Here is a 57,671-nt window from a genome sequence, read left to right as displayed (position 1 = left end):
CCTTTCTCAGAACATCTAGTCCTGCAGCAGTAGCCCCATCTGGTGTTGTCACTTGATCACGCAATTCTCCTGCGTCTCGCCCATCTTTAAGCATTGAAGCAGATCCATAGATCATATGCACAACAAGCTTCCTCGCTACATCAGCAGTTAATCCATAAGACGCAGCCGTTTTTTCAAGTGACTCTGCTAAGTGATAAACAAATGCTGGAGCACTTCCCGTAATTGCAGTAAGATCATGAATTTGCTTCTCAGACAACTCTTCAGACTCTCCGATAGCATCCAGAATGACCTGAAGTGCTTCACGATGATCCTCTGTAACGTGATTTCCACACGTGAATAATGAAATTGACTCACCGATATCAGCCGCTGTATTCGGCATGATCCAGGCTGTTGGACGTCCTGGAAGTGATGCTTCTAAAATAGAAGGACCTATGCCTGCAGCAACTGTAATGATAAATTGATTTGTTACTCGATCAGCTAGCTCTTTAAGAACAGCTGGATGTGCTGCTGGGGGCATTGCTAGTATGACAATATCATGTTCGGAAATGACATCCTGCCATACTCCTGTTTCAACATCATACGTTTTTCTCAAATCATCCAATTTCTTCTGATCAGATTGATTCGTTACCGTAATTGTCCCCATATTTCCAGACTGTTTAAGTCCTGAGAAAATAGCCTCAGCCATGCGCCCAGCACCAATAAACAAGATATTAGACTTTTTCAATTATACCCCTCCTCTTTTCCAACTTAACTATACCAAACTGATGTACAATAGAAAAACGCCGGATTATAACCGGCGCTTTGATTACCAAAATTTAAACCCAGGAGACCCGGGTGGTGCATGTTCAATCATATGAACGACCGGTACTGTATAAGCCACAAGTATGAGTATTGTCGCAATGCTAAGCCATAGTCGCCAGTTTTCCAAAATAGCAGGCGTTTTCTCTGCATCTTCTGCCACTTCTCCAATCGGAAAATCTTCTTTTCCTTTTGGTGCAAAAAACGTGAGGTTCACAATAATGTAAACTAACAGCAAAATGGCAAGAAACAGGATTGATCCACCAACGGCCATCGTCACTTCATATGGAATCCACCCTAATGCATCAGGGTTATCCCGATAAGTCGTATAAGCTGTTCTCCTCGGTGCACCAAGTAAACCCACTGTATGCATGGCTCCTGACATAAAAAACATGCCAATCGCCCACAAAATTGTTTGCAAATTCGCAATGCTGTGCATTTTCCCCGTCAATACTCTTCCAGTAAGATGAGGAATTAGCCAGTAAGCAATGCCAAAGAAAGTAAGAGCCACACTTGAGGCAACGGTAAGGTGGAAATGCCCAGTTACCCAAAGCGTGTTATGCACAATCTGGTTCATTTGGTTACTTGCATTAATGATCCCACCAGCACCAGCTGGAATGAAAATCAACATTCCGACCATGGGCGCAAAGAACCGCGCATCTCTCCATGGTAATACTCTGAACCATCCAAAGAGGCCCTTTGCCCCTTTGCGACGACCAGCGATTTCAAAAGAAGCGAATAGTGAGAAGGCCGTCATGAGTGAAGGAACAATAACCATAAACGTTAACACAACCTGTAGAAATTTCCAAAAAGGAGAAATGCCAGATTCGAGTAACTGATGATGAAATCCTACCGGTATCGAAAATAGCAAGAAAAGGACGAAAGACAAACGTGCTAAAGAATCACTGAAAATTTTACCACCTATAATTTCGGGTATAATAACGTACCAACAGACGTAGGCAGGTAATAACCAAAAATAAACGAGTGGATGACCAAAATACCAGAAAAGCGTACGACTTAGAAGAATATTAATTTCATCCACCCAACCGAATGACCAGGGAATAAACTGAAAGATAACTGAAACAGCAACACCAATCGTAGCGACAAACCACAGCACCATCGTCATCACAGCCATAAAGCTAAATAATGGAGATAGCTTCTCATGAGAAACTTTTTTCCAAATGTAGTACTGATGACACATCGCACCGCCCGCTAACCATGTTCCGATAATAAACAACGTTAATCCAATATAAAACCATGGAGACGCTTTTAACGGGGCATAGAAAGTATACAGAACCGTTCCCTCATTTAATAAAACCATAACAGTTGTAAGAACCGTTCCAATCGTCATTATGATATATCCCAGCCACGCCATACGGTATGGTTGGTCATAGAACTTCCCCATTGTTCTGCTCATGCCGGCATAAAAGAACCCAATAATAAAATAAGTTGTAAAAATAAGTGCGAGTAAGATCCCGTGTGCAGTTAAAAGCTGATAATATCCTATTCCTGCTGGTAACTGAATTGTTCCACTTCTTACTAACGTTTGTAGTAATCCTGCAATACCACCTAATAGAACAGCTACAAAGGCAATTAACAAATGAGCCATACTGAGCTTTGCATCATTTCGATCTACTATAGAATGACTCATTTTGTCACCTCCAGAGGTACACCCATTGCCTGATGTCCTACCCCGCAATATTCATTACATAAAATCAGGAATTGTCCTGCCTCATCAAACGTATGTGTAATGGTATTCACGTGCCCAGGAGTAATCATCATATTGACATTCGTCTTTGGGATTTGAAATCCATGAACAACGTCTTTACTAGTAACTTTAAAATGAACGGTAGCCCCTTCAGGTATTTTCAGCTCATCATTTGATTGGAAGGTGAAGGCTTGAGCAACTAAAACCGCTTCATATTCATTCTCACCTATTTTCTTTAAACCAGGTTGATCAAATGGCGCAGTTACATCTACTTTTGTTGGATCAAGAATTTCGTTATCACTCGGTGGCGTATGCCCCATTGCGAAAGCGTTCACACCAATGACTAAAAGAAAAAGAATAAGTGTCCCGCTTCCAATCATAAGCCAAAGTCTTTCTAATTTGTGCATGTGCATCTCTTTTCCCCCTTTCTAAAGACGAACCATATATAGCCAGTAAACCCCAAACCAGGATAATAGAATAAAGCCACCAAGTAACATTACTGCGACCATCGTCCCTTTCAGGTTTGGTCCTCCCTTATTTATTACAACTTTTCTGGCTGTTTCTTTCTTCTCCTCAAGAGCCCCCATCACTCATCCTCCTTTATACTTCACTATAGGTTTATTGTATGAGAATACACATTCCTAATCTGTGACTAAACTCACTAAACAAGAGAACATTCACGAGTTAGCTAATATATCTGAATTTAGCCAATATTTATCGATTTTGGCGAGTATCCTCTTCCACAACCTCCGCACGCCATCACGATCAAGACAAAAAAAGAGTTCAGGATTAAAACTCCTGAACTCTCACGCCTTATAACCTGCATATGTTTTTTGGACAGCCTTCGCAATGACATATGGCTTTCAATTTATCGAGATCTTCAATCAGGATTGCTCCCCCATCATAGGCTATAATCTCATCTTTCTTAAGCTGGTTGAGCATTCGATTAACCGTTTCTCGAGTTGCTCCAATCAAGTCTGCAAGCTCCGCATTTGTAAACTTCGTAGTCATACGAATACTTGATCCTTCTTCAAACCCATAAGTATTGGCGATTCTAATCAAAGTTGAAGCGAGTGCTCCATGCTTTCCGAAGAACATCAAATCGCGTAATTTTGTTTGGGTAAAACGCTGCATATAGCCCATCCATTTCATAAACTCAATGGCAAGATCCCCATTTTGCCATAAAATTGTTTCAAGATCTTTCTGCTGGATGATACCTAGACTACAATCCGTCATGGCTTCTGCACTAAAGCTATTCTGCACATGACTATCATCATGGAATTCTCCGAACAGATCTCCTGCTTGAAAATGATAGAGTACAAGATCTTTACCCTCATCAGAACTCTTCGTAAGTTTTACTGCTCCGCTTTTCAAATAATATATATGATTCGATTCATTGCCTTCCCAATAAATCGTTTCTCCACGCTTAACCTGTTGTTCATACATTAATTCTGCTAATTTAATAAAATTACCCTTTGAAAATGACTGTGTATTGTATCCGCCTTTATTCATAGTGGAGATGGGACAAGTAACTTTCATGATTTTCGCCTCCTATATTGTTTCTCTTAGCATCATTATAAGAGTTCCACTCCACTCTAAGTGTGATATACATCACACCTCAATCATTTTTCTCTTGAAAATGTGACATTGTTTACAGCCTAGTTTTCCTCAACCATATTACATTTAAGGTAACAAAAAATTGGAAGGTGATGAGCATGCTAACAGGAATCATTTTAGCCGGAGGACGTAATGATTATGTAAACGGTCACCATAGATCCCTTCTACTACATCATAATGAGCCAATCATCTTATGTCAGATCAAAAAAATGAGTCAAATTGCAGATGAGGTCATTATCGTTACAAATACTCCTAGAGAGTTACTACCACACGTCCCAACAAATATTCGCATCATTACGGACTTTTATCCAAATAGGGGACCTATAGGAGGATTGCATGCCGGACTATCTCTCGCTAGAACAGAAATAGCATGGGTTATTGAAGTAGACACACTTTCCATTTCAACATCTATAACAAGTAAACTAATTAAAAACGTATTGCGTTATCATGCAGATGGCGCAATTCCATTGGTAGATGGGACACTTAAACCTCTACAGGGCGTCTATAGGACAAGTACAAAAGCAACCTTAACGAAGTTACTTCAACAAGAAAATACCACTCTGTCTACTTTTCTAGAAAACATTCACACCGTTTCAGTGAGCTCTAATTCAAACTATAAAATCCGACCACATCATACGCCCCAATAGACATGGTGAATTCACCATGTCTATCCTTTTGATAGGAACATGCTTTTCTCATCAAAAGGTGATAATATAACGGTGATGCAAACTAATTTCATATTAATAATATACATATGGATATGGGTGAACTTAATGAAAAAAACATCCGTTATTGTTGGAATACTTTTCTTTATTGTGGCTGGTCTCATAGTTGTGCTTTCTACACAAAATGAAACTGAACCTCAGCAGCCGTCTGAGCTGCTCACGACCTATCGGAACATCTCTCAACAAACTGAGGAGAATACAGCTATTCAGAATGCTTCCTTAACGCTTTCGGCGGTGGGAGATATACTCATTCACGACCGAGTTTATGAAAAGGCAGTAGTAGGCAATGGATTTAACTTTAATCCAATGCTTGAAGATGTTCAAAACCAATTAAAGAAAGCTGATATTACGATCGCCAATCAAGAAACCGTCATCGGCGGGACATCAATCGGCCTTTCATCTTATCCTTCTTTTAATAGTCCAACAGAAGTTGGGGACGCACTTAAAAATTCCGGAGTAGATATTGTATCGATGGCGAATAACCATACTTTAGACCGAGGAGAAAAAGCCATCCAAAATGCGATTAAACATTGGAACAAAATCGGCGTTCTTTATACAGGAAGTTATGTTTCAAAAAAAGATCGCACTATCATTAGAACGATTGAACATAATGGGATAACGCTGGCTTTTCTCTCCTATACTTACGGAACCAATGGCCTCCGCCCTCCTGGAAATAAACCTTATCTCGTGAACTACATTGATAAACAACTCATAACTCAAGATATTCAAAAAGCCAAAAAGGTAGCGGATGGGGTAGTTGTAAGCTTACACTTTGGAAATGAATATGAACGCTATCCAAACAATAACCAGCTAGAACTTAGTGCTTATGTAGCTGAAGCGGGAGCAAACCTGATTTTAGGTCATCACCCCCACGTTCTCCAGCCGTTAGAATGGATTGAAACAAACGACAAGCGCAATGTATTGGTTGCCTATTCACTAGGTAATTTTTGGTCAGGTCAAAAAGGGGATTACAAAGATATCGGAGGCATTCTTGAGGTTCAATTCGTCAAAAAGAATTTCCGAGGAAACTCTATGCTCTCAATCACTTCCCCAGCATTTACACCGACTTATGTAGATAATGAGTATAAAGTCCACCCGCTAAGTGAAGTAAAACCTGATTTATTAAATGAAATGAATCTTCATATGAAGCAGTGGATGCCAGATTTACAGGTTCCAAAACCATAAGAAAAAAGCCCGTTATCAACGATAACGGCCTTTTTTCTACGATAGGGTATACCCACCATCAACAACAAGATTATGACCATTAATATAACTTGCGTCCTCACTTGATAGAAAGTAAACCACTTTTACGATTTCAAGAGGCGTTCCAAATGACCCTCTAGGATGTTGTTTATAGGCTTTCTGAAACCCATCCTCTGTGCCATATAACTTCCGAGGAAGAGGGGTATCAATTGGTCCTGGCGAAATAACGTTCACACGTATTTTCCGCTTCGCATAACGACTTGCCAATGATTTCGATAGTGAGACGATACCTGCCTCTGTTGCATTGTAAGCTGGAAGAGCTGCGTTGGAGGTTCTCAATGCGCTACTTAAAAAAGCATATTCCATGTATCTGGACCAACAATCCCATCTACTGATAATCCCTTTCTTTTCTGATAAGCTCTTACAGCCTTTTCAGTTGCGGGTCCAAAGATACCATCGGGATTCACATTAACCGCTCGTTGAACGGCCTCTACATCTTTGCCACGATCGCCATTCATCACATATCGACCAGGATAAGGTCTTACTGGAGCATTCATAGCGAATCCACCTTTTGGAGCTCGCTTCAAAGCAGCAAGTGTTTTCGGACCAACAATCCCATCTTCCACTAGACCTGTTAATCGCTGAAATTTCTCAACTGCTTCCTGCGTCTCTCTTCCAAAAATGCCGTCCGCCCCAAATTCACGCAGGTCCATTCCTACACGAATGAGAAGGTCTTGAATTCTCTCAACTTCTTTCCCACGATCACCTGCACTAACAATAAGTGTGCTAGTAGTAGATTTCACCTTCCCAGGGCTACTTAATTCTTTAAAGTTTTTCCAAACGCCTGTTACATCTTCAATAAAAGTCGACCATGTAATTCCATAGCGATTTAATGCATTCTCAGGGTCTGTTCTACGTGTTGGATCAAGTGTTGAGTGGGCAACTATATCTGATTCAGGATCGAGTTTATATTTATCACATAAATAAGCATGGTACCAAACATAGCGGTCATATGCCTCTATAAAGGATATACCTCCTCCCCAACAAAGTTCCACACCGATCGCTTTATCGTTCGCATCTCCGTTATAAAGGAGATTGTCCTTTTCCGTTACATAACGTACATGCCATGCTTTTTCAGTTAATGGAATGATTTCAAGAATAATCGAATCATCAATAAACGTATGAGCAGACGCTGAGATAATATTTTTAGCAAAATAGGCTCGATTTACGTATGCCGTTGAACCTGGATTACCTGTATCATGAGCGACTATAAAGCTAATTCCATCATTTTTTTCTTTTGGTCTGGACTTACCTTTATCGATATAATCTCTAGTAATTGTATATTTTGAATTACTTGCCATTATTTCACTCTCCCTTTCTTTACTTCCCCCCTCCTCTCTAATATCCATCATATGTAAACAATTCTTATCTGGCTCGCTTCTTTGTGTCTTATCAAATAAAATTAGTCAGGTGCTGAGTAGCCCTGACTAATTAATTGATTCTTCGTTATCAACTAGACAATCATTCATAAACCCTTCCCAATCACTAAATTGATAAAGAGTCGGAGTGAGCACCAATTTTTCTAATATCCCTGCATATGTTTCTTTGTTGTTATCATCTATTAACGGTGATAGAGCTGTTCGAATCATTTCTGCTTCTCTACGCGTTATGTTCATATGAAGTCCTCCTTTCGCCTTTTTACATAATTTCTCCGATAGACGTCATAATCATGTGCTTTTTTTGCCAGAATAACGATGAGGTGAACACGAAATGAACCAGGGAATGAATACAGCTTTATCAGCGATCATGCTAGCACAAGGATTAAAAATAGTAACACATAAAGCGAAATCGGGAAATTGGGATTGGCGCCCTTTCTTTCAAACGGGAGGAATGCCAAGTTCTCATTCTGCAGGTGTATCTGCTTTAGCTACTTACACAGCATTAAAAACAGGAAAAAGCTCTGTCGAAACAGCACTAGCTGTCGTATTTGGAGTGATCGTCATGTATGATGCACAGGGCATTCGACGACATACGGGCGAGATCGCTCGATTGGTCAATGACCTAGATGAAGACATCGAACTATTATCGGGGCACTATCCTGATTTATTTCACGCGAGACGAGATGTTGAACTAAATGAACTTCTAGGTCATCAGCCTGCTGAAGTGGCCGGTGGTGCTTTGCTAGGGATTGCCCTTGGCTTAATAGGTTATTTCTCAAGGAAATAATTAACAAATAAAAAGTTGACAATCCTTCTCAAGCGTGTATAATGTGTAGTTGGGGTAACAAAAACCCGATATTAACAACTAGCTCCTTTAAAATAAGGAGAACTAAAATTCATAACTGGAAAGGTATGAACAGCATGATTCTAATTGGCTTGTATCAAGTTAATGGCCATACTACAATTGCTGTTGATCCTCCTCACTCACACTGGCGCGGCTTCGGAGCCGTAAGGATGGAAGAGAGGTAGGGCTTTCGTTGTTTGAGAGATCAACAGATCTCTATGGTATGTTTACCGCGGCAATGAAGGAGTTACTGTTAATAAATAACGATCGTTATATAAAACGTAGAAAGAGCGCATCTAAGCGATGCGCTCTTTATCAATTTATAGAGAGTTGCCTTCATCTTTTCTAACAATGATGTCAGCAATCACGCCTCCAGTATAGAGGATGGATGAAATAATTCCGCTAACACCAAATGCACCTAATGCGATAATCCAGCGCATTGGATAAGGTTCTTCAATAGTTGAATAATTTGGTAAGTTTTCTCCTAGGGTAATACCAATGAATATAGCGGCCACAATACCTGCTAGTAATGTGTATACTGACATCTTTCTAAGTAAATATCCGTTCACATTCATTACCTCCTTCTCTCCTAATCATTCCCTCTAAATAAGCAACAAAACATGAAAGGAACCTGATCAATAGTGAATTAGTGGACTAGTCATTATTTATTTCCTGGTGTTTATTGTGGTAAAACCAAAGAGCTAGGTAAAGAGAGAAAGTATTGAACAACGGCTACTATGTTAAAATAAGATGAAACACTACAAAAGCGCACCAATCATGAAAGTGTTAAAGACATAAAGTACTGATACGACATTTAACAGAAGCCCCCTGTGGCCAACTGTATACGAAAATAAAGGAGTAACGATATGACAATGTTTGATCAACACCCTTTTCTTTCTGAAAACTGGCAAGCTGCCGGCTTTAGTAATTTCTCAATGGTTCAAGAACAAGCCATTCCTCGGATCTTGAACGGAGAAGACTTACTAGTTGAAGCTCCAACCGGCACTGGAAAAACACTTGCTTACCTTTTACCGATTATGCAAATGCTTGATCCAAATAAAAAAAATACACAGGCCATTATTCTTGCTCCTACGCGAGAACTCGCCATGCAGGTTTTTGAAGTTTCTCAACAATTCCTAAAGGGCAGTAACATGACAGCTGCTTCAATGATTGGGGGAGCTGCTATTAAACGACAGTTAGACAAGCTTAAGAAGCACCCCCAGCTTATCGTTGGTACACCCAATAGAATTGCCGAGCTAATTGATATGAAGAAATTGAAAATGAACGAAGTAAGAACCCTTGTAGCTGATGAAGCCGATCAAGTGTTACATCCGTCTACCTTTGAAGATGTCTCCTATATTTGTCAATCTGCGCTTAGAGATTGTCAGCTCCTTTTCTTCTCTGCCACGCTCAGTGATAAAGTGCTTTTGCAGGCAAAGAAACTATCTGATAATCCATCCGTCTTAAGCATCAAAGCTACAGCAGAAGACAAAAAAGCGATTGACCACAGTTACTATGTGACAAATCGACGAGAGAAGCCAGAATTACTGCGGAAGCTAGCTCGTAAAGACGGTGTAAAAGCGCTAGCCTTTGTTAACAACAGTAACTACCTCTCTCGATTGAAAGACATTCTTGCAACTAAGAAAATTTCATTCGATGTATTAGATAGTTCGACAAATAAAACGGAAAGAAAGAATGTATTAAATCGTTTCCGTAATGACCAAATCCAATTGCTTTTAACAACTGACCTTGCTGCAAGAGGACTAGACATCGATAATATTACTCATGTTTTCCACTATGATTTATCTGAAGATGCAAGAACATACCTGCATCGCTCAGGACGGACAGGACGCATGGGGAAAGAGGGTTCAGTTGTTACGCTATTACTCCCTGGTGAAGAAAAGTATCTTGAGAAAATCACCCAAAAGCTAGATCTTGAACTCACTAGAAAGAACGTGCCAAGACCATCTACTACTAAATCTCGTAAGCGTCATTAAGTAAAATACAAAAAGCTGCCTTTCATCGATAATTATTGATGAAAGGCAGCTTTTTGGTTCTATTAATCCCCATTAAACATATCGAAAAGACCTCTTGCCATACTTCCCTCGCCCTTACTTCCACCTGGCGTTTGAGGCATAGCTGCAAATACTCTGCTTGCAAGACGACTAAACGGAAGTGACTGCACCCATACAGTTCCAGGCCCTTTAAGCGTTACAAAAAACAGCCCTTCTCCACCAAATAAAGCTGTCTTTACTCCTTTAACAAACTCGATATTGTAATCCACCTCTCCAGTCATCGCCACTAAACAACCCGTATCTAGACGAAGCGTTTCCCCAATTTGAAGCTCCTTTTTGTGGATCGTTCCTCCAGCATGGACAAAAGCCATACCATCTCCCTCTAGCTTCTGCATGATGAACCCTTCTCCTCCAAAGAAACCAGTGCCTAATTTCTTCTGAAGCTCGATACCTACTGATACGCCTTTTGCTGCAGCTAGAAAAGCATCCTTTTGACAAATAATCTTCTTATCCCATTCACTTAAATCCATGGGGATAATTTTCCCAGGATAAGGTGAAGCAAAAGATACATGCTTTTTCTCTTTTCCTTCATTTGTAAAAGCCGTCATAAACAAACTCTCGCCAGTTAAAACACGCTTACCTGCACTAAATAATTTCCCCATTATCCCGCTTTGTTGACCACTTCCATCGCCAAAAATAGTCTCCATTTCAATATGATCTTCCATCATCATAAGGCTCCCTGCTTCAGCAATAACAGTTTCCCCTGGATCTAGTTCAACTTCTACAAACTGCATATCATCCCCATATAGTTTAAAATCTATTTCGTGGTTGTTCATTCACAGCTCTCCCTTTTATCATTGTGATAGCTATACGTTCTAACATAATGAAAGGTTTCGACTTCCTTACAGTAAAAAACCTGCTCCATAGGGAGACAGGCTTTTCACTCTTTACTTCGTACGGGCCATTTCTTTTTCATCCAGCGGGGATACGCGTTTTACTGTTCGGCAAACTTCTTCTATATCAAATGGTTTAGCAAAATGAGTGATTGCTCCTAGTTTCATAAATTCTTGCACGAGCTGTAATTCACCGTATGCAGTCATAAAAATAACCTGAACTTTTTCATCAAACTTCTTTAACGATTTAAATACTTCTAATCCATCCATACCGGGCATTTTCAAATCGAGGATTACGAGATCAGGACATTCCTGCTTAAAAAGCTCAATTGCCGTCAAACCGTTCGCAGCTTGAAGTGTTTGATACCCTTCTTTCTTAAATAGCTCACCTAATAACACTCGAATGCCATACTGGTCGTCCACAATTAATATCTTCTTCATCGTATGCCCACCTTTTTTTGCGATATAGTCTCAGATCATGTGACTCCCTATCATTATTGTGCACCATCTAAAACCGATTGAAAATAACTTCGTCGAAACTAGTCACGAGATTACAAATCTCGCACATTTTCGCCCTATTGAACGTTCATTATTAAGAAATGTAAGCGCATTATAGAAGACGCACGTTCTTTTTTACCATTTTACAACTTTTTACTGAATTTTCGTTTTATTTTATGAGACAGGGGAAGAGTTTACTAGAACAAATTTAGGAGGGTATATTAAACCATGACTGGTCCTACAATCCAGACGATTAAAGAAATTGAGAACAAAGCTATGAAAGATCAGCGAGAGGCTTCAGAAGCAAGAAATGTGGTAAGAGAAGCAACGAAAGTGAATTCAATCCATCCCTCATAGACCATAAGTTAACTATAAAGCAAGAAAAGCAGATAGGCGCATAGGCGCCTATCTGCTTTTCTACATCAATGAAACAACCGCCGTTTGGCGGTTATTCATTATTTATTTTATTTACGCTTGCGATAAGTTCTCTTCAGTTCCATTTCGGCTGCTTCGTCTAACGTTTCAGGGTTGTCTGGATCTCTTTCAAGAGTTCTTTCTACATCACGTTCAATCACATCATCAAACGTTTCAGCACCTTCTGTTTCGACGATTATCTTTTCGACATCGCGATTAACAACTGTAGACATTGGAACTTCCGACTCGTCTAACTCTGCTGCTCGCTTGATTGAATAACCGCTTACTAATGCTTCTTCCTCTGCAGCAGGTGTTTCTTTCTCACCTTTGCGATTCTTCACTTTGTCCACAATGTCATTTGATTTAGTTTTGACGGATTGAGCAAAAGCGCTCGATTTATTTTTCATGTTACCTGATACTTCTACACTTTTATCTTTTGCCTTTGTCACACTATCACTAATATCATTTCTAAGCTCTTTTCCAGCCTTTGGTGCAAGCAGAACACCAGCTGCCGCTCCTACCATACTACCTGCTATGGCCGCTATTGCCGGACCTTTAAACTGACTTTCTGACTTCACTGGATCTGTTCGATCAATACGAATCACTTCTCTAGTTGAGGATGAATATCCTTCTGGTGCTGGCTCACGTTCAACCTTCACCTCATGGTTTGGTTTTGAATCTTTCATCGTTATCCTTCCTCCTTAACAGATTGAATGTTTGATTTCTTAAATCGATACTTTTCCCACATTGTCAGAGCAGTACTTCCCCAATTCGCCGCCTCCGCAGCTTTTCCCTGCTTCGACTCAACACCTTTTTCAACAGAGTGGCTTAGCTTAGAAAAAGAACGTGATAAATTTTGAAGAGAAGCTCCTGTTTCTTTAACTGACTCAAACACTGGTGAGAATTGACCAACCTTTGATTGAACCTCATCAGCAAGTTCATTTGTTTTATGCAACATCATTGTGGTTTCTTTCGACAATCCATTGATCTGCCCTTGTAAAGAATCGATCATTTCTGCTGTGTTAGAAAGAGTTTTTTCAGTAGATTTTAACACTTTAATTAAAAATACACTTAATACTGCGAACACGATTGCGATAATAGCTACTGCTACATAAAGTATAATTTCCATTACGATGCCTCCTACTTCTATTTGAATATAATTACCAATACCCTAGAGTAGGAAATATAATCATAAAATTAACGAGCCATAAAATAGCTCAATACTAAAACACTTCTTCAATCGTTATTTTTAGCCTACTAAACAAAGGAAAGTGAGCCTCTTGAGGTGAGAGGCCTTCTAGTAAACTATTGTAAATCGACTCATAATACCACTTTTGCTTTTCTCGACCACGGTTAAACCTCTGCCAAATTTGTTCTCCTACTTGATCATAATCTTGTTTGATTGTCGTTAAGTTGTGAAGTTTATCAGCACAAGTAATTTGTTTTACTGAAAATGGCGCCTGCTTCATCTTTTCAATCGTATGTTCTTTTCTTTTTTCCCATTCTAAATGCTTATCAGGTTCAGAACACGCTGCTACTAAATTCGCCACAACTTGACCAAACTCTTCGTTCAACATCTCATACGTCATTGATGTATCCTCTATCACATCGTGAAGAATTCCTGCTGCAATCGTTTCTTCAGAAGCTCCTGATTCCATTAAATAGAATCCAACTGTTATTGGGTGAGAAAGGTAAGGGAGCGTTGATTCTTTCCTATATTGGCCATCATGAGCCAACGCTGCTATTTCGACTGCTTTCTCAATGATTTTCATATACAATTCCTTCTTTCTGATCACGTTTTAACGGGAATCGCCTTTGATAAGTCACCATTCTCCAAATCCATTCGATTGGTCCATACTTAAATTTAGATAGCCAGACTCTACTGAATCCGATTTGTATAAGGAAAATACAAATTAATAAAAGAACCCCGGTGCTTACTTCTGTTTCTCCATAAAAACCCAATCCATAATTGTAGTAAATAAGCGTACTAACAATAGATTGCATTAAATAATTCGTAAGAGCCATTTTCCCTACCCATTCAAGCGCTTTAAGACTTCTTCCTGAATAATAAATTAACGAGATAGCCGCCATATAAAAGAGTGAAACAAGTGGTCCGCCGAGACTATCCTGAAGATGGGAAAAGGCGTAAGATTCAAAAACAAAAGGCGTTAACTTCACCAAGAATCCTAGTGAGCCGATAACTAGTAACTTTTTCACTAATGATAGCTGATTGCGATGCCCATTGAGCCATCCTTCTTTCGCAAAAGCTGCCCCTATTAGAAAATAAGGAAAAATAGAAAATAAAAGAAAAACGCCACTTACTCCTCCATTTACATAATACCAATCGCTTACTCGTTCATTTAAAATCTCAATATAGCTTCCTGAACCATACACCAGAATCGAATTTCTTATCGCTTCTGGGTCATGCGATGTTAAGTCAGCCGTACTAAACGGTAGCAACAAGAGAAAGAATATGACGGCATAAAACAACCATAATCCCAGACCTATTTGCAATAGTCGTTTCCCTTCCATTCGGATAAAGAAAAGTAGCAATAATCCACATAGACTATACGTAAATAGAATATCTCCATGCCAAATGGCAACAAAATGAAAGATTCCAATGATAAATAGGAATAGCAAGCGTCTTAGCATTATAGGAAGAAATCTAGAGCCACGTGATGTTACTCGGTTTTGTAGAATAATAAAACCATACCCAAACAAGAAAGAAAACAACGGGTAGAAACTGGCTTGTGCAAAAAAATCAATGAGGTTCATGAAAAGCTGATTCCATTGATCACCCCAGTAGTTTATTTTATCAACGTACATCCATGGAGAATGAAAATCGACCATGTTAACAAAAAAAATACCAAGCAAAGCAAAACCACGCATGGCATCAATTGATTGAATTCGATCACTTGCACTTGTAGGAATTAGGGCTGCATTCTTCATTTCATTCATCCTTTACTTGAGTCTTTTTCCTCTCAGAAATCGTTCCACATCATCACAGCGTTCTCCTTCTTTTGACTCATCTTATCAGATATTAGAAGGATGACCAGCATGAATTCCTATTCTCAAATAAGACATTTTGAATATAATTCAAGGAAAATCTACCCAGTTTACATCAAACTATTCTATAATAAACACACACACAAATTATGGAAAACTTACTATATGAAACCCTTCGCGCATGCAGATCGTCTTTTGTTTGAAGGGCCGAAGGAGGAAGGCGCAACCTTGGGGAACAAAGAATCAACAGAATATCTTGACCTTACCAATAAGGAAGCGGTCCTTGAAATGATAATGGATGAATACGGTGAAAGTGTTGTTTGGCTTGCTTTCAGTTATTTAAAAGACAAAGAAAAAGCGGAAGATGTTGCACAAGAAGTCTTTATTGCCTGCTATACAAAATTAGATACCTTTAATATGGAAGCCTCACTCAAATCCTGGGTATTAACTATAACTGCGAATAAATGTAAAGACGTACTCAAAAGCTGGTCTTATCGAAATATTGTGTTTGCCCAATCCTTATTAAATACATTTAAACATAGCAACTCTGAACCTGACATGGCCTTAATTGGGTCAGAAGAAAATAAAGAACTTATTACAAATGTCCTTAAACTTCCAGCCAAATATCGAGAAGTCATTTTTCTTCATTACTTTGAGGATTTAAAGGTTCAAGAAATCAGTGATTTGTTATCAATTAAAGAAAATTCGGTTAAAACAAGATTACGTCGTGCCAGGATGCTACTTAAAGAAATGTACTAAGGAGGGTGACAATGGACAAACGATTGAAAGACCTTCGTTCGCGAATGATCGATACAAAAGCTGTCACCTTCGATCATACTCATAAAGATCATATTCGAAGAAGGATTAAGGAAACATCCATTTCTAGATTCAATCTGATAAAATCTCTACAAAACCTTTTTCCTATTGCGCTAACCTACCTTACTCTTCTTTTCCTAGTAGTTAGTACTGGACTATTTGCAGCATCTGAAGTTGGTCTTTTACCTAAGAATAGTTCTGTTAGTGTTAGTGAACATTCTCTTACAAAAGAAATGTTATATGAAAATGTCCTAGCCTCTACAGAAATGATTGATATACAGAAGGATCAGGAAAAAGTTCGCTCTATTGCCCATTCGTACTTAGAAAATCAGCGTAACTGGAAAATCACCAATCATAGCGCTACCTATGGAACTCATTCCACTGTTCTTGTTCAAGGTAAAATCACAGAAGGACATTTTGACAAGATGACTTTTAGTATCTGGATTGAACCAGAAACCGGTCTTCCATTAAACTTTGTGATTCGCAATCAAGAAAGTAGTGTTCTTGAACAATTTAAACTACTTGACGAAACACTCGCCCATGCTGAGCGGCAAAATTAAAGGCTCCCGTTTTAGAACGGGAGCCTTTATTAACTATTTGCATGTGTCATCTAATACTCGGGAAGTATTTAATAGAAATTCCCGATCAAGATCAGGAAGTTCATCGAGATCAATACTTGTTAGTAAGTAGTGATGGAATCGCTGAACATCTGCTTTAATTTCTTTCTGTTGACCATCCGCGGTTAAAATTAGTGCATCAAGTATACCATTTAACATGGATACATCGTCTTTACCGTAGTGTCTAATCTGATAAAAGGCCTTATAAAGATATTGAAAGAAAGGCTTAGGCGTAGTTAATACACGTAAATTTCTCTTATCATCAAAAAACGCTTCCTTAGGTTCATACGTATTGCCAATTTTGGCGAGAATGGTACCAATTCGATTCGTGCAGTTCACAGCCGTGTGAGGATCATTAACAGAGGGAGAAATAGCCCTAAGAGCAATATCAACTAGTTTTTGAATTGAAAATTCTAAGTCTTGGTCATTTATTCTCTCTGTTCCAATTGCAATGATATTTAATATATCACTGGATGAAACCGAAGAAGCATCTTTGGCCCAAATCGTGGCAATCCTAGATCCGTTTTGTACATAGTTTCCTACATCTGCATCTAGTCTTAGTACACTTTCATATTTAGTAGCCAAGTTAACTAGTTTAGCGTAAGGTATTCGCTGAATGTAGCCCATTTTCTCACTGTATATCGGTATTCCAGCCTCTTCTTTTAGCTCTTCTTCTTCCCATCTATCCCACTTTTCAAAAGTTTCACCTTCATGTAATTCACTTTTACTTTCTACAAGGTATAACGATCTGCGGGTGATTTTTTCAATCAGATTGTTGACCTGAACAAAAGTAGCCGAATGATGAATAAACAATACAAAGAACAATAAACACGCAATCGCAAGGATCACTGTTAAGAGAGGCGATAAGATAATCCGACCATCCTTACCAGTTAATAGAAGCATGTTCACAAGGGCAAAGATAAATCCTGCCACAAAAACACCTAGCACGTGCTGTGTAAAGCGGTCAGAAATAAAATCTTGTAACACCCTCGGTGAGAACTGTGAAGAATAAGTTGTCAGCACAACCATAATAGACGAGAATGAAATGGTTGTCATGGTTAATATAGCCGTAATTAACGGAGCATATAGTGCCTGAGCGATTTTCTCCGTAGCTAGAAATAGCTTTGGAATTGTTCCATCCAATTGCGCAATGTACATAATGTCAATCCAAGTACTTAGAGCGACAACTACGATAGATATGGTGCCATATACGACTGGAAGAAACCAGAAGCTGTTGCGTAAATTAATCGATGTCTTAGAATAATTCATGTGTTAAATCCTCTTTCACTATTGTGTCATCTCTTTCTTGTTCCCTCATTCACTTGAGCTAATCCCAATATTTGATGATGGATTAATATCCCAAGCGATAGCCGTGCTTTGTAATATGCCTCAAGCTCTTCTGATGACCCGAATGGTCGCAAAATGAACGCAAACCATGAAGATAACTTTTAATAAATGAACGGTAGAATCCTATATCTATCTTTTCCCCATTCGTGATAAGTTTCTCCAACTGACATATAGAGCATTCTTTCCTCAATCCGGATACGGTATAAGAGAGCCGGGACAATGAGTAGAATGGATAGTAAAATGCCGCCCCACGTGCCTATGTATAATGGAAATCCTATCATGATTAGTAGTAGTCCAGTATATAGAGGATGGCGTAATAAACGATAGGGACCAGAACTAACAAGATCTACTTTGCTTTCTACTACTACATTTCTAGAAAAAAAGCGTCCTAGTTCTTGAATACCCCAATATCTCAATACAATCCCACTTCCATAAAGAAAGAGCCCTAAAACTTGATTAAATATGTTGTTTTGAAATGTGAAAAGATCAATCCCACTAAAATAGAGCGTTCCTATAATCACACCAGAGATCGCTAACAAAATAAAAACAAAGGACCGCTTTTCAGAAGAAGAGGTTTCTGTGTTTTTCTTTCCTCGTTTCATGATAAATTCACTTACCCATAAAACCGAAAGCAGAATGAATAATACATCAATTACACTCATGGCGCTCCCCCTTTATTATACCTTAATCAGCAGTATACCAGACTTCAATCCTTATTGTCTGACATCGATAGTGGCTTTGTATAAAACAGTCACTTTATACAATTCCACAAATGAAAACCCTTACATTAAGCAAAAGTTCTTCACTAGACTTATACAGCTTCGCGAATAAAATGGATATTATTGTAAATAATTCATGTTTTTCACTTCTTATATGGAGTGGTGAGCAAGCCTCTCATCTTCTAAGCGTATGTTAAACGAGTTTAGAGCAAACATCGTCCATATTCTTAGTTATTCTCCACTTATTCGGACTATTTGGGCAAGTCTTGTTGTCAGCACATAAGCGTTTGTTATACTCATAGAGTCAATTGATTAAAGCAATCACACATTTAACGGCAAGTTATATAGGAGTGAAATAATGAATCTAAACGACGAAAAGAAACGAATCGTAATTAAAATCGGAAGCAGCTCTTTAACGAGCAGACTCGGAGACATTAGCCGAAGAAAACTTGAACGACTAGTAGATGACATTGTAATGCTTAAAGATGAAGGACATGAAGTACTTCTAGTATCTTCTGGCGCAGTAGCTGCTGGATATCGCAGACTAGGATGCTTAGAACGTCCAACATCACTTTCAGAAAAACAGGCCGCTGTATCAATCGGTCAGGGACTGTTAATGGAAGCTTACTCAGAACGTTTCATATCTCACGGCTACACTGCTTCACAAATTCTGATTACGCGCAGTGACTTTTCTGATCGCAAAAGATACAACAACGCAAGAAACACTATTAATGTACTTTTAGAACGAGGAATCGTTCCAATTGTTAATGAAAATGATACCGTAACAGTTGAACGTCTAAAATTCGGAGATAATGATACCCTTTCAGCGAAAGTCGCTGCACTTGTGAGTGCCGATCAGCTTATTATTCTTTCTGATATAGATGGACTATATAGTGAAGATCCGAGAAAGAACCCGGATGCTAAACTGTTAGAGCACGTAACTGAAATTACTCCAGAAATCGAAGAATCTGCCGGAGAACCTGGTAGTTCTGTCGGCACTGGTGGCATGAGATCGAAAATTGATGCAGTCAAGATTGCTATGGCATCAGGTACACCTTCTTTCCTTGGAAACGCAACAACTAAAGGAATTATTTATAATGCTGTTCATCAAACAGCAACTGGAACTTACTTTACCCCAGAAGGTCAAACCGAGCTTGATAACAAGAAACAATGGATAGCCTTCAATTCAGGTCCTGAAGGTGAAGTCATCGTGACTGATAAAGCAAGCTCTGAGATTTCTGAACATGAACGGAGTCTTCAACCCGTAGGCGTTCATTATGTACACGGGCACTTTAAGCCAGGGGCAGTTGTGAAACTGACAGACATGGATGGTGAAGAAATAGGTCTGGGTGTTACAAACTATTCTTCCAAGCATTTGAAAATGATTAAAGGACTTCCAACTGAAGAAATTTCTGAGCTTATTGATATTTCAGTGAAAGAAGCCGTTCATATCAATGATTTTGTTTATCACGATCAGCTAGCTATTCCACTCGGTTCATAATAAAAAGAACGATGATTGTGAGGGGTTTTCCCCTTCATCAATCGTTCATTACAGCATTAGGGACAGTTAATTCTAATCTTTTCATTTAGATGAACCTATATTTTAAGATTAGCCTTTTACTGCCCTATACGTCTGAGATAAAATAGAAGAAAAAAATATAGGAGGCGTTTGATGACTACTCTAGATCCGATTAAAGTAAATGTAAAAGAACAAGCAAAGCAAGCACAGGTGGCTTCCAAAGCCCTCTCCTTGCTTACAACTGAGGAAAAAAATCAGGCACTACTGATTATTGCCGATGAGCTCGAAAAAGAAACAGATTATATCCTAAATGAAAACAAGAAAGACCTTGAGCGCGGTAAAGAAAAAGGCTTTACAGAAGCGTTTATGGATCGTTTAAGCTTATCTAAAGAACGCGTAAAAGACTTTGCTAATGGTCTTCGCGAAGTGGCAGAGCTAGAAGATCCGGTTGGAGAAGTCATTTCTGATTGGTCACTTGATAACGGCATGCAAGTCGAACAAGTCCGCGTCCCGCTCGGCGTTATTGGTATGATTTATGAAGCACGTCCAAACGTAACCGTTGATGCGACGGGTCTTGCACTTAAATCAGGAAACGCTATCGTCCTCAAAGGTGGTTCTAACGCTCTTAATTCCAACAAAGGGATTGTTCGCGTAATTCATGAAGCACTTCCAAAAACCAAAATCCCTGTAGACGCGGTTCAACTAATCGCTACAACTGATCGCGAAGCAACGAGTCAACTCTTTACGATGAAAGAACACATTGATGTTCTAATTCCTCGTGGAGGCGGCGCTCTAATTAATACAGTCGTGAACAATGCAACTGTCCCAGTACTAGAGACAGGCGTAGGTAACTGTCATATTTATTTTGATCAGTCAGCTGAAGCTGAGAAGGCAATAAACATCTTGATTAATGCCAAAACAGATCGGCCAGCTGTATGTAATGCAGTTGAAACACTAATCGTTCACAAGAAATGGCTTGAAGAAAATCTGGACGTTCTTGAAAAATCACTAGCTGATCATAACATTAAAGTTCATGGTGATGAGCATATCGTAAACACGTTTAAAGATGCTGTACTTGCTGATGAAGATGACTGGAGTAACGAATACCTTGGTCTTGAAATTGCAATCAAAACAGTCGAAAACACTGAAGAGGCAATTGATCATATTGAAAAGTATGGCACGAAGCATTCTGAAGCGATTATTACAGAAGATGCTAAATCTGCATCCCTATTCCGCAGTCTTGTAGATGCGGCTGCAGTCTATCACAATGCATCCACTCGCTTTACAGACGGCTCTGCTCTAGGCTTTGGGGCGGAAATCGGTATTTCTACCCAAAAACTACATGCTAGAGGACCTATGGGTCTCCCTGCTTTAACAACGATTAAATATTGCATGACAGGTACTGGACAAATCAGATAAACGTACTCTAAACCACCCTTTAAAGAAAAGGGTGGTTTTTCTATGAAGTAGTAGCCATTGAGGATTCTACTATACTGAGCATAACTTTCGTGTAATCTAAGGCTCCCCCCTTATAATTACTCCATACACACGATAAAAGAGAGGATGATAATCATGACATATGAAAACTTATATACTTCAGAAGTGCTAGGAAAGATTTCATTAAAAAATCGCTTTATCGTCGCTCCAATGACTAGAATAACGGCAACAGATGACGGTAGCGCAACAACAACAATGCGCAATTATTATGAGCGTTTTGCGAAAGGAGGATTTGGTGCTATCATCACTGAAGGCATCTATACGGATGAAAGATATAGCCAGGGATATTTAAACCAGCCCGGGTTAACAAATAAAAACCACGTTGAGACGTGGAGAAATATCACGTCTTCCGTTCACGAGTTCGGAACTCCAATAATTGCCCAACTGATGCATGCAGGTGGACAAAGTCAAGGGAATGCATATTCAGATGTAACTGTAGCACCTTCTAATATTCCTCCCAAAGGAGAACAGCTTGGCTTTTATGGAGGATCAGGTCACTTTGATAAACCAACACCCCTTTCGATCGACGATATTAAGGAAGTGAGACACTCCTTTATCAGTGCTGCCCGGCATGCAAAAGAAGCTGGATTTGATGGTGTTGAAATTCATGGGGCCAACGGATATCTTCTTGACCAATTCTTAACAGACTATTTAAACCATCGAAACGATGAATATGGTGGATCACTTGAAAACAGGCTGAGACTTCTAGTTGAAGTGATTGAAGATGTTCGAAATGAAATAGGAGAGGACTTTACAGTTGGCATTCGTATATCTCAAATCAAAGTTGCTGACCCGGCTTATAAATGGCCTGAAGGCGAAAAATCTGCTAAAACCATTTTCTCCATTCTAGAAAAAGAGCTTGATTACATCCACGTCACAGATCCTGATGCAACTCAACCTGCATTTGGAGAGGGAACGAAAACGTTAGCTGCGGCAGCGAAAGCCTTCAGTTCCATTCCAGTGATCGCAAATGGACAGCTAGGTGATCCAGATAAAGCAACTAACCTTATCGGAAGCAAAGAAGGTGATTTTGTTAGCCTTGGTACTAGCGCTCTCGCAAACCCTGACTATCCAAATCGTCTTTCAACCGGAAAAGAGTTAAAACCATTCGATTTCGAAAGTTCTCTTCTTCCGCTTGCTTATATTAAAGAACATGAATTGAAAGAAGAGATCATCAGAAATTAACTCTATAGCCCTCCCTCTCCAAATTGGTGGAAAAGAATAGTATCTACGAGAAAAATGAATAGAAAAAAGCCTACCCAGAATTATTGGTAGGCTTTTTTGTTATGATTATCGTTCTTTGATCTTTTTGAATCATTGATCAGCTTAATAAGAGGATTCATTAGATGACACAGGATGTTGATAATGCAATATCGCTGTTAGTAACGCTTTACACTGAGGTAGTGCAAATTGAATGATCTTACCTAGCATAAAAGCAATGATAATACTGCCAATACCAACTGGTCCTCCCAGCATCCAACCGAGGAGTAACACAGTAATTTCGATACCATTTCTAACCCAATCAATGCGCCAACCTGTTTTTTCAACAATGAGTAACATAATACCATCGCGAGGTCCAGCACCGAGACCAGACGTTACATATAAACCAATACCGTAACCTAGCACAACAACACCGACAATGAATATGACGGCTTGTGCCAACAATGTTTCAGGATCTGGTAAAACATATAAGAAGAAATCAATAAATAATCCCAGTAGCAGCATATTTAGAAAAGCCCCCACTTTCGGAAGTGACCTTGTATAAAGTGAAGTGAAGCTTAGTATAATAAACCCAGTTAGAATAGACCAGCTTCCGATCGTTAATCCAAACTGCTTAAATAAGCCATAGTGAAAAACATCCCAGGGACCAATTCCAAATGTTTTCCCCTTAATGGTCATTGCAATCCCTAGACCAAGAACAGCGAGACCCACGAAAAAGAAACTCCACCGAATGATTTTATTTCGCATTGAAAAGCCCCTCTCAAACAATACAATTTCAAACCTTTGAAACTATATCATAAGAAAGAAAACATAAAAACCACCCGGGAAACTAGGTAATGGAGTTGGAAATCACCTTCTATATTATGTAGCTTTCATTAAGGATAAAAAAAACTGCCTGATTTCTTAATCAGGCAGTTATCTTTTATTTAATTAGTCCATTACCGTTACAGTAACTGTTTTACGACCAAAGTCTAGTGCATCTTGTTGGTCGGCCATGAATAGATCAACTCGATTACCTTGGATTGCGCCGCCAGTATCACCAGCAACGGCTTCTCCGTAACCTTCTACATATACTTTAGAACCTAGTGGGATTACATCAGGGTCAACAGCGATTACTTTTTGATTTGGATTAGCTCTCAAATCAATACCAGTTGCTGTTACACCAGAGCATCCTGTACAGAAAGCAGTGTAAGCTGTTGCTTCCATCTGAATTTCTTGTCCACTTGCCTGTGAAGACTTACTTTCAGTGTTTGATTCTTTTGCAGGCGTGGAATTAGAAGTAGTAGATGTTTGAACTGCTTCCTTATTAGCTGTTTCTTTCGGTGCTGGAGCACTACCACCGTTTAGTACAGACCACGTGTTCTTACCTGCAATACCATCTACCGATAGACCATTGTCAGCTTGGAACGCACGAACTGCTTGTTCAGTGATAGGACCATAAATTCCGTCTACTGTATAGTTATAATAACCGCCAAGCTCTTCTTGTAGTGCTTGTACTTGGTGACCGTGATCACCTTGAACGAGCGTACGCATAGCTTGTCCATTATTTACGCTTTGCATTGCTGAAAATGTATTTGGACCTGCGATACCATCAACTGAAAGACCGTGCTCTTTTTGGAATTGCTTTACAGCACCTTCAGTAATAGATCCGTAGTATCCTGTGGATTCATCATAGTTGAAATACCCCTTGGCAGACAGTACATCCTGTAACTCGACAACGTCGCCGTGTTTTTCACCATAAGAAAGTGTTTGATCTCCTAGTGCCGCCTCTGAAACTACTGGACTAGCAAACATCATTCCAGCTAGTGCTGTGGATGTAACCACGTTTCTTACAATGTTTTTACGAGCTACCATGTATACATTCCTCCTGAGAGTTTTTAATATTGGTGTTGGTTTGTTTATCTCTCAATCACCCATGTTCCACATGATAACAGGCAAATATAACACAGTGATTTTAGTCCAATAACAAGTCGGTTACATAAATATGACAGATTAATACGGTTTTTATAAACTTTGCACAATATAGTACCTAATACCTATTTACGTCATGTGTTTATTACAATTATGTCAACAAACTAGTAAAAACCCTTATTTTAGGTTCTTCAAAAAGAACAAAATTAAATGAATTCTTTTCAATCATGCTCTTGCATTCCCTTTACAAGGTCTTTTATCCTATCATTTTCATTTCATCATTAACTTTCTTTAATTGAAATGGCGTGTCTAATTCATAAAGCCTTCTGTAGCGGTCACTCGACACGAGCAGCTCATCATGCTTTCCTTCCATTACAATTTCACCTTCATCCATAAACAGAATTTGGTCCATTCTTTTCATTCCAACAAGGTGGTGTGTAACCCAAACAACGGTTTTACCATCAAGAACGTGAAAAATTGTAGAGAGTAATTCCTGTTCCGTTCGAGGATCAAGAGCAACAGTAGGTTCATCCAGAAGGACGATCGGTGCATCTTGCAACAAAATACGAGCTAGTGCAATTCGTTGACGCTCTCCTCCCGAGAATCTCATTCCCGCTTCTTCCATAGAAGTTTGATAGCCTTCAGGTAATGCAACAATAAAGTCATGAAGTTGGACGCTTTTCGCCGCTTCATATACCTCTTCATCTGTAGCAGATGGCTTCCCGAGTCGAAGGTTATTCAATACCGATGTATCAAAAAGATAAGGCTGTTGATTAAGTACACTTAACTGTTGTTTATTCCCATTAGTCAGAGCTGTCTCTAAACCGTTTATAGACACACTACCTTCAGAAGGAGAATAGATTCCTTTCATAAGATTAAGAAGACTCGTTTTACCAGAACCACTCGGACCAAGAATAGCAAGCTTTGTTCCCTGAGGTATTTCTAGATTGATATTTTTGAGTATCCATTGTCCTTTGTTCGTTTGATAACTAACCTTATCAAAGCGAAGATGACTGTTTTTCCAAACGCTTTTCTCATCATATTCTTCCTCAGAAGGTTTCTCCAATGACAATCCTTTCAATCGATTAATCGAATCTTCATATCCTGGAAGTTCACTCACAGCATCAGAGAGTGGAAGAAAGGCCTCTGTTAATGGAAAGAGAATAAGAACAAATGCGGCAATTAGCGTATGGGAAATCTGTCCATCCATACTCTGATTTCCTGTCCAAACAAGCATAGATAAAACAATGATTGCAACAACACACTGAGCAGCAAAATTTCGATAAGAAACAAAAGCAGACCGACGTCTCTCTTCCCTATAAATCTCCGCATCATCCTTTTCAACATTTTCAATAAACGTTTTCTGGTGACCGCTAAAGACCCAGTCTCCAATTCCAACCACACCATCTGTTAGCGTGCTGTATTGAGAGCTACGACGACTTTTTAGCATTGCTACATTTTTACGGGTAACTAATAAGGACACTAAAGGAAAGAGAAAGACGAGAATAAAGCCATAGGTGGCCATTAATCCCGCAAATACCCAGGAGAAAGTCCCAAGCATTCCTATCGCGACTGCATATAAAAAGAAACCGATCACAGAAGGGAAGATCGTCTTTACGTAAACATCTTGTAAATATTCAATGTCCTCGGCCATCACACCAAGGAGATCTCCTGTTTTTATACTGGCTCCTTCTTTTAAAACTCTCGGTTCAATGGTTTCATATAATCGAGAGCGCATATGTGAAAGAACCTTTAAAATAATATGGTGACCTAGCAACTTCTCACTATATCTTGAAACAGCACGTAATATGCCAAATGTCCTTACCGCAACAATTGGCACATAGATTAATAGAAGATTTTCCGGTCTAGTGGCAGCTTTAGAAATGAGAAATCCGGATGTAAACATAAGAAAGGCTGCTGAAAATGCTGTCACTAAACCAAGCAGGATGACAAGCGAGAAGAGCTTTGCATTCTCTTTTAAATAGGGAAGAATCCATCCTTTCTTCTCCATTATGAGACCCCCTCCATTTGCAAATACACCATTTGATAGTAGCTACCTCTTCTAGACATGAGATCTTCATGAGTACCAAACTCAACCACTTTACCCTTTTCAAGCATAAGAATCAGATCCATCTCTCTCATCCAATGCAGACGGTGCGTGGCCATGAAAACAAGTTTATCTTCTAATAAGGGAAGGATCTTTTTCTTTATCTCGTATTCTGTTTCAACATCAAGCTGGGCTGTTGGCTCATCTAGAAGTAGAATGGAGCGATCTTCAAGAAATGCGCGAGCTAACGCGATTCTCTGTACCTGACCACCACTTAATTCTCTTCCGCCCTCCCCGATCTTTTCGTTTAAACCATTAGGAAGATGATCAAGGACTTTCCTCAAACCAGCTGCCTCTGCTGCGCGTTCGACCGCTTCTAATGAAGCATCTTGATTATAGAAACGGATATTATTTGCTAAAGTATCATGAAAAAGATGAGGGTGCTGCGGGATATAAAATAACTGCTTCTGCCATTCCTCATGCTTTAGATGGTCCAATTCCTGACCATTTATCTCAATGGTCCCTTCACTTCCTTCAAGAAACCCTCCCAATATGTCAATCAAAGTCGATTTACCAGAACCACTTTCTCCAATGATCCCTATTTTCTGCTTTCCTTTTACTGAAAAAGAGACGTTTTGAAGAGCATTTCTTTCATTTCCATGATCTACGGAAAGATTTTGAATCGTTAAAAGGTCTTTATCAGACCAATGAGGAATCGCTCCATTTTCTTCTTTAAAATCTTGTGTTTGAATCATATCCAATAACCTTCTTCCTGCATCTTGTCCATCCAACGTTGCATGATAATCATTTCCTAGCTCACGAACTGGAAGAAAAAATTCAGGAGAAAGAATTAAAATCGTAAGAGCTGGCATTAAAGATATCTCTCCTTCTACAAGTCGCAATCCAAGAAATACAGCGACTGTAGCGATTCCTAACATTGTAAAAAAGTCGAGAGCAAATGAAGAAAGAAAAGCTACTCGAAGCGTACTCATCGTCGATTTCCGATACTTCTCACTCACTTCTTGAATGCTTCTGGCGTGTTTTCCACTTAATCCAAGATACTTCAGAGTTTCAAGTCCACGAAGGGAATCAACAAAATGATTAGATAAAATGCGATGTGTGCTCCACTGCTTATCCGCCTTCTTCTTCGCAGCTAATCCAAGTAAGATCAGAAAGCCAATCAATATTGGTAGAGTGAGACTTAAAATAATAGCTGACGTCACATCAAGAGTCCAAACATAGATAAGGACAAGCGGAGCAACAATAAGCATGGCCGTTAATTTAGGAATAAATAACTCTAAATAAAGTCGGAATTGTTTTGCCCCGTCAATTAATAACGTAACAAGATTGCCAGTACCCCATTTCGCTGCATAGCGTGGACCTAACGCAAACAATTTTGCAATGGCATCTTTCTTTAAAGAAGCAGCCGTTTGAGCAGCATAACGATCGATCACTTTGGTCATAATCAGCTTAACAAGATGCCTGATAATAAAAGCTATAAGGAAAAGCGAAACAACGGAATAAATTCGTTGCAGTGCTTCTCCATCAAAGAGTCTTGTTACTGCTTCCGCAAGCCATTTCGCCTGCAGGATAATCACGGTCCCTTGAATAACGGTTAATACCGTTAGGATAAACAGCACCTTTTTGACATCTTTTAATTGAAATAGAATTTTACCCATTAGTAAACCATATCCTTACCATCTACACGCTTTCTGAAAATATAATAGCTCCAGATTTGATAACCAAGGACAAAAGGAAGAAGTGTGAGCGCCACAATGGTCATTACCTTTAATGAATAGTTTCCAGAAGAAGCATTATAAACGGTTAAATTATAAGCGGCATCGATTGAGCTAATCATTACGCGTGGGAATAACGCTGTAAATATGGTTGAAACCGTTAAAGCAATACCTGAGCCAGTCATTCCAAATGCCCACCCATCACGCTGCTTTTTCAAAAATACGATCGCCAAAGAATAACTGAGTACAATCAGCGCAATAAGCGTTACACTTATAACCCCGCGGTTACTGAATAAATCCGTTTCAAAATAAGAAAGTCCAACAAAAGCAACTAATGAAGCCAGAACACCATAAATCACTTTGCTCGCTAATTCTCTCGCACGCTTCTGAAGATCTCCAACAGTTTTCAGAGTGAGAAATACAAGTCCATGTAAGAAACAAAGCATGGTCACAGTTACCCCACCTAATACCGTGTATACATTGACATAATCACTAAAACCCGCATGGATATTCATTTGTTCATCAATTGGCATTCCTCTTAAAATACTTGTAAAAAGAACCCCAAATAGAAATGGCGGCATAATACTTCCAACGAATACAACCCAGTCCCACGACTTGATCCACTTAGGGGTATCCACCTTTCCACGAAATTCAAAGGCAACTCCACGAGCGATAAGCGCAAGAAGGACAAACACAAACGGTATATAATAACCGCTGAACATCGTTGCATACCAGTGTGGAAACGCCGCAAAGATGGCGCCTCCTCCTGTTAATAACCACACTTCATTCGCATCCCAGAATGGTCCAATCGTGTTAACCATTATTCGCCGCTCTAGCTCATTTCTTCCGAGGAAACGACTGGCCATACCCACACCGAAATCAAACCCTTCGAGAAAGAAAAACCCAACAAACAAAACAGCAACGAGTATAAACCACAGTTCATTAAGTGCGATCATAAATAGGCCCCCTGATCAAACGGATCAACTGCCACTTCTTTGTCCTCATGAGCAGTATGTTCTGATCCCTTTTTAATTTCACGAACGAATAAGTAAACGAGTAAGATAGCGAGAATCGTATAAATCGCAGTAAACGATAGGAATGAGAAAAGCAAGGACGCCTTTGATACGTTTGGAGAAACAGACGCAGAAGTTGTCATCAACCCAAATACTGTCCACGGTTGACGTCCGATTTCCGTCATAATCCATCCAGCTGAGTTCGCAATAAATGGAAACGAAATGAGCCACACCATTCCTTTTAAGTAAAATTGGCTACCCTCAAGCTTTTTGTAGAAATTTAGTAACAACCCGAGAAATGAAGTGAAAATCATTAGCATTCCAGCACCCACCATAATGCGAAAGCTCCAGAAAGTCGTTTTAACTGGAGGAATATAATTCCCCTCTCCGTATTTTTCTTCATACTCTTTTTGCAAGGTCTTCATACCCGGTACTTCACCACTAAACTCTTCATAAGCAAGGTAACTTAGTGCATAAGGTATGTTGATTTCAAATGAATTTTCTTGATTTTTGGAGTCAACCAACGCGAAAGCCGTCCAGGCTGCTGGATCTCCACTGTCTTCCCATAGCGCTTCACTAGCCGCCATCTTCATTGGCTGTGATTCCATTAAATGCTTCGCCTGTGCATGACCACTGAACGCGACCCCCATCCCAGAAACAAAAGCAACAATCATCGCAATGTTAAACGACTTTCTAAAAAATTCGACTTCCTGTTTACGGAGAATTTTATATGCACTCACGCCTCCAATAAAAAAAGCACCGGTTGCAAGTGCACCAAAGATTACGTGTGGAAATTCGACGAATAGCTGCGGGTTCGTAAGGAGTGCGAAGAAGTCATTCATCTCTGCTCTTCCGTTTCGAATCACAAAACCTACTGGTTCCTGCATAAATGAATTCGCTGCTAAAATCCATAACGCTGACATCAACGTTCCGAGTGAGACGAGCCAAATACACATTAAATGAAGTTTCTTCGATAACCGCTCCCATCCAAAAATCCATAAACCAATAAACGTTGATTCCATAAAGAAGGCAAGCAACGCTTCAATCGCAAGCGGAGCTCCAAACACATCTCCAACAAATCGAGAATACTCAGACCAGTTCATCCCAAACTGAAATTCCTGGATAATCCCCGTCACTACCCCAACAGCAAAGTTAATGAGAAACAAGTGCCCCCAGAATTTCGCCATTCGTTTATACACTTCTTCTCCTTTCACAACGTATAGCGTCTCCATGACCGCTACTAGAAAGACAAGCCCAATAGACAACGGAACAAACAAAAAGTGAAAAATCGTTGTTGATCCGAATTGTAGTCTTGCTAAAAATAGTTCACTCATACTAAATCCCCCTCAATCCTCTCTAATGACTATTCACACATGCACAAAATAACAAATATGTAATTAATCACCATTTAGATACATTATCCTATGACAAAAGTCTCTTTCCGCTTCTTCCTTAGGTTACCTTAGACGCTAAAATGAGTGAGCAGATGAATTTGAACGGTTTTTGTCTGTCTTGTGTGCGAATTTCGACAGTTGAATCAGAAAGAAGAAGAAAAGTGAGGGATGTCACAGACTGATGATAAAAAAGTTTCTATTCGACAAAAAAGAACATTATTCGGGTGGTGACAGGCACTTTTCCTCAATTAACCATTGCTTTAAGCATCGCAAATACGATATATTTGATTTTGTGTTTTTAAAATCAAAAGCGCTTTCATAGATCACTTAAAGAAGTGAGATCCACGCCACGGTGGATACGATGAAGCTAGAGTTTAACTGGAGGCAAATGTTCAATGAAAATGTACTTATATCCATTGCTTGTCATTATCGGTGCAAGCAGTTACGGAGTTGTTTCAACTATTATTAAATTAGCGATGGGAAGCGGATTTACAGCATCTGAAGCCGTTACGAGCCAATTCTTTATCGGCTTTGTAATTGCAGTACTCATCTTTCTCATCACAAACCGACAAAAGCTAAGTTTCGCTGGAGTTAAAATTCTAATTTTCGCAGGGGTTTTTACAGGCTTAACTAATATTCTCTATGGGCAATCATTAAATTATTTACCAGCCTCCCTGGCTGTCGTACTGCTCTTTCAATTCACATGGATCGGCATGCTGATTTCAAGCATTACGAAACGTCAGCTTCCAACAAGGATGGAAATGCTATCACTTGTTATTTTAATCGGTGGAACGATACCTGCTGCAGGACTTATTGATGCAGATTTATCTAACATCCCTTTTCAAGGCTGGTTATGGGGACTTGGAGCTGCACTTTGTTATTCACTCTTCCTTTATTTTAATGGGAAAGCGAACGCCAAAATGAATACGTCAAATCGATTAGTCATTGTCTCGTTTTTCGCATTCCTGATGTCAGCAGTTTTTCAATCTCCAGAAATCGTTTGGAACGGTACACTGTTCGCAGAAGGGCTATGGCTATACGGAATCGCACTAGGCTTATTTGGAATGATCATCCCGGTGTTCCTATTTTCGATTGCCATTCCCAAGGTGGGCTTAGGTAAGTCCTCGATTCTTAGTGCAATTGAACTACCAATCGCTGTCATGGTTTCCGTCATCTTATTAAGTGAAACAGTATCAGTTCTGCAAATAGCAGGTATTGTGATTATTATCATCGGAATGACGCTCCCAACTCTGTTCAGCGAAAATATAAGTCTTACTCGCAGAAAAATAGTCGAACAACAATAGCGAAAACACCTCGTCCAAAAGGATGAGGTGTTTTCGTTTAACAGCTTAGTAATCTATTTAAACTCCATTGGTCCAACATTCATTTCAAACGACCCATCTTGATACAAAAGTGGCGATCGCTCCGAACCGCTTTTCGAATATTTCTCAACATGACTAACGCTCATATCAAGCGGATCAGTAAAATCAATCTTAGCAATAGCTACCCAATAAGCAAAGTTATTCTTTTCAAATAGAGGAGAGGTCACTTTTTGCCCCATTTGATTATCAACAACTGCCTTTGCCTTCATAGACTTAAAACTTCCAATGCCGTTTGATATCGCACTATACGCTGAAAACAGCACGTATTTTAGCTCAGACGGTTTATGTACAACCACCGTTTCCTTCCCTGCTCCCCGTGCATCACCATCTAACGTAATATACGGTTCTTTATGAGCAAGTCCTGGTGTTCGATAATATACTTTTCCTTCTGTTCCGTCTTTAAGGACGTAAAAACAATAAAGATCCAGATCTTTTTTACTTTTCCATTCTAGCGTAGCGACTACTTTCTCGGACTTACGAATGGAGATCGCTTCTTTTTTCTTCAAAGTGACTGTTAGAGGGACAACCGCTTCTTGTGAAGACTGAACGGGCTGGCTTTGAATAGGATCTGGCTGCTTACGATTATCTTTGTTACTTTCAACCTCAATGCCAAAATTCTCACACAGCGCTGCGAGTCCGCCGAAGAAACCACTACTTACCGCATTAAACTTCCAATCTCCGTTATGTAAATATAACTCGCCTACAACGATGGCCGTCTCTTTCGTTAATTCTTCACCAAATGTAAATGAAACGAGGATCTCTCCAGTAGATTTGTCTGCAATACGAAGTGATAATGAGGAAACTTGACCAAAATTCTGGCCTCTTTCTTCCCCCTCGTGGATCGTGAGTGTAAAAGCAACTTTCTGAATACCGGGCGACATCTTCTGTAAAGAAATGTGTGTTTCAATCTGATTATCCCCCTGCTTTAACTGTTTCACACTTTGGTCAATACTTACCGGCTGCCCATAAAATATGAAACTCTCATCGCCACTACATTTGCCTGTTTCATTTAATAGGTATGCAGCGGCGTCTACTTCAATTGTTTGATAATCGTTTTGCCATTCTATTATTATATTAAGATCCGATACGCTTCTCCCTTTTGTAATAGGTACTTTTTGACCTCTACTTATGTTCATTCATTCTCCCCCTGCTCGATTAACTGTTTAGTTACATCAATTTAAAATCTTTTTCATAATAAATGTCTAACTCTAAATACAACTTACCATTTACCGGTTCAATTTAATTCCAATCCGCTAATTTATTCAAAAATGAGTATTTAGTCTGTATAGCAACTCGTGAAAGTCATAGCAATCAGGGGTTACAACACATCCCTACATTTTTAAATTCATAGGATTCACACTCAGAAATTCCATATCTTATATTATTCATCCATATTTTACATTTTAATGTTTATCAACTGGAAATTAAGGGGTATTATGTCATAGTATATAAGTTACATTTTTTGCCGATGTGTGTATTAAACCTATCAAGTTATTACAAATTATGCTAATTATATATAAGAAAGACTGATGCAGTTCTGTAGGAATAATGCACACATTACTAATTTAAGAGGAGTGATTTTGAATGGCAGGTCAAATTCGCGTAACACCGGAAGAACTTATTACGATGTCTCAACGCTATCAAACAGAAGAAAGTAAAGTAGAGGAACAAATTGGTAATTTAGACAAAATGATTGCTGAGTTAGAAGGTATGTGGGAAGGTGCTGCAAGCCAAGCTTTTAGTGATCAATATCAGTCTCTTCGTCCATCTTTCGTAGACATGCAACGTCTCCTCGCTGATATCTCAACACAACTAGCAAGCACTGCGAAATCTCTTGAAGATGCTGACGCACAAATTGCTAATCAAATTCGCGGATAAGCGATAAAGAATTGATCGGGAGCGCTTAGGCGCTCCTTCCTTATGAGGTGAACTATATGTACATTGAAGTAACGGTCGATCTCCATCATTACAAAAAAGGTCGCTTTATTGACCTCAGACTATCAAACTATCATTCAGTCAAGAAACTCATTGAAATAGTGTGCCAAACGGAACAAATCCAAACTCCTCCAGATCAAACGGGGTGGGTTAGGCTAGTGAATAAGCATAAGGTAGTAGCCGCTAATGAGAGATTAATTGATGCTGGGATTATGACAGGAGATCGAATTGAAATACTTTGAAGGAGATCACAACCATGTCGAATCAAGTGAAACCCTATCTTGAAACACAAATAGATGCAAAAATTATTAGCGAAAAAGATGTCATTACCTTTCTGTTTCAGAAAGAGAAAATCAAATTCGATGAATTGTCAGAAGTTCATTTCCTAAGCGAGATCCATACCGGGATCCCGAAAACAATTGAAATGAATGAGGATGAGGTAAGCATCCAGCACAAACTTTCACCTTCCATTATCGCTCTTCCAGCGAAGCTTAAGGAAATGACTGAAAGCGATCGTCTCACAAGTGCCTATCAACTGGTGCAAAAAGTAAAGGACCACCGCTACAAGCGTCTTAACTTAATTATTTGTCCAGATAATCTTGTGCTGGATCAGGGATTGACGCCACATTTTTTACATTTCGGCGTAAAGGAAAGTCTTCCCCCTTATGAGGAAGATCCTGAACGTATTCTTGATGAAACACGAGCAACAGTTGCAGCTATGATGAATCCAGAGCAATCATTTGAACAATACCTACATTATTCTGACACGCTCACACTGTCATCTGAACTAAAACAAGTGCTTCAAGCCAAAACACTTCATGAGCTTCAGCCAATCATTCATTCACAAATTGAACACTTACATACGAAAGAATCTGAATTCATTAAAGTGAATAAAAAGAAGTGGAAAACAAGTCGTTATTTCCTTCTTGGCGTATCTATTTGCTTACTACCAGCTTTACTCTACTCTCTTTACTCTTTGTTTCTTCTCCAACCAAAGCAGGAGAATATCGTCCAGGCACAGGAGAACTTTTTAACGAATGAGTATAGTGAGGTTGTGAACTCGCTTCAATCTTATGACATTGACGACATTCCAAAAGTGACGCAATATCAGCTAGCCCTCTCCTATATCATCAATGAATCTCTAACAGATGAACAAAAAGAAAGTGTGCGTAATACGATCTCCCTTCAATCTGACCCAAGGTATTATGAGTATTGGATTCATATTGGACGGGGAGAAGCGGAACAAGCACTTGAAATCGCACGTTATTTAGAAGATCGCGACTTATTAATGTATGGCATTTTGAAGCGCAAGGAACAGGTTAAAGCTGATTCAGATCTGGAAAGCGAGAAAAAGCAGCAGATGATCAATGAGTTAGAGCAAGAATTTGAAGAATACGAAAGAGAAATAGAAGAGCAGCAGCAAGAAGAGGAAGAAGCCCAGCAGGAAACAACAAATGAAGAGAAGCAACAAGGTGACCAGAAAAAAGAAGAAAAATAGATCGGAGGTGAAATAATGGAGCAATTATGGGTGTTCTTTCGTGGTACGTATCAAATGATTGAACTTGATAAGCAGTCAAACCACCCTATCACAATTGGCACTAGTATCAATCACACTTTTACTATACCCTCGTCCAATTCAGACGAGCATGTCTACTCGGTACAGCTTCATAACGAGAACTTTCATTTGCAAAAAGATGATGAAGAGAGTATTCCATTGTCTCTCAATAAGCGCTCTACTTTTGAATTAGGTTCTGAAGAAGTTGCCATCATGATAACTCCTAAAGCGAAGAAGCAAGTTTACTACATTGATGATCAGCAGGAAGTAACCATTTCGAGGTCCTCATCAGAGATTCAAATGAGGGCTCTTCCTGAAAAAGTTAGCCTTGTTTTAACCCGTGAGAAGAAACATTGGACAATTACAGCTACTAGTCAATCAAACGTTTATCATAATGGTTCGCTCTTACATAGTAAATCACCACTTCAAATCGGTGACATGATTTTCCTGCCGATGATGACATTGACACTAATAGCTGAGGATATGCTTGAGGTAACAAGTCCAGAGACGTTTGAAACCTCTCTCCCAGAGGCCACGATTCCGTCATCTGAAATGAAGAAAAAATACCCAAACTATCGTCGTACGCCGAGGATGATGTATGAATTACCTGAGGATAAGATTGATCTATCCTTCCCTACTCAAGAATCTGATCGGAATAATCGAAGCCTTTGGATTATTATCCTTCCTCCATTAATGATGCTTATCGTTATGGGGTTAGTAGCGATTCTTATTCCAAGAGGCATTTTCATTCTTATTTCTGTTGTTATGTTTACGACAACACTCGTTACATCGACAGTGCAATATTTTAAAGATAAAAGTCATCAAAAGAAATCAAAAGCACGTAAGAAACGGATATATAAAAGATATCTTGAGGATAAGCGACACGAACTTCATGAATTGGCTCAAAAGCAGAGAAAAGTTCTTACGTTCCACTACCCTAGCTTTGAGCGAATGAAATACTTAACCGAGCAGGTTTCTGACCGTTTATGGGAACGTAGCCTAGAGAGTCCTGACTTCCTTCAATTTCGCTTAGGAACGGGAACGGTACCAGCAAGCTATAAAATATCCGTTAATTCAGCTGACATGTCGACACGAGAAATGGATGAACTATTAGAAGAATCCCAGAACCTGAAGCGAGTATACAATGAACTGCACTCCCTTCCTATTACCGCAGACTTATTCCAGGGAGCAATTGGCCTTATCGGAAAAGAAGCAGTTGTTAAAAATGAACTGCATCAAATCATTGGCCAGCTGGCCTTCTTCCATAGCTATCATGACATCCGATTTGTCTTCATCTTTAATGAAGAGGAATACGCCGAATGGGAATGGATGAAATGGTTACCGCACTTGCAAATGCCGGGATCATTTGCAAAAGGGTTTATTTATAATGAGCAAACGCGAGATCAGCTCCTCTCTTCGATCTATGAAATGATTCGAGAACGGGATCTAGAAGAAGATAAAGAAAAGCTACGATTCGCACCACATTATGTGTTTATTATTTCGAATCACAACTTAATCTCGGACCATGTCATTTTGGAGTACTTAGAAAGTGAACATACACATCTTGGTCTTTCAACTATTTTCGTTGCAGAGGCTAAAGAGAGCCTATCAGACAATATCCATACGCTGATTCGCTATATTAACAAGAGCGAAGGCGATATTCTCATTCAAGAGAAAAAAGCAGCCGAAATTTCATTCGAACTTGATCAGCACAAGCAAAGTGGTAATGAACAGTTTTCCCGAATGCTCCGCACGCTGAATCACCAGCGCGGCATAACGAATTCCATTCCTGAGAAAGTATCCTTCCTGCAAATGTTGAATATGGAAGATATTGATGAATTACCGGTTTCACATAATTGGGTGACGAATCAATCATCGAAATCACTTGCAGCACCAGTGGGACTTAAAGGGCGCCAGGATGTTGTGGAATTAAATCTTCATGAGAAAGCTCATGGTCCCCACGGATTACTTGCTGGTACAACTGGATCCGGGAAGAGTGAATTTTTACAAACATATATTCTTTCGCTAGCCGTCCACTACCATCCACATGAAGTGGCATTTCTGTTAATTGACTATAAAGGTGGAGGTATGGCACAGCCATTTAAACAAATCCCTCACTTGTTAGGGACAATTACAAATATAGAAGGTAGCGAAAATTTCAGTACGCGAGCACTCGCTTCCATAAAAAGTGAGTTAAAGAAACGACAAACCATCTTTGATCAGTATGAAGTGAGTCATATTAATGACTATACGGTTCTTTATAAAAATGGCGTAGCGGCTGAACCTATGCCTCATCTCTTTTTAATTTCTGATGAATTTGCTGAGTTAAAAACAGAAGAGCCAGAATTTATTAAAGAGCTTGTCAGTGCTGCACGAATTGGTCGAAGTCTAGGTGTGCATCTCATTCTTGCCACGCAAAAACCTGGTGGCGTAATTGATAATCAGATCTGGAGTAACGCTCGTTTCCGCGTCGCTCTAAAAGTACAAAACGTAGAGGATAGTCGTGAAATTTTAAAGAACGGTGATGCTGCATCACTAACCGTGACAGGTCGGGCATACTTACAGGTTGGGAATAATGAGGTGTACGATTTATTTCAATCGGCCTATAGCCGAGCGACATATATGGAAGACACCTCCGATATGGAAGATGAGGTTGCCTTAGTTACTGATCTTGGTCTCGTTCCTCTGTCAGAGCTATCATCATCAAAAGAAAGTAAGAAAAAGAAGCAAAGTGAAATCGAAGTAATTGTAGATAAAATCGTAGATGTCCAGCAGGAACTTGGACTCAGTAGATTGCCGAGTCCATGGCTTCCACCACTCGAAAAGCGATTGTATCGTCATGATTTTGAATCAGATAAGAAGAAAATCGCCTTTGCCCTGCTGGATGAACCTGAAAAACAAGCACAATCTCCATACGATTATGAATTAATAAAGGATGGCAATGTTGGCATATTTGGCTCATCAGGTTTTGGGAAGACGCAAACCATCTTAACGTTACTTATGAGCATCGCATCAACAAACACGCCGGAAGAAGCGCAATTTTATATACTTGATTTCGGTAACGGTGGTTTATTATCCATTAAGAACTTGCCTCATACGGGAGATTATTTCTTAATAGATGAGGAACGCAAACTAAACAAATTGTTGAAGTTCATTCAGGAAGAATTTACGAAGCGTAAACGACTCTTTCAGCGTGAAGAAGTGAGCTCCATTACGATGTACAATCGTCTAAATGACAAACCTCTTCCTCTTCTCTTTATTACGATCGATAACTATGATCTCGTAAAAGAAGAACTGATGGACCTTGATCCGATCTTCACTCAGTTTGCGCGAGACGGACAGTCGCTCGGTATTTATATGATCTTGAGCGCTACGCGTTTGAACTCGGTTCGTCAGGCACTGATGAATAACCTTAAAACAAAAATTGTCCATTATTTATTAGATAACTCAGAAGCTTACACCGTTCTTGGAAGAATCCCCTTTGCTCCAGAAGCAGTACCGGGTAGAGCCATAATGAAGAAGGAGAAAACACACTTCGGTCAAATAGTGCTACCAACTAGAGGGGAAGATGACTATGAACAGCTAGCTTCATTGAAAGAAGAAGTCCAAATGCTACAAGACAAATACCGTGATGTGAGCAAGCCTGAAGCTATTCCAATGCTACCGACTGATCTTACGTTAAAGACGTTCCATACGTACATTCCAGCTTCGGAATCAAAGAAAACTTATCCGATTGGATTGCATGAAGAAACAGTTAAGCCTGTTTTCCTTTCCTTTGCGCAGACTTCCCATTGTCTTGTACTTGGACAGGCCCAGAAAGGTAAAACCAATATCATGCGTCTTCTTACGCAGCAAGCGTTACAGCAAGAAGGTGATCATATTGCTATATTTGATTCAATCGATCGCGGACTTTTTCATCTAAAAGACGAAGTAAACACGACTTATTTAGAAACAAAAGAACAAATCGAAGAATGGATTGAACAAGTGACGACTGAATTCAAGTCACGTGCAATCACCTATCATGAGAGTATGAATAATGGCCAAACACTTCCTGAATTCTCAAGAGTTTTCCTCTTTATTGATGGATATGGACGATTTTCCCAAACTCTCGGAAACCTCCTTCAGGATCGAATGACCGCATTAATGAAAAACTATAGCCACCTCGGCTTAAGTATTATCGCATCTGGCAGTAGCAATGAACTAACGAAAGGATACGATCCGCTTACGGTCGAATTAAAGCAAATTCGTCAAATTATACTATTAATGAAGAAATCCGATCAAACGCTCATTAATCTACCTTTTGACCGGAAAGAACCCGATATTAAAGCCGGATTTGCTTATTACGTTCAAAGCGAACAAGCGCAAAAAATCCAGGTTCCACTTGTCCAAATAGAAAGGAAGGTACATGCGTGAAAGAGAAGAAAAGCATCCTTAAACTCATTCTCGTAACAGCGATCATTTTAGTTCTTCCACTCATATACTTTACTTCCATTGGAGAAAATCCAATGAAGAAGAAAGAGAGCGCAACGAAAACCATCGCTGTTATTAATGAAGATACGGGAACAGAAGAAGACGAGGAAGTAGTGAAGTTCGGAAATGACGTCCCTCCCATTCTTAAATCTGAATCACAATACAATTGGGAAGTCGTTGGACGTAGTGCCGGAGAAAATGGACTAAACAATCAAAAGTATGATGCCATAGTGTACATCCCGTCAACATTCTCTGAGAAGATTCTAACTTATGATGAAAACCAACCTGAACAAACAAAACTAGAATACACGGTTCAGAATCAACTAAATGCCATCAATAAAGAGAAAGTTTTGCTTGAACTTGAGCAAGCAACAAATCGCGTTAATACGAAGATGTCTTCTCTTTATTGGAACTATGTATCAAACGATCTCGTCAACATCCAACAAGAGTTTGATCAAATTGTAGAGAAAGAGAAAGCATTCCAGCAAACAATGCTCTCCTTCTATACACCAAGCTCCAAAGACCTTGCTGAGCAAATGGAGCAGCAAGTGTCGATGCTTGCCAATCTTCAATCAACGTCAGAAAATGCTGAGGAACGAGCAGCAGATCAAACAAATACGTTGGAAGATTTTCAAGAAAATCTAGCAAACTTTGTTACTTATACGAATGACTATCGTGAGTATCAGCAGAAACAACAAGAAGTTCTTGAACAAATTCAAGCTGATTCAGTCGATTCGATTTCACAGGCAACTGAAATGCCTCAACCGATGTTTATGAACAACAAAGAATTGTTCGAAGGTAAATCTGAGAGCGTTCTTGAAAACATGTCTCAGGTAGAAAATCAGATGATGCAGCAGCAAGAAATGTTTGCTGGTTTAAAAGAACTTCGGTATGACCAGGTTGAGCGCCAGGTTAACGATTTCTATACGCTACAAGAACGAATTCTTAATTACTATCAGCAGCTAAAAGACTCCATGGTTTTAAATGAACTAGAAGGAGAAATCGCCACGCTTAGTAATAAGCTCGGTGATGGAGATGAGATTGTCATTCCCGATGACCCTGAACTACCTGAGGTCCCTGAAGATCCAGAAGAACCCGTTGATCCGGAAGAGCCAGGTGAAGAAGAAGATCCAATGGAAGACCTTACGAAACTTCTAAAGAGCTTACAGGATGAAGAGCCTCCTGTGATCGATGAAGATGGAGAAACAAATGGTCCAACTCCAGTTGATTTAAGTGCAGAACGCAATGAGTTGTTAGCCATCGCACAGGAAATTGTGACGCTACAGGAAACGTTGATTGCGCTCGAGGAACCAAAAGTAGAAGATCTTCAAACCGCATCGACAACGTTATTAACGCTCAACGATCGGATAAAGCAAACCGAGCAGCAACTTCTAGCCAAAGAAGGCGGCGACAACCCACTTGACGGCGAATTGGAAGAGCTAAAGAAGCTTATCGATACGCTAACTGAAGAGAATAAAAGTTTACTTGTACAAATTGAAGAGTTAACAAAGGAGGTTGAAAAGCTAACAAAAGAAAACGAAACGCTCTCTTCTCAAAAAGAAACGTTAATGGAACAGGTTGATGTATTAAAAGAGTCAAATACCGAGTTAAAAGACTTGCTAGTAATGGTATCTGATAAGATTTATCGTATTTCATCCGGCATTAATGAAAAAGAAAATGCGATTCTAGCATCACCTGCTCTATCACAAGCTAGAAAAGATACGCTATCCGTCTTTTTCCAACGTCCGATCAAAGGTGCGAATTTGACGGATGTTCTTCAGTACTATGCATACCTGGATCGATATGAAGCAACGCTAAATAGTATGCTTTCTAAAAACAACGTGAAAGACACCGTTCTACAGGACAATGACCTTCGTGAAGAAGTGAATAGCATGTTAGAACTAACCAACAAAGAAGAGGGCCAATGGGACGCGGTTGGAACTCAAGTACCGAAAACGAGCGACGCCCTGACGACGTTACAAGATGATTTCACTGTCTTTTTAGCGGACTACAAAAACGTTCTCGACACACAGCAAGCGAAGTTACTCGAAAGTTTGAATGGAATTGAAGAAGAAGCAGATAACGTTCTAAACCAGATGCAACAAGCTCAGCAACAAACCCCTGATGAAACTACGCAGGGTACGCAAGTTATGAGCAATCATGATCAAGTTAAAAGTCAGATGGGTTCTTTGTATGATTGGGTGGATTCAATTGAAGATAGCCAATCAGAAATTCTTACCTACACTGATGAACTCCAGTCTCGAGTGGCTGAAGTGCAAACAGACGCTAACACACTGAATAATAAGTGGGACACGAATGTTGCTTCAACCCTTATGATTCGTGATGATGTCTTTAACGTCATGGGGAATGCGTTTGTAGATGGTCGATCAAATGATTACGTCTATGATTTCCTAGCTACTCCAATTGACGTCACCGGTAGCGTCTTTACAGATAAGAAAGATACGAATCTTCCACCTGTTGTGATTTTATTCATTATTCTCTTAAGCAGCTTATTGATTGGTTATGCAAGCTACTACTTCCAACATGGTCCGTGGTGGTTGCAAAGTATCTTATTCTTAATGCTGACAAGTATCGTTGGTCTCGTTATAAGTCTCTACAGCTTATCGATTTACCCTTTAGGAAACGATCGTTCAATGGAATGGACAATCTTTACGATCTTACTTTTATTAAGCTGTGCAGCGTTAATTCGCGTTGCCTTTATGGGACATCATTTATTAGGATGGCTAGTCACAGTTGGCCTCGTTGCCCTGTTTGTGACACCTTTACTTGCACTTTCGACACCGAACTTTAGCTTTACTGATCCAATGTCTCGCGTGTATATGTCTATACAGAACAGTACACAAACGCTCTTTACTGAAGGTGCGATGATTTTAACCGCTATTTTAATTGTCCTGATCATTATTCAATATGCTTTAAACAAACGGTCATGGACACAAACTAAAGAGGATGAGGCTCATGAAGCCTAAAATTATCTGTCTTATTACAACGATCTTTATCTGCTGTCACCTTGTTCCAGTGGCAGTAGAAGCAAATACGGACATAAACGAGTTATTACCGAATGAATATCAAAAAAACAAGTTCAAGAAAAACACTGACTTGATCCATGATTCTTCAAACTCGAAGGAAATGGAAGAGATTTCTGAAGATCAGAAGACGATTTCATTTAACGGGAAAAAAGTTTTTAACCCTGAGAATACCCTAAGTGAATTATTTCTTTCCATGAGTAAAGAAAATAGCACAATTAAAGATAAAGCGGAGAATTTAAACCTTTTCTCTGAAACGGAGACAGCAGCTTTTAAATCGATTAACGAAGAAGATACAGAAACAACGTCATCCTCTTTTCAACTACTGATTGGTATTTTAATTGGTGTGTGCCTCATCGTTCTAATCATGGTGTTAGTGATCTATAATCGATTGTCGTCTTCGAAAAGCTAATCGCTCATCAAAAAAGCTGCGGTCCAATTTCTGGACCGTAGCTTTTAATTTCAAGTATCTAATAGATGGAACCGCCATAGAACCAGAAAAATCATTATCACTTTTTAGTGGTAAATAACATTTTCTTGAGAAAACAACATCCACTCACACCCTTTCTACTTTTTACCAATTTTTAACCTTCTACTTAAACTTCTCCATTCTCGTTTCACTTTAAAAATTGAGATTAATGAAGTTGTTAAACGATTATTAATAGTTCTATATAACCACATTTTCTAATCATTCTATATTTTAAGATAATTACAAGGCCTCATGAGAGAAATTCAATTCCACCTTATAATTGTAAATAGATTACATATTAGGAGGAATTTATTTGAGAAAAAAGTTTATTGCCCCCCTTGTTATGACGACTGCCTTAATAACCGCATCGCTCCCTTATAATAATGTTCTAGCCGTCCAGCCTGATCATCAAGTGGAGAACCAGATAGTTAAGCAATGGAACGAAAAAGCGAACGTTCCGCTATTCGTGAAAGAGAAGCAAGCAGTTAAACGTTCTTCTACTTCTGCTGAAGATGCTCTAAACTACTTGCAACAAAATAAAGAAAAAGTTAATATCAAAAATCCAAAAGCAGACCTAAAAAAGAACAATTCCGCCAAGGATGAACTTGGAATGACTCACGTCAGGTTTAATCAAACAAAGAACGGCGTCCCTGTCGAAGGGGCTGAGATTATTGTTCACTACAATATGGATAATGAAATCACTGTCGTAAACGGAGCTTATAATGAAGATATCGAAGCAAGTAAGCTCGATACTAAACCTACCCTTTCTTCAGAAGAAGCATTGCAAGTCGCAAAATCTTCTACTCATGCTCCTTCTACATTAGATCAAGATCCAACTTCTGAGTTAGTTATTTATCCATTCGAAGGTAAAAATCACCTTACCTATAAGGTAAATGTGAATTTCCTGGGAGATGAGCCTGGTAACTGGTTCGTGTTTGTTGACGCTACGTCTGGTGAAGTTGTGGATCAATACAATGCCATTATGGACGCAGGACATTACAAAACCCAAACGGGAACTGGTACCGGCGTACTAGGTGATCACCGTCTTCTACATGTCACAAAAAACAAGGTTGAAAATGAAGGAAGCACTTTTCAACTAGCAGATTATAGTCATGATGGGTTAGATGGAATCATTACCTATGATTACTCTAAAAACTACCTCGAGGTAGTTTCAAACAAAAGCGCGGCGTTTAAATCTGAATTTGCAGAACCTGCTGTTGATGCTCACTATAATTCGGAACAAGTGTATGACTATTACTTAAGTGAGCATGGACGCAACTCTCTCGATGATAACGGCATGCCGATCCAATCAGTCGTTCATTACGGAGATAATTACAACAATGCTTTCTGGAATGGGACTTACATGGTATATGGAGATGGCGATGGTGAATTCTTCATCCCTCTTGCTGCTAGCCTGGATGTAGCAGCACATGAAATGACTCACGGGGTCACATCTAATTCAGCTAACCTCATCTATCGTTTTCAATCCGGCGCTTTGAATGAATCCTTCTCGGATATTTTCGGCGCATTAATTGATGACTCAGACCGGGAGATCGGGGAAGACATTATGGCACCTGCTGCCGTTGCAGATGGACGCACTTCTCTTAGAAGCTTAAGTAATCCTAGTAAATATCCTGTTGGTGCTGCTTATGTTGCTTATGGAAACGGCGAAGGAATGTATCCATCCCATATGGATGAATTTTACGACCTTCCAGCTAAATTAGATAACGGCGGTGTTCACATCAACTCTTCGATTATTAATCACGCTGCGTACCTAACCGCTCAAGACATTGGCCGTGAGAAGCTTGGGCAAATCTATTATCGTGCTCTGACTCAATACCTTACAGCTAACTCTGACTTTAGTGATGCACGACAAGCTATCGTGCAATCTGCTATTGACCTTTACGGTGAAGGTAGCGCCGAAGTGGTGGCTGCTGCAGGTGGATTTGATTCGGTGGGGATTATGGAGTAAAACAGATCAATAGAAATAAGCATGAAGCGAACTGGCTTCATGCTTATTTCTATTTCTTTCATCTTATTTAGAGACTATTAATGAATTATCCAATAAAAAATAGTTTCATAAGCTTCCTTACTATAAGCTGCTTTCTTCATAATGGAGACGAAACTACACTCACCGACAGAAATTATTTCACACTTGTAAGTTAACTAGTATTTATGGAATAATTTTATAGATAAGAAAACAAAAAGGAATAATTAAACCTCGTTAGTTGCTAGCTTATGTCTTGAAAACAATCTTTGGGAGAGTTCTACTTATGACCTTTATCTTTAGGACTTTATCATCCTTTCTTTCAGCCTTTACTGTGTCACTTATCATACACACTTTAATGTATCTATTTGACAATACTATTGAGAGTGCATTCCATCTCTCAGATGCGATGCTTAATGCCTATCTAATGCTTCCATTTTTCATTTTGATTGGTGTACCGATCTCTATCTTTATTGATTGGTATTTAACTAGAAAGGAAAGGAGCCTTTATCGGTATCATTTTCTCGCTTATACACTCGCAGGAATAATACTTTCTTCTATTTTGCCTATTATTTTCGATAGTGGCAGAGTAGTTGAGTGGCTTGCTACCTTTAGTATTCTCATTGGATGTTCGCTGATTTATTTTCATTACCTGTTACTGCTAAAGAAATGGCTTAAGTTCTATAAGAGTATACCGCTCAAATCCTAACTCAATTTCTGAAGTCAGAACTTGAGTTTTTTATTTTAATTTAATTTGGTATTTCAACTTTGTTTTATTGAATCTAACCATATTGCTAGCTTTAAACAAAACACACTAGCCTTTCAACGCATTAAAATGCTATAATGACAATATTTTAAATATTAAAACAAAGGAAGGCGTTTTGGTCATGAGGTACGGATTTGCTAAGAGAGTGCAGCATCTTCAATCATCTGCAGTGCGCGATATTTTAAAAATCACGAATAAAGGAGATGTCATTTCGTTTGCGGGAGGTTTACCAGACGACGAACTTTTTCCTGTAGAGGCAGTACAAGATGCATTTTCGAAAACATTTCAGTCAGGAGGAAAGGCTTTTCAATACGATGCCACAGAGGGATATGCTCCACTTCGAGAGGTACTTGTTGATCGCATGGACAAGAAGGGCATCGCTTCACGCGTGGATGATATTATGCTTACCACTGGTTCACAACAAGCAATCGACTTATTTGCGCGGGTAATGTTTAACCCCGGAGATATTGTTCTAACAGAAAACCCAACTTATCTTGCAGCAGTACAGGTTTTTCAATCGTATGAAGTGAAAATTATCCCTGTTGATTCGGATGAGCATGGAATGGTACCAGAGGATCTTGATTATAAAATGAAAAAGTATATGCCGAAGTGTGTGTACGTTGTCCCAACCTTCTCAAATCCGATGGGAAAAGTTTGGTCACTTGAACGACGACAACACCTACTTGATACAGCAATAAAAAAGAAAGTGATTATTTTTGAAGATGATCCGTATGGAGAAATCAAGTTCGATGGAACAAAAACATATACTCCTATATCTGCGTTAGACGATGGATCGCACACAGTCTATACGAGTACCTTTTCTAAAACCGTTGTTCCTGCGTTACGAACAGGTTGGATCAAAGGACCTCATCAAATCATCCGCATTATGGCACAAGCAAAGCAAGCGGCTGATTTGCATTCAAACTCTCTTGCTCACCAAGCACTCTATCACCTTTGCTCCGACTTTGATTTGAACGGTCACATTCAAAACCTCAGGAGTACATATTTTGAACGAATGAAGGTCATGCAACGATTGCTTGATCAAGCTGATCTACCTGGACTTTCTTATACGGTTCCTAAAGGCGGCATGTTCTTTTGGGTAGAACTACCAGAAGGCATTGATACGACGCTTTTATTAAATACGGCTGTAAAAAAAGGTGCGGCTTATGTACCAGGAGCTCCTTTCTATGTTTCAGATCCGAAGAAAAATACAATGCGTCTCAATTTCACTCATTCCACTCAGGATAAAATAGAGAAAGGAATGGAAATTCTAGTAGACGTCTTTCAAGGGGCAGCTGAATTGGATTTAAAAAAGATCCATCAGTAGGTATTCTATCTTTTTTTAGCTTTGTTTAAACGGAAGTGACCTCCTAATCATAAGAGGTCACTTGTATTTTACACCCATTTCACCTTTTTACCAGCTAGATTTTTTCACGCCAGGAATTTGTCCTTTATGAGCATACTCACGAAAAGCAATTCGGGACATCTTGAACTTTCTTAAATATGCTCTCGGTCTCCCTGTTACTTCACAACGATTTGTAAGACGAGTTGGTGAAGAATCACGAGGCAGCTTACGCAATGCTTCATAATCTCCTTTTTCTTTTAACTCTTTTCGAATCTGAGCGTATTGCTGAACGAGCTTCTGACGTTTCTTTTCTTTAGCTACTTTAGATTTTTTAGCCATCTAACTCTTCCTCTCTTCGTGGTATTTTGGTAAATCGTCAGAGAATGTCGACCAATCTTCCTCCATCTCATGATCAGTCAATAGACAACAATCAAGCGACTGTTCGATTTGCTCCTGGTCCAAATGAAGACCAATCATCACAAGTTCCGTAATGCGATCGCCGTGAAGATCATCCCAGTGTTCTAGTAGTTCAGGAGCTTCATCAATCGTCTGTCTTTGCTCTTCAATCGAATAGGTTGCAACCCAGTTTCCAGCCGCTTCAATACTAAGGGATGGACCTGCTTGAGACAATAATCCCGTTACGTTATTTCGAGAAGCAAGCCAGAAGAATCCCTTTGCGCGCACAATTTCGTCTGGCCATTGTTCAAGCCAAGATAGCCACCTTCCAGGATGAAATGGGCGCTTCCTCCGATAGACAAAAGAAGATATACCGTATTCTTCAGTTTCGGGAATATGTTCATTATTAAGTTCTTTGATCCATCCAGCACTCTGACTTGCAGCTTCAAAGTTGAGTAACTTTGTGTTGAGCACTTGATCAAGAGAAAGATTGGCATGAGTTGTTGGTATAATAATGGCATCAGGATTAAGTGTACTTAAGACGGATACTAATTTTCCTATCGCTGTTTTATTCATTAAATCTGTTTTATTAAGCAATAGAACATTCGCAAATTCAATTTGATCAATTAATAGATCCACCACTTCACGCTGGTCATCCTCTGACGATTCTTCCTCACGATCTATTAAGGTTTCTCCTGATTTATAGTCATGCCAGAATCGATTACCATCAACGACGGTAACCATTGTATCTAACCTGCACAAGCGACTAAGGTCAATGCCTAACGCTTCGTCCATGTATGTAAAGGTTTGAGCTACGGGAACCGGTTCCGAAATGCCTGTTGATTCAATAACCAGATAATCAATCTCTCCTCCTTCCACCAATTCTTTTACTTCAATCATCAAATCTTCCCTTAACGTACAACAGATACATCCATTATGAAGTTCCACCAACTTTTCATCAGTTCTAGCAAAACCACTTTTAATTAGTTCAGCATCAATATTAATTTCACTCATATCGTTGACGATCACAGCAATCCGGCGCTTCTCTCTATTTGCAAGAATATGATTTAACAACGTCGTTTTACCAGATCCCAAATATCCACTTAACACTGTCACTGGGACTTTATTGGTCATACTTTTCATCCTCCAAATCAAAATTATTACGATTTAAACCGTGAACTTTTCATAATCCGTTCTGTTGCTTTTCTCGCTCCAATAATATTGCGCGAAGCTGGACCAATCTCAAGCTCCGCAAGAGGCCCCATGACAAATAGGTGTGGGCACCATTCCAGGCTTTCTTCCACAATTGGATAACCGCAATTAGCACACGTAAGGTCTTCTTTAGCGATTAATTGAAGAAGCCAACGTTGATTTGTTATCGCTCGTTCAAACCCTGTAGCAAAGAGAACAGTGGCTGGTCGATAAACGATTGATTCTTTTGTCATTAAAATATTGGATTCACTTGAAACAGTTTGAATTTCACTTTGGACAATCGATAATTTTCCTTGCTTTTTTAAGTGATGCAAACGACTGTAAAGTTCGGAAGGAATGGAGCCAATATGTCTTGCTTGGTGAATCATCTTTCTTCTAATATCATAGTTCTTAACCTGTGAATAAGCGTCCAAATATTTAGGTCCAAGCCACCCAGGATCACTGTCAAAGTTATGTACACGAAATGGATGACGAGACATTAATGTAACTTCCCCAGGAAACCGATGAGATAGACCAATAGCTGTATGGACTGCCGTAATTCCTCCTCCAATAATCAAACAAGGTGGCTTTATGTTGTCCATGTTTAGTTCAGCATCAAAAATGTGATATCCATTATTCCATTCAGTTGCCCATGGCGGATAGTTCAGTTCATTATTACCAATCGCGATAACACTATTTCTTGTATAATAAATGCAGTGATCTTCCGTTTCAATTTCCCAAAATGGTCCTTGTTTCTTCATTTGCTTCACCTTCGTTTGACACCAACTATCTTGTACGCAAGCTTCTTCAAAAACGGAGGCTGCATGTTGATTAAAGAGATCTAATGAGGGGCGATCATAATAACCGTAAAAAGGGTTTTCATAGTTAATCTTTTTCGCATATTTGTCTAAACTGAAAGGAGCCACATCAATGTGGTGAACAGAAGGCGACCGAAGAAACGGCATCTGAATGCGCTCGGTTCTCTCCTTCCACCTTTCAAGCGGTCCGGAATGAGGATCAATAATTAAGATCTCTTCTTTTTTAACTTTACCGCTATTCAAAAGGGAGGTTGCGATCATACAACCATGAATACCTCCACCTATAATTATCCATTCATACATAAGAGCACCTCTTAAATCGTAACTATTACGATTTGTATTGTATACTAGATGAATTTATATTGCAATCTCTCATTCCAAATTGATTTTATATATGAAAGAAAAGAAAGGGATATGCTCCCTTTCTAAAATGGATAAACATATGGGTCTTTAGGGGCCTCAATTTGCTTCATTTCATCTGGTAGTAAAAGCATCATTTCTTGACCGTTATAAGATGTGTTCGAAATTGTTCCAGTTACCTCGACCCATGTATCTTCTTCAATGGAATGAACTTGATCACTTTCAATTAAAGTTCCATAGACACTTGCATCTGCCACGCAACAGTTCATACCAAATCTAGCGACAACGATTTGCTTTTCGTTAAAATCGGGTTCACGGTACACAAAACCTTTAATCGTCAATTTTTTCCCAATGAATTGCTCCAAATTCAAATCGATTGTTGTAATCACATCGAGGTAATTTTTATTCGTTATTTGAATGTGGTCCATTTTTGAATATTTTGCTGCAAGCTCATCGTATTTATTATAATCAGCAGAATAGCCCGAAGAGGTGTTTGAAGCAGGAGATTTAGCTGCTTCATTCTTCACTCGCTCATCCATTTCCTCCATGTAAGCTTCTGGATCTTCCAGAAATTTATCCACGTCTTGTGTATTTGTATCTGACGGATCTTCTGACAAAGCTGCCGAGCTATCTGGTGGTTTTGTATACAACCCTCCCCCATATTGAATGCCTCTATTTGCCGCTACTGTACTATCGATTACTTTTTGAGGAAGCCCTAATCCTCCTAGAACAGGAAGGATAAATAACAGATAAATAATCGTTTTACGCACAAATGACCCTTTCATATGATGATCTGCACCACAGTTACATTCAATCTCCTCCGCCAGGTTTGAGGACATACTTTTAAAAAATTGAATAATTCCTATTAAAAAGAAGCAGCCACCTGCAAAATAAACAAACGGAAGCATTTTCGGAGCAACATAAAGAAGGATCGTTTCACTCAGAACTAGCTTGATGATTAATAAGAAAAAACCCATTAAGATAATACTTCTTAAAAACATATGAAACTGCAGTGAAGCTGTCGACTTACTCTCGTCCAAACCCATTCCTCCTCTCTTAATTTAAAAAACCGCTTACCACTAATACAGAACAAAATGTAACTACCGTTATGATTAACATAAGAACTAAGACAAACTTTGTCTTAAAGTATGCGAAATACAACAGCATATTTTTCAAATCAAGCATCGGTCCGTAGACTAGGAAAGCAAGTAAAGACGTACTAGAAAACTGATTCGAAAAGGAAGCTGCTACAAAAGCATCTGCTTCTGAACAGAGAGATAAAATAAACGCTAGCCCCATCATAACGCCCGTTGATTCTGCTTCATTTGTAATAAATGAAGCAAGGAGGTTGCGGTCAAGAAACCCATTGACCACACTGGCTAAAAACGCACCAATGATGAGGTATTTCCCCATATCGAAGAATTCATCGCTAGCATGATAGAACGTTTGCTTCCACTTATTTCTTTTCATCGTAGTTATGGTTCTTGTCTCTCCAATAAGTTCTTCCTTTGTCCATCTTAATTGATTTGTAGTACCGAAAATCCGGAACATCACAAAACCAATAATGATGGATAAGACAAAGCCCAATCCCATTCTGAAATAAAGTACAGTAAGATCCTGTTGAAAGGCATAGTATGTAGATGCGGCTACGATTGGATTTAGAATAGGTGCAGCCATTAATAGGACAACACCGAATTGAAGCGGCATCCCTTTTTTAATTAACCTTCTTACCACTGGAATAATGGCGCATTCACAAACAGGAAAAACAGCACCAAGTAGCGCTGCAGAAATCAAGCCTAGATACGCGTGTTTCGGTAACACTTTCTGAAGAGTTTCTTCAGAAACAAACGATTGAATCAGCGCAGATACAAACACACCTATAAGAACAAACGGGATCGCTTCTAATAAAATACTAATAAAAATAGCATTTACATTTAACCATTCACTAGGGAAATCAAACTGAAAATACTGAAGAACTTGTGTATTAAATAAAAATAAGATAACAAAGATTAAAAACAATAGGATTCCTATAAAATCCTTTATACTATTGCTTACAGTATGAATCATACATCCACCTCCATACCACCTTATATTTGTCTTATAAGACTTTTCCTCTCACTTTGCAAATCATAATTGATTCGATTTAGAATCTATTAGTGCTTCTATTATTCTATGTCCATCCAGATCACTCATGACCATTTAATGAAATGAACTTCATTCAGACATGCTTGAATGAAAATTCCGGTTTAACTTTTCTTCGTTTAAAGAATCTCCTATGAGTATCATAATCGGGTTCATTTCTTCTCCAACAGTTTGTAAGAGTCTTAGCTCTCCAGAGGCAAATTGAAAATGATAGTTCATATGCTCACCTTTAAATCGAACAATACCTTTCCCTCTCAAAACTTCCAATGGTAACTCAGTAATCCATTTTTCGAAAAGTAGTCGATCTACTTCCGCAAACCCATCAATCTGAATACTTCGAAGTGAAGAGTGGTTGTGACGATGTCCAACATCTCTGTGATTCTCATTCGTTATAGGAGTACGAAGACCATATCTTTTTTTAAATAATTCGGTTTCTGTAATGTTTCCAAAAGCTGTTCTAAAAACAGGAATATCTTCTTTCAACATACCACTCACTTTCTTATATATTTTCATTATAGAAGATTCTGTTATTAAATCCTCTTTATTAAGAATCACCAAATTCGCACAGGAAATCTGTTGTTTTAATAACTTACGAATTTCTTTACTACTTGTAAAGAAGTGTTGGTGTTCAAGAAAATGACTTCCATCTACAACCGTTATCATCGAGTTCAACTCATAAATCCGGGTAAATTCTGGAGTCGTTAATGCCGCTTCTATATCGATTGGATTGGCAACCCCCGTTCCTTCTATTAACAATACATCAATATCTTCTTCGCTAAATGACCGTAGTGTTTCGTTTAAATCATCCTGAATCGAGCAACAAATGCATCCATTTAATAATGTCTTTACGTTCTGTTCCTTAAAGTACGTTTCCTCCACATTCTTTGTACCTAACTCATTAAGAATAATGCCTGTTTTCATCCCTTCCTTTCTACATTTTTCTATCATACTTAGAAGTACAGTTGTCTTCCTGCTTCCAAGAAAGCCACTAATCAAATAAACTGGTACTTTCATGTTTCATTTTCCTCCCTATCCATTCGACTCTAAAATATCTTAACACAAAACGTAATGATTTTGATTTACAAATCGAAATCATTACGATAATATTAAAAATAGAATTTTACGAGGGAGGGAATATTTTGAATTTAAAATACGGGAAAATTTTATTATGTTTGATGACTGTCTTGGTCTTAGCTGCGTGTGTTGGAAAAGAAACAAGTACAACTGCTACTAATGAAAGTAGTGAAAAAACAAAACTAAGTATTTATACAACGCTATTTCCTATTGAGGATTTCACAAGGAAAATAGGTGGGGAATATGTTGAAGTTGTCTCGATTTTACCACCTGGATCTGATGCCCATACTTACGAACCAACGACACAAACGATGATTAAGATTGCTGAAGCAGATGCATTTATCTATAACGGGTTAGGAATGGAAAGCTATGCTGAAGCTATTGCTAATTCGGTAGGTGATGTAGAGATTGTTGAAGCTTCATCTGGAATTGAAACCTTAGAACATAGTGATGAACATGACGAGCATTCGGAAGAAGAACACAAAGAGCACTCTGAAGAGGAACATTCGGATGAGCATGACCATGGAGATCAAGATCCTCACGTATGGCTTGACCCTAATAAGGCGATAGGAATGGCGGAAAACATTAAAGAGACATTAATTGAACTTAAGCCAGATGCAAAAGAGGATTTCGAAGCCAACTTTCAAAAAGTTAAAAACGATTTAACTGAACTGGATAAAGAGTTTGCTCGTTTAGTAGATTCCAAAGATCATCCTGAAATGATTGTTTCTCATGCTGCTTATGGGTATTGGGAAAACCGTTATAGCATTCATCAAATTGCGATTTCCGGGCTTTCTCCGTCAAATGAGCCATCTCAAAAAGCGCTTGAAGAAATTATTCATACGGCTAAGGAGAAAAATCTGGATTATGTATTGTTCGAACAAAACGTTACCCCTAAGGTGGCACAAAGCCTCCAGTCCGAAATTGGAGCAAAAGCACTTCGTCTTCACAATTTATCTGTTCTTACTGAGGATGATATTAATAACAAAGAAGATTATTTTAGCTTAATGCGTAGAAATCTTGGAACGCTGGATCAAGCATTAAAGTAAAATCACGAAAGAAACCCTTCTCCTTAAATAAACTTATTGATTTCAATTCATTCCTCTATTTTTCTCTTCTTTTGACTACGTAGGTATTTAACATATGAAAAAAGAACCAAGAGAATAAGTCTCTTGGTTCTTCTTCATTCTAATTAATAAGCACCCTCCGAATAAGTCAGTTCATAGCTATGAGAATAGATCTCGAAAATATTGCCGAACGGATCTTCCGCATACACCATTCTAAATGGCTTTTCATTTGGATAGTATTCGCGGATCGGCATACGCTGTTTCCCGCCGTGCTGCTTAATTTTCTCAACGATTCCTTCAACATCAGGGTCCTGGATACAGAAGTGGAAAATACCTGTTTTCCAGTATTCGAAGTTATTTTCTGGCGTTTCATTTTCCGGGAACTCAAACATTTCGACGCCAATTTTATCTCCGGTTGATAAGTGAGCAATTCGGAACGTATCCCAATCGTCTCCAAAGACATCACGGCACATTTGTCCAATCGGGGAATCATCATTGTGCACATCAGATGGCTCCATCAAAATATACCAGCCGAATACTTCCTTATAAAATTTAATAGCTTCTTCGAGGTTTGGAACCGATAGTCCGATATGAGAAAAACTTCTTGGATATGGTAACATAGTTTTAAACTCCTCCTTAGTGATTATGTTCTGTCAACATACGTTTATTATACTGAGAACAAAATGATCATGTAAGAACGCACTTTTTTGTGCGATACTAACCAAAAGGTAAGAAAGGAGTCGATCCAACATGAATTCTCCAGTGGATCAAAACGGAAAACTAAAATGCTCGATTGAATATACATTAAAGAAAATCGGCGGTAAATGGAAAACGGTGATTTTGTGGCACCTCTGTGTGGATGGGAGTTTTCGCTACAATGAATTACGCCAGTTACTACCAGGCGTCACACATAAAGTGATGAGTCATCAGTTAAAAGAACTAGAAGAAGAAGGTTTCATCGATCGAAAACAACAAAATACCGTCCCACCAAAAGTGGAATATTCGATTACGGAAAAAGGCAAAACGTTGATGCCGATTTTAGAGCAGATGCACTTGTGGGGGACTGAGAATCAAAAATAAAGAGTGCCTGTCACTACCTTACTAACTTGTAAGAAGTGACAGGCACTAGCAATAGATCATCTTATTTTGAAATCTCGTAAATACCCTCTTCACTTGCCACTAATGCTTTTGTAACAACACTCGCAAAAAGGGAGACGTCAATTACACCAGGTATTTCTTTCAGGCGTTTTTCAAGTTGAACACTCTCCTGCCCTTTCTCAAACCAAACATCAATTAAAAAGTTTCCATAATCGGTAACTGTATATCCATCCTTCGCAGAACTTGAACGCACTTCTGCCTTTCCTTCCATCTCTCCTACTTTCTTTAGTACAAATGCAAGTGAATCTTGCAAAATCTCCAGTACGACTGGATGCTGATAACTTAATTCCGGAACAACTTTAGAATCATCAACGAGCAAGATATAGTCCTTTGCCATTTGAGCAATGAGCTTTTCTTGCGTGTGAATACCACCGCCGCTCTTTAGTGCATGTAACTTTTCATCAACCTCATCACAACCATCAAATGCAACATCTACTTCCTCAACGGTACTTGTTGGTAGCACTTCCAGGCCCTGATTTACGCATAGATGCTTTGTTTTTAGAGATGGGGTTACGACTTTTACATTTAACTTTTCTTCCTTAATAAAGTCAATTAAATATCCAATTGTACTTCCGCCCCCAAGACCGATGATGGTTTCATCTGTTATGTATTCTAGAGCTGCTTTGGCACATTTCTGTTTCATGTTCATTTTGACACCTTACCTTTTTCAGAGTTTATCTTCTTGTAAGAAAGCTAGCTTTGGTTGGTTTTATTGTAACAAAATGAGAAGTGAAAAAGTTTAGAAAGACAAGGATATTCACAAATAATTGACGGATAAGGTCTTCGCTCTTGGAACAAACAGTTATATTCGGCATAATCCTCCTTCTAGCGATATATACTTAAACGGGCTATCTAACATGTATGGGAGGGGTAATGAGAATGGGGATATGGTTTCTTAAATTGGCAGCTCTTTATTTCCTAATTGGAGTTAGTATGGGGTTAGTGATGGAGATGATGGGGGATCACAGTTTGGCAGGCGCTCATGCTCATATTAATCTATTAGGTTGGGCTTCCATGGGCTTATTCGGTTTTATCTATATTCTATTCCCTAACGCTAGTGAAACGCTCTTAGCAAAACTGCATTTCTGGCTTTATAACGTGTCATTCCCTTTATTTATGCTTGGACTATCTTTTTTCCTTGCAAGCAATACTTCCCTAACCGTTCTTCTCATGATCTTTCCTAACCTTCTTGTCTTAAGTGTCATCCTGTTCGTTATTAACATGTTTATAAATTTGAAAGCAGAAGACGTTGCTCACTTGCTTAAGAAAAGCGAAACGACGTCACTCTAATTCTATGGCTCTATAATATTTGTTGGGGTTTAAGAAAATGAAGCACAAAAATACACGCAAGCTCCTATATCTTTTAAACTTGAATTGACGAGAAACAAGAAAAAGATTGGAGTTGCGTGTACGTGCATTTTAACATGAATTTACCCGGATTAGAAGAAGTGATGGTATCGAAAATGGAAGCCATTAATGGCCAGTATCATGTTCATATTGAAGTGCCAAAGAAGG

Annotated in this window: 55 protein-coding genes and 1 pseudogene (1 of these 56 running past the window's edge); 23 read left to right on the top strand and 33 right to left on the bottom strand. The window is 39.1% G+C overall.

All coding sequences use genetic code 11. From position 1 onward, the window contains the following. The 5 genes from proC to ACIFPW_RS02880 all read right to left on the bottom strand — a co-directional run. A protein-coding gene (gene proC, locus ACIFPW_RS02900; protein ID WP_430241878.1) for a pyrroline-5-carboxylate reductase crosses the window boundary here: on the bottom strand, window positions 1–724 show its 5' portion. The gene continues 71 nt to the left of window position 1, outside the view; 724 of the gene's 795 nt are visible here — the first part of the coding sequence; it begins with the start codon at window positions 722–724; the stop codon falls past the left edge of the window. 81 nt (window positions 725–805) lie between these two features. Continuing rightward, a complete protein-coding gene (locus ACIFPW_RS02895) occupies window positions 806–2,449 on the bottom strand; it encodes a b(o/a)3-type cytochrome-c oxidase subunit 1 (protein ID WP_430241876.1) in 1,644 nt (547 codons plus the stop codon). Next, window positions 2,446–2,919, bottom strand: coding sequence for a cytochrome c oxidase subunit II (locus tag ACIFPW_RS02890; RefSeq protein WP_430241875.1), 474 nt, complete (start codon window positions 2,917–2,919; stop codon window positions 2,446–2,448). Before ACIFPW_RS02890 ends, ACIFPW_RS02895 begins: the two co-directional genes overlap by 4 nt. A gap of 15 nt (window positions 2,920–2,934) precedes the next feature. Then, entirely contained in the window at window positions 2,935–3,093 is a 159-nt protein-coding gene (locus ACIFPW_RS02885; RefSeq protein ID WP_194219170.1) for a cytochrome c oxidase subunit 2A, read from the bottom strand. Between the two features lie 226 nt (window positions 3,094–3,319). After that, window positions 3,320–4,045 (bottom strand): Crp/Fnr family transcriptional regulator, encoded by a 726-nt coding sequence (locus ACIFPW_RS02880; protein ID WP_430241873.1) that lies wholly within the window; start codon window positions 4,043–4,045, stop codon window positions 3,320–3,322. Window positions 4,046–4,221: 176 nt separating this feature from the next. Between ACIFPW_RS02880 and ACIFPW_RS02875 the strand changes: the two genes are divergently transcribed. Continuing rightward, a complete protein-coding gene (locus tag ACIFPW_RS02875) occupies window positions 4,222–4,770 on the top strand; it encodes a molybdenum cofactor guanylyltransferase (RefSeq protein ID WP_430241871.1) in 549 nt (182 codons plus the stop codon). A 126-nt stretch (window positions 4,771–4,896) separates the two neighbouring features. Next, window positions 4,897–6,033: a CapA family protein gene (locus ACIFPW_RS02870; protein WP_430241870.1), complete on the top strand. Its 1,137-nt coding sequence runs from the start codon at window positions 4,897–4,899 to the stop codon at window positions 6,031–6,033. 36 nt (window positions 6,034–6,069) lie between these two features. Here the strand turns inward: ACIFPW_RS02870 and ACIFPW_RS02865 are convergent, their stop codons facing one another. The 4 genes and pseudogenes from ACIFPW_RS02865 to ACIFPW_RS02850 form a co-directional block, all read right to left on the bottom strand. Next, entirely contained in the window at window positions 6,070–6,417 is a 348-nt protein-coding gene (locus ACIFPW_RS02865; RefSeq protein WP_430241868.1) for an SDR family NAD(P)-dependent oxidoreductase, read from the bottom strand. Further along, window positions 6,399–6,854, bottom strand: a complete 456-nt coding sequence (locus tag ACIFPW_RS02860) for a peptidoglycan-binding domain-containing protein (RefSeq protein ID WP_430241901.1) — start codon at window positions 6,852–6,854, stop codon at window positions 6,399–6,401. Before ACIFPW_RS02860 ends, ACIFPW_RS02865 begins: the two co-directional genes overlap by 19 nt. A 21-nt stretch (window positions 6,855–6,875) precedes the next feature. Then, window positions 6,876–7,412, bottom strand: a pseudogene (locus ACIFPW_RS02855) (peptidoglycan recognition protein family protein); the annotation flags it as partial. A gap of 126 nt (window positions 7,413–7,538) precedes the next feature. Further along, complete coding sequence (locus ACIFPW_RS02850) at window positions 7,539–7,727, bottom strand: hypothetical protein (RefSeq protein ID WP_430241866.1); 189 nt, start codon at window positions 7,725–7,727, stop codon at window positions 7,539–7,541. Between the two features lie 94 nt (window positions 7,728–7,821). On the opposite strand from ACIFPW_RS02850, the gene ACIFPW_RS02845 reads away from it, so the two are divergent. Further along, a complete protein-coding gene (locus tag ACIFPW_RS02845) occupies window positions 7,822–8,277 on the top strand; it encodes a divergent PAP2 family protein (protein ID WP_430241865.1) in 456 nt (151 codons plus the stop codon). Window positions 8,278–8,654: 377 nt separating this feature from the next. On the opposite strand, the gene ACIFPW_RS02840 is transcribed toward ACIFPW_RS02845, so the two are convergent. Next, entirely contained in the window at window positions 8,655–8,903 is a 249-nt protein-coding gene (locus tag ACIFPW_RS02840) for a hypothetical protein (protein WP_226614886.1), read from the bottom strand. Between the two features lie 297 nt (window positions 8,904–9,200). Here ACIFPW_RS02840 and ACIFPW_RS02835 point away from each other — a divergent pair, with 297 nt between their 5' ends. Then, window positions 9,201–10,331, top strand: a complete 1,131-nt coding sequence (locus ACIFPW_RS02835) for a DEAD/DEAH box helicase (protein WP_430241863.1) — start codon at window positions 9,201–9,203, stop codon at window positions 10,329–10,331. A gap of 62 nt (window positions 10,332–10,393) precedes the next feature. On the opposite strand, the gene ACIFPW_RS02830 is transcribed toward ACIFPW_RS02835, so the two are convergent. Together ACIFPW_RS02830 and ACIFPW_RS02825 are read right to left on the bottom strand one after the other, a co-directional pair. Continuing rightward, window positions 10,394–11,185 (bottom strand): TIGR00266 family protein, encoded by a 792-nt coding sequence (locus ACIFPW_RS02830; RefSeq protein WP_430241861.1) that lies wholly within the window; start codon window positions 11,183–11,185, stop codon window positions 10,394–10,396. A gap of 111 nt (window positions 11,186–11,296) precedes the next feature. Further along, window positions 11,297–11,683, bottom strand: a complete 387-nt coding sequence (locus tag ACIFPW_RS02825) for a response regulator (RefSeq protein ID WP_430241859.1) — start codon at window positions 11,681–11,683, stop codon at window positions 11,297–11,299. A gap of 285 nt (window positions 11,684–11,968) precedes the next feature. Here ACIFPW_RS02825 and ACIFPW_RS02820 point away from each other — a divergent pair, with 285 nt between their 5' ends. Next, window positions 11,969–12,097 carry a hypothetical protein gene (locus ACIFPW_RS02820; protein ID WP_430241858.1) on the top strand — a complete coding sequence of 43 codons (129 nt, stop codon included), beginning with the start codon at window positions 11,969–11,971 and terminating at the stop codon, window positions 12,095–12,097. A 107-nt stretch (window positions 12,098–12,204) separates the two neighbouring features. On the opposite strand, the gene ACIFPW_RS02815 is transcribed toward ACIFPW_RS02820, so the two are convergent. The 4 genes from ACIFPW_RS02815 to ACIFPW_RS02800 form a co-directional block, all read right to left on the bottom strand. Beyond that, entirely contained in the window at window positions 12,205–12,840 is a 636-nt protein-coding gene (locus ACIFPW_RS02815; protein ID WP_430241857.1) for a YtxH domain-containing protein, read from the bottom strand. A 2-nt stretch (window positions 12,841–12,842) separates the two neighbouring features. After that, window positions 12,843–13,283: a DUF948 domain-containing protein gene (locus ACIFPW_RS02810; RefSeq protein WP_430241855.1), complete on the bottom strand. Its 441-nt coding sequence runs from the start codon at window positions 13,281–13,283 to the stop codon at window positions 12,843–12,845. A gap of 94 nt (window positions 13,284–13,377) precedes the next feature. Next, the gene (locus ACIFPW_RS02805) at window positions 13,378–13,926 is read right to left on the bottom strand and encodes an HD domain-containing protein (RefSeq protein WP_430241853.1); all 549 of its coding nucleotides are present in this window, start codon (window positions 13,924–13,926) and stop codon (window positions 13,378–13,380) included. Next, window positions 13,913–15,103, bottom strand: coding sequence for a DUF418 domain-containing protein (locus ACIFPW_RS02800; RefSeq protein ID WP_430241851.1), 1,191 nt, complete (start codon window positions 15,101–15,103; stop codon window positions 13,913–13,915). Before ACIFPW_RS02800 ends, ACIFPW_RS02805 begins: the two co-directional genes overlap by 14 nt. Before the next feature lie 285 nt (window positions 15,104–15,388). Between ACIFPW_RS02800 and ACIFPW_RS02795 the strand changes: the two genes are divergently transcribed. Then, window positions 15,389–15,919 carry a sigma-70 family RNA polymerase sigma factor gene (locus ACIFPW_RS02795; protein ID WP_430241849.1) on the top strand — a complete coding sequence of 177 codons (531 nt, stop codon included), beginning with the start codon at window positions 15,389–15,391 and terminating at the stop codon, window positions 15,917–15,919. A gap of 11 nt (window positions 15,920–15,930) precedes the next feature. After that, the gene (locus ACIFPW_RS02790; RefSeq protein WP_430241846.1) at window positions 15,931–16,536 is read left to right on the top strand and encodes a hypothetical protein; all 606 of its coding nucleotides are present in this window, start codon (window positions 15,931–15,933) and stop codon (window positions 16,534–16,536) included. Between the two features lie 33 nt (window positions 16,537–16,569). Here ACIFPW_RS02790 and ACIFPW_RS02785 read toward each other — a convergent pair whose 3' ends face one another. After that, complete coding sequence (locus ACIFPW_RS02785; RefSeq protein WP_430241844.1) at window positions 16,570–17,862, bottom strand: DUF2254 domain-containing protein; 1,293 nt, start codon at window positions 17,860–17,862, stop codon at window positions 16,570–16,572. Window positions 17,863–18,041: 179 nt separating this feature from the next. Beyond that, entirely contained in the window at window positions 18,042–18,602 is a 561-nt protein-coding gene (locus ACIFPW_RS02780; RefSeq protein ID WP_430241842.1) for a methyltransferase family protein, read from the bottom strand. A gap of 415 nt (window positions 18,603–19,017) precedes the next feature. On the opposite strand from ACIFPW_RS02780, the gene proB reads away from it, so the two are divergent. From proB to ACIFPW_RS02765, 3 genes are all read left to right on the top strand, one after another. Beyond that, complete coding sequence (gene proB / locus ACIFPW_RS02775; protein ID WP_430241841.1) at window positions 19,018–20,160, top strand: glutamate 5-kinase; 1,143 nt, start codon at window positions 19,018–19,020, stop codon at window positions 20,158–20,160. Between the two features lie 171 nt (window positions 20,161–20,331). Beyond that, window positions 20,332–21,597: a glutamate-5-semialdehyde dehydrogenase gene (locus ACIFPW_RS02770; RefSeq protein WP_430241839.1), complete on the top strand. Its 1,266-nt coding sequence runs from the start codon at window positions 20,332–20,334 to the stop codon at window positions 21,595–21,597. Window positions 21,598–21,750: 153 nt separating this feature from the next. Continuing rightward, the gene (locus ACIFPW_RS02765; RefSeq protein ID WP_430241838.1) at window positions 21,751–22,860 is read left to right on the top strand and encodes an NADH:flavin oxidoreductase; all 1,110 of its coding nucleotides are present in this window, start codon (window positions 21,751–21,753) and stop codon (window positions 22,858–22,860) included. A 141-nt stretch (window positions 22,861–23,001) separates the two neighbouring features. Here ACIFPW_RS02765 and ACIFPW_RS02760 read toward each other — a convergent pair whose 3' ends face one another. The 6 genes from ACIFPW_RS02760 to ACIFPW_RS02735 form a co-directional block, all read right to left on the bottom strand. Continuing rightward, the gene (locus ACIFPW_RS02760) at window positions 23,002–23,643 is read right to left on the bottom strand and encodes a YczE/YyaS/YitT family protein (protein WP_303535377.1); all 642 of its coding nucleotides are present in this window, start codon (window positions 23,641–23,643) and stop codon (window positions 23,002–23,004) included. Window positions 23,644–23,826: 183 nt separating this feature from the next. Then, window positions 23,827–24,750 (bottom strand): peptidoglycan-binding protein, encoded by a 924-nt coding sequence (locus tag ACIFPW_RS02755; protein WP_303535378.1) that lies wholly within the window; start codon window positions 24,748–24,750, stop codon window positions 23,827–23,829. Between the two features lie 313 nt (window positions 24,751–25,063). After that, the gene (cydC, locus tag ACIFPW_RS02750) at window positions 25,064–26,818 is read right to left on the bottom strand and encodes a thiol reductant ABC exporter subunit CydC (RefSeq protein ID WP_430241836.1); all 1,755 of its coding nucleotides are present in this window, start codon (window positions 26,816–26,818) and stop codon (window positions 25,064–25,066) included. After that, the gene (gene cydD / locus ACIFPW_RS02745; protein WP_430241834.1) at window positions 26,818–28,533 is read right to left on the bottom strand and encodes a thiol reductant ABC exporter subunit CydD; all 1,716 of its coding nucleotides are present in this window, start codon (window positions 28,531–28,533) and stop codon (window positions 26,818–26,820) included. Before cydD ends, cydC begins: the two co-directional genes overlap by 1 nt. Then, complete coding sequence (gene cydB, locus ACIFPW_RS02740) at window positions 28,533–29,546, bottom strand: cytochrome d ubiquinol oxidase subunit II (RefSeq protein ID WP_430241832.1); 1,014 nt, start codon at window positions 29,544–29,546, stop codon at window positions 28,533–28,535. The genes cydD and cydB overlap by 1 nt, the downstream gene beginning before the upstream one ends. Next, the gene (locus ACIFPW_RS02735) at window positions 29,543–30,937 is read right to left on the bottom strand and encodes a cytochrome ubiquinol oxidase subunit I (RefSeq protein ID WP_430241830.1); all 1,395 of its coding nucleotides are present in this window, start codon (window positions 30,935–30,937) and stop codon (window positions 29,543–29,545) included. Before ACIFPW_RS02735 ends, cydB begins: the two co-directional genes overlap by 4 nt. Window positions 30,938–31,398: 461 nt before the next feature. Between ACIFPW_RS02735 and ACIFPW_RS02730 the strand changes: the two genes are divergently transcribed. Beyond that, window positions 31,399–32,301: an EamA family transporter gene (locus tag ACIFPW_RS02730; protein ID WP_226615468.1), complete on the top strand. Its 903-nt coding sequence runs from the start codon at window positions 31,399–31,401 to the stop codon at window positions 32,299–32,301. 53 nt (window positions 32,302–32,354) lie between these two features. Here the strand turns inward: ACIFPW_RS02730 and ACIFPW_RS02725 are convergent, their stop codons facing one another. Next, window positions 32,355–33,515, bottom strand: coding sequence for a TerD family protein (locus tag ACIFPW_RS02725; protein ID WP_430241828.1), 1,161 nt, complete (start codon window positions 33,513–33,515; stop codon window positions 32,355–32,357). 448 nt (window positions 33,516–33,963) lie between these two features. Here ACIFPW_RS02725 and ACIFPW_RS02720 point away from each other — a divergent pair, with 448 nt between their 5' ends. From ACIFPW_RS02720 to ACIFPW_RS02680, 9 genes are all read left to right on the top strand, one after another. Beyond that, complete coding sequence (locus tag ACIFPW_RS02720) at window positions 33,964–34,257, top strand: WXG100 family type VII secretion target (protein ID WP_194219140.1); 294 nt, start codon at window positions 33,964–33,966, stop codon at window positions 34,255–34,257. A 56-nt stretch (window positions 34,258–34,313) separates the two neighbouring features. Continuing rightward, window positions 34,314–34,556 carry an EsaB/YukD family protein gene (locus ACIFPW_RS02715; protein ID WP_194219139.1) on the top strand — a complete coding sequence of 81 codons (243 nt, stop codon included), beginning with the start codon at window positions 34,314–34,316 and terminating at the stop codon, window positions 34,554–34,556. Between the two features lie 14 nt (window positions 34,557–34,570). Beyond that, window positions 34,571–35,812, top strand: coding sequence for a type VII secretion protein EssB (gene essB, locus ACIFPW_RS02710; protein ID WP_430241825.1), 1,242 nt, complete (start codon window positions 34,571–34,573; stop codon window positions 35,810–35,812). Window positions 35,813–35,827: 15 nt separating this feature from the next. Further along, complete coding sequence (essC, locus tag ACIFPW_RS02705; protein ID WP_430241823.1) at window positions 35,828–40,282, top strand: type VII secretion protein EssC; 4,455 nt, start codon at window positions 35,828–35,830, stop codon at window positions 40,280–40,282. Continuing rightward, the gene (gene esaA, locus ACIFPW_RS02700) at window positions 40,279–43,326 is read left to right on the top strand and encodes a type VII secretion protein EsaA (protein WP_430241822.1); all 3,048 of its coding nucleotides are present in this window, start codon (window positions 40,279–40,281) and stop codon (window positions 43,324–43,326) included. The genes essC and esaA overlap by 4 nt, the downstream gene beginning before the upstream one ends. Next, window positions 43,316–43,795, top strand: a complete 480-nt coding sequence (gene essA / locus ACIFPW_RS02695; protein ID WP_430241820.1) for a type VII secretion protein EssA — start codon at window positions 43,316–43,318, stop codon at window positions 43,793–43,795. The genes esaA and essA overlap by 11 nt, the downstream gene beginning before the upstream one ends. 370 nt (window positions 43,796–44,165) lie before the next feature. Then, window positions 44,166–45,824, top strand: a complete 1,659-nt coding sequence (locus ACIFPW_RS02690; RefSeq protein ID WP_430241818.1) for a M4 family metallopeptidase — start codon at window positions 44,166–44,168, stop codon at window positions 45,822–45,824. 301 nt (window positions 45,825–46,125) lie between these two features. Further along, window positions 46,126–46,548 (top strand): hypothetical protein, encoded by a 423-nt coding sequence (locus tag ACIFPW_RS02685; RefSeq protein WP_430241816.1) that lies wholly within the window; start codon window positions 46,126–46,128, stop codon window positions 46,546–46,548. A gap of 178 nt (window positions 46,549–46,726) precedes the next feature. Beyond that, complete coding sequence (locus ACIFPW_RS02680) at window positions 46,727–47,932, top strand: PLP-dependent aminotransferase family protein (RefSeq protein ID WP_430241814.1); 1,206 nt, start codon at window positions 46,727–46,729, stop codon at window positions 47,930–47,932. 87 nt (window positions 47,933–48,019) lie between these two features. Here ACIFPW_RS02680 and rpsN read toward each other — a convergent pair whose 3' ends face one another. From rpsN to ACIFPW_RS02650, 6 genes are all read right to left on the bottom strand, one after another. Further along, window positions 48,020–48,289, bottom strand: a complete 270-nt coding sequence (gene rpsN / locus ACIFPW_RS02675; RefSeq protein ID WP_165997464.1) for a 30S ribosomal protein S14 — start codon at window positions 48,287–48,289, stop codon at window positions 48,020–48,022. Next, complete coding sequence (locus ACIFPW_RS02670; RefSeq protein ID WP_430241812.1) at window positions 48,290–49,480, bottom strand: GTP-binding protein; 1,191 nt, start codon at window positions 49,478–49,480, stop codon at window positions 48,290–48,292. It lies immediately after the preceding gene. A 26-nt stretch (window positions 49,481–49,506) separates the two neighbouring features. Beyond that, entirely contained in the window at window positions 49,507–50,658 is a 1,152-nt protein-coding gene (locus tag ACIFPW_RS02665) for an FAD/NAD(P)-binding protein (RefSeq protein WP_430241811.1), read from the bottom strand. Between the two features lie 122 nt (window positions 50,659–50,780). Then, window positions 50,781–51,755 (bottom strand): TIGR03943 family putative permease subunit, encoded by a 975-nt coding sequence (locus ACIFPW_RS02660; RefSeq protein ID WP_430241809.1) that lies wholly within the window; start codon window positions 51,753–51,755, stop codon window positions 50,781–50,783. Window positions 51,756–51,771: 16 nt separating this feature from the next. Continuing rightward, window positions 51,772–52,779: a permease gene (locus tag ACIFPW_RS02655; protein WP_430241899.1), complete on the bottom strand. Its 1,008-nt coding sequence runs from the start codon at window positions 52,777–52,779 to the stop codon at window positions 51,772–51,774. A gap of 150 nt (window positions 52,780–52,929) precedes the next feature. Beyond that, window positions 52,930–53,871 (bottom strand): CobW family GTP-binding protein, encoded by a 942-nt coding sequence (locus ACIFPW_RS02650; protein ID WP_430241807.1) that lies wholly within the window; start codon window positions 53,869–53,871, stop codon window positions 52,930–52,932. A gap of 125 nt (window positions 53,872–53,996) precedes the next feature. On the opposite strand from ACIFPW_RS02650, the gene ACIFPW_RS02645 reads away from it, so the two are divergent. Continuing rightward, window positions 53,997–54,980 (top strand): metal ABC transporter solute-binding protein, Zn/Mn family, encoded by a 984-nt coding sequence (locus ACIFPW_RS02645; RefSeq protein ID WP_430241805.1) that lies wholly within the window; start codon window positions 53,997–53,999, stop codon window positions 54,978–54,980. Window positions 54,981–55,123: 143 nt separating this feature from the next. Here the strand turns inward: ACIFPW_RS02645 and ACIFPW_RS02640 are convergent, their stop codons facing one another. Further along, complete coding sequence (locus ACIFPW_RS02640; protein WP_430241804.1) at window positions 55,124–55,618, bottom strand: lactoylglutathione lyase family protein; 495 nt, start codon at window positions 55,616–55,618, stop codon at window positions 55,124–55,126. A gap of 130 nt (window positions 55,619–55,748) precedes the next feature. Between ACIFPW_RS02640 and ACIFPW_RS02635 the strand changes: the two genes are divergently transcribed. After that, complete coding sequence (locus ACIFPW_RS02635) at window positions 55,749–56,078, top strand: winged helix-turn-helix transcriptional regulator (RefSeq protein WP_430241802.1); 330 nt, start codon at window positions 55,749–55,751, stop codon at window positions 56,076–56,078. Window positions 56,079–56,139: 61 nt separating this feature from the next. Here ACIFPW_RS02635 and rpiA read toward each other — a convergent pair whose 3' ends face one another. Continuing rightward, entirely contained in the window at window positions 56,140–56,799 is a 660-nt protein-coding gene (gene rpiA / locus ACIFPW_RS02630) for a ribose 5-phosphate isomerase A (protein WP_430241800.1), read from the bottom strand. Between the two features lie 236 nt (window positions 56,800–57,035). Between rpiA and ACIFPW_RS02625 the strand changes: the two genes are divergently transcribed. After that, window positions 57,036–57,446, top strand: coding sequence for a cytochrome-c oxidase (locus ACIFPW_RS02625; RefSeq protein WP_430241798.1), 411 nt, complete (start codon window positions 57,036–57,038; stop codon window positions 57,444–57,446). The last annotated feature ends 225 nt before the right edge of the window (window positions 57,447–57,671 follow it).

Source organism: Pseudalkalibacillus sp. NRS-1564 (assembly GCF_050467905.1).
In the GTDB taxonomy this organism is placed as follows: domain Bacteria; phylum Bacillota; class Bacilli; order Bacillales; family Guptibacillaceae; genus Guptibacillus; species Guptibacillus hwajinpoensis_B.
This window is presented reverse-complemented; position numbering and strand designations above follow the sequence as displayed.

Excerpts from the sequence above, each read along its gene's own strand:
- essB (WP_430241825.1), top strand. The coding sequence starts at position 34,571 with ATGTCGAATCAAGTGAAACCCTATCTTGAAACACAAATAGATGCAAAA.
- cydB (WP_430241832.1), bottom strand. The coding sequence starts at position 29,546 with ATGATCGCACTTAATGAACTGTGGTTTATACTCGTTGCTGTTTTGTTT.
- rpiA (WP_430241800.1), bottom strand. The coding sequence starts at position 56,799 with ATGAAACAGAAATGTGCCAAAGCAGCTCTAGAATACATAACAGATGAA.
- ACIFPW_RS02835 (WP_430241863.1), top strand. The coding sequence starts at position 9,201 with ATGACAATGTTTGATCAACACCCTTTTCTTTCTGAAAACTGGCAAGCT.
- ACIFPW_RS02765 (WP_430241838.1), top strand. The coding sequence starts at position 21,751 with ATGACATATGAAAACTTATATACTTCAGAAGTGCTAGGAAAGATTTCA.
- ACIFPW_RS02885 (WP_194219170.1), bottom strand. The coding sequence starts at position 3,093 with ATGGGGGCTCTTGAGGAGAAGAAAGAAACAGCCAGAAAAGTTGTAATA.
- ACIFPW_RS02760 (WP_303535377.1), bottom strand. The coding sequence starts at position 23,643 with ATGCGAAATAAAATCATTCGGTGGAGTTTCTTTTTCGTGGGTCTCGCT.
- ACIFPW_RS02685 (WP_430241816.1), top strand. The coding sequence starts at position 46,126 with ATGACCTTTATCTTTAGGACTTTATCATCCTTTCTTTCAGCCTTTACT.
- ACIFPW_RS02625 (WP_430241798.1), top strand. The coding sequence starts at position 57,036 with ATGGGGATATGGTTTCTTAAATTGGCAGCTCTTTATTTCCTAATTGGA.
- ACIFPW_RS02850 (WP_430241866.1), bottom strand. The coding sequence starts at position 7,727 with ATGAACATAACGCGTAGAGAAGCAGAAATGATTCGAACAGCTCTATCA.
- proB (WP_430241841.1), top strand. The coding sequence starts at position 19,018 with ATGAATCTAAACGACGAAAAGAAACGAATCGTAATTAAAATCGGAAGC.
- ACIFPW_RS02875 (WP_430241871.1), top strand. The coding sequence starts at position 4,222 with ATGCTAACAGGAATCATTTTAGCCGGAGGACGTAATGATTATGTAAAC.
- ACIFPW_RS02865 (WP_430241868.1), bottom strand. The coding sequence starts at position 6,417 with ATGGAATATGCTTTTTTAAGTAGCGCATTGAGAACCTCCAACGCAGCT.
- ACIFPW_RS02770 (WP_430241839.1), top strand. The coding sequence starts at position 20,332 with ATGACTACTCTAGATCCGATTAAAGTAAATGTAAAAGAACAAGCAAAG.
- rpsN (WP_165997464.1), bottom strand. The coding sequence starts at position 48,289 with ATGGCTAAAAAATCTAAAGTAGCTAAAGAAAAGAAACGTCAGAAGCTC.
- ACIFPW_RS02815 (WP_430241857.1), bottom strand. The coding sequence starts at position 12,840 with ATGAAAGATTCAAAACCAAACCATGAGGTGAAGGTTGAACGTGAGCCA.
- ACIFPW_RS02635 (WP_430241802.1), top strand. The coding sequence starts at position 55,749 with ATGAATTCTCCAGTGGATCAAAACGGAAAACTAAAATGCTCGATTGAA.
- cydD (WP_430241834.1), bottom strand. The coding sequence starts at position 28,533 with ATGGGTAAAATTCTATTTCAATTAAAAGATGTCAAAAAGGTGCTGTTT.
- essC (WP_430241823.1), top strand. The coding sequence starts at position 35,828 with ATGGAGCAATTATGGGTGTTCTTTCGTGGTACGTATCAAATGATTGAA.
- ACIFPW_RS02825 (WP_430241859.1), bottom strand. The coding sequence starts at position 11,683 with ATGAAGAAGATATTAATTGTGGACGACCAGTATGGCATTCGAGTGTTA.
- ACIFPW_RS02730 (WP_226615468.1), top strand. The coding sequence starts at position 31,399 with ATGTACTTATATCCATTGCTTGTCATTATCGGTGCAAGCAGTTACGGA.
- ACIFPW_RS02665 (WP_430241811.1), bottom strand. The coding sequence starts at position 50,658 with ATGTATGAATGGATAATTATAGGTGGAGGTATTCATGGTTGTATGATC.
- ACIFPW_RS02670 (WP_430241812.1), bottom strand. The coding sequence starts at position 49,480 with ATGACCAATAAAGTCCCAGTGACAGTGTTAAGTGGATATTTGGGATCT.
- ACIFPW_RS02640 (WP_430241804.1), bottom strand. The coding sequence starts at position 55,618 with ATGTTACCATATCCAAGAAGTTTTTCTCATATCGGACTATCGGTTCCA.
- ACIFPW_RS02780 (WP_430241842.1), bottom strand. The coding sequence starts at position 18,602 with ATGAGTGTAATTGATGTATTATTCATTCTGCTTTCGGTTTTATGGGTA.
- ACIFPW_RS02755 (WP_303535378.1), bottom strand. The coding sequence starts at position 24,750 with ATGGTAGCTCGTAAAAACATTGTAAGAAACGTGGTTACATCCACAGCA.
- ACIFPW_RS02870 (WP_430241870.1), top strand. The coding sequence starts at position 4,897 with ATGAAAAAAACATCCGTTATTGTTGGAATACTTTTCTTTATTGTGGCT.
- ACIFPW_RS02790 (WP_430241846.1), top strand. The coding sequence starts at position 15,931 with ATGGACAAACGATTGAAAGACCTTCGTTCGCGAATGATCGATACAAAA.
- ACIFPW_RS02715 (WP_194219139.1), top strand. The coding sequence starts at position 34,314 with ATGTACATTGAAGTAACGGTCGATCTCCATCATTACAAAAAAGGTCGC.
- essA (WP_430241820.1), top strand. The coding sequence starts at position 43,316 with ATGAAGCCTAAAATTATCTGTCTTATTACAACGATCTTTATCTGCTGT.
- ACIFPW_RS02830 (WP_430241861.1), bottom strand. The coding sequence starts at position 11,185 with ATGAACAACCACGAAATAGATTTTAAACTATATGGGGATGATATGCAG.
- ACIFPW_RS02845 (WP_430241865.1), top strand. The coding sequence starts at position 7,822 with ATGAACCAGGGAATGAATACAGCTTTATCAGCGATCATGCTAGCACAA.
- ACIFPW_RS02720 (WP_194219140.1), top strand. The coding sequence starts at position 33,964 with ATGGCAGGTCAAATTCGCGTAACACCGGAAGAACTTATTACGATGTCT.
- ACIFPW_RS02880 (WP_430241873.1), bottom strand. The coding sequence starts at position 4,045 with ATGAAAGTTACTTGTCCCATCTCCACTATGAATAAAGGCGGATACAAT.
- ACIFPW_RS02890 (WP_430241875.1), bottom strand. The coding sequence starts at position 2,919 with ATGCACATGCACAAATTAGAAAGACTTTGGCTTATGATTGGAAGCGGG.
- ACIFPW_RS02800 (WP_430241851.1), bottom strand. The coding sequence starts at position 15,103 with ATGAAGAATGCAGCCCTAATTCCTACAAGTGCAAGTGATCGAATTCAA.
- ACIFPW_RS02650 (WP_430241807.1), bottom strand. The coding sequence starts at position 53,871 with ATGAAAGTACCAGTTTATTTGATTAGTGGCTTTCTTGGAAGCAGGAAG.
- ACIFPW_RS02785 (WP_430241844.1), bottom strand. The coding sequence starts at position 17,862 with ATGAATTATTCTAAGACATCGATTAATTTACGCAACAGCTTCTGGTTT.
- ACIFPW_RS02895 (WP_430241876.1), bottom strand. The coding sequence starts at position 2,449 with ATGAGTCATTCTATAGTAGATCGAAATGATGCAAAGCTCAGTATGGCT.
- cydC (WP_430241836.1), bottom strand. The coding sequence starts at position 26,818 with ATGGAGAAGAAAGGATGGATTCTTCCCTATTTAAAAGAGAATGCAAAG.
- ACIFPW_RS02735 (WP_430241830.1), bottom strand. The coding sequence starts at position 30,937 with ATGAGTGAACTATTTTTAGCAAGACTACAATTCGGATCAACAACGATT.
- ACIFPW_RS02810 (WP_430241855.1), bottom strand. The coding sequence starts at position 13,283 with ATGGAAATTATACTTTATGTAGCAGTAGCTATTATCGCAATCGTGTTC.
- ACIFPW_RS02680 (WP_430241814.1), top strand. The coding sequence starts at position 46,727 with ATGAGGTACGGATTTGCTAAGAGAGTGCAGCATCTTCAATCATCTGCA.
- ACIFPW_RS02805 (WP_430241853.1), bottom strand. The coding sequence starts at position 13,926 with ATGAAAATCATTGAGAAAGCAGTCGAAATAGCAGCGTTGGCTCATGAT.
- ACIFPW_RS02820 (WP_430241858.1), top strand. The coding sequence starts at position 11,969 with ATGACTGGTCCTACAATCCAGACGATTAAAGAAATTGAGAACAAAGCT.
- ACIFPW_RS02725 (WP_430241828.1), bottom strand. The coding sequence starts at position 33,515 with ATGAACATAAGTAGAGGTCAAAAAGTACCTATTACAAAAGGGAGAAGC.